The sequence below is a fragment of the Streptomyces sp. NPDC079167 genome (genome assembly GCF_040686735.1).
Taxonomy (GTDB): domain Bacteria; phylum Actinomycetota; class Actinomycetes; order Streptomycetales; family Streptomycetaceae; genus Streptomyces.
On record NZ_JBFBLO010000014.1, the window covers coordinates 1 to 57671 of the forward strand.

Sequence of the window (57671 nt, forward strand, 5' to 3'; positions counted from 1 at the left end):
ACGCCGCCCCCCCCACCGGGCCCCCCCCCCCTCCGGGGGGGGTGCGGGCCCGCGCCGTTTCCGCTGTGAGGCGGTGCGACGGGTGACGCGGTGGGCGTCAGCCGCCGAGGATCTCGCGCGCCAGCTTGGCGGTCTCGGTCGGCGTCTTGCCGACCTTCACGCCTGCGGCCTCGAGGGCCTCCTTCTTGGCCGCGGCGGTGCCGGAGGAGCCGGAGACGATGGCGCCGGCGTGGCCCATGGTCTTGCCCTCCGGGGCGGTGAAGCCCGCGACGTAACCGACGACCGGCTTCGTGACGTTCTTCGCGATGTAGTCGGCGGCACGCTCCTCGGCGTCGCCGCCGATCTCGCCGATCATCACGATGAGGTCCGTGTCGGGGTCGGCCTCGAACGCGGCGAGCGCGTCGATGTGCGTCGTGCCGATGACCGGGTCGCCACCGATGCCGACGGCCGACGAGAAGCCGATGTCACGGAGCTCGTACATCATCTGGTAGGTCAGCGTGCCGGACTTGGACACGAGACCGATGCGGCCGGGCTTGGTGATGTCGCCCGGGATGATGCCCGCGTTGGACTGACCGGGGGTGATCAGGCCGGGGCAGTTCGGACCGATGATCCGGGTCTTGTTGCCCTTCGAGCCGGCGTACGCCCAGAAGGCGGCCGAGTCGTGGACGGCGATGCCCTCGGTGATCACGACGGCCAGCGGGATCTCGGCGTCGATCGCCTCGACGACGGCGGCCTTCGCGAAGGCCGGCGGCACGAAGAGGACGGACACGTCGGCGCCGGTCTTCTCGATCGCCTCGGCGACGGACCCGAATACGGGTACCTCGGTGCCGTCGAAGTCGACGGAGGTGCCCGCCTTACGGGGGTTCACGCCACCGACGATGTTGGTGCCGTCGGCCAGCATGAGCTTGGTGTGCTTCATGCCCGTGGCGCCGGTCATCCCCTGGACGATGACCTTGCTGTCCTTGGTGAGGAAGATAGCCATGGTGTTGGAGTCCCTCGTCCCTTACTTCGCAGCCGCGGCGAGCTCGGCGGCCTTGTCGGCCGCGCCGTCCATGGTGTCCACACGCTGAACGAGCGGGTGGTTGGCGTCGGAGAGGATCTTGCGACCCAGCTCCGCGTTGTTGCCGTCGAGGCGCACGACCAGCGGCTTGGTGACGTCCTCGCCCTTGGACTTCAGCAGCTCCAGGGCCTGGACGATGCCGTTGGCGACCTCGTCGCAGGCGGTGATGCCACCGAAGACGTTGACGAAGACGGACTTGACGTCCGCGTCGCCGAGGATGATCTCCAGGCCGTTCGCCATGACCTCTGCGGAGGCGCCGCCACCGATGTCGAGGAAGTTGGCGGGCTTCACGTTGCCGTGCTTCTCACCGGCGTACGCGACGACGTCCAGGGTCGACATGACCAGACCGGCACCGTTACCGATGATGCCGACCTCGCCCTCGAGCTTGACGTAGTTGAGGTTCTTGGCCTTGGCGGCCGCCTCGAGGGGGTTGGCCGCGGCCTTGTCCTCGAGCGCCTCGTGGTCGGGCTGACGGAAGTCGGCGTTCTCGTCGAGAGACACCTTGCCGTCCAGCGCCAGGATGCGGCCGTCCTTGGTCTTCACCAGCGGGTTGACCTCGACGAGGAGCGCGTCCTCGGCGACGAAGGTGTCCCACAGGGTCACCATGGCCTCGGCGACACCCTCGGCCACGTCGGCCGGGAACTTCGCCTGGGCCACGATCTCGCGGGCCTTGACGATGTCGACACCGTCCACGGCGTTGACCGGGACCTTCGCGAGGGCCTCGGGGGTCTTCTCCGCGACCTCCTCGATGTCCATGCCGCCCTGCACCGACGCCATGGCGAGGAAGGTGCGGTTGGTGCGGTCGAGGAGGTACGAGACGTAGTACTCCGCCTCGATCTCCGGGGACAGCTCGGCGATCATCACCTTGTGGACCGTGTGGCCCTTGATGTCCATGCCGAGGATGTCGGTCGCACGGGCGACCGCCTCGTCCGCGTCTGCCGCCAGCTTCACGCCGCCGGCCTTGCCTCGGCCACCGACCTTCACCTGCGCCTTGACGACGGACTTGCCGCCCAGCCGCTCGGTCGCCTCGCGGGCTGCCTCAGGCGTGTCGATGACTTCACCGGCCAGCACCGGTACACCGTGCTTGGCGAAGAGGTCCCTCGCCTGGTACTCGAACAGGTCCACGCGCGTCCGTCCCTTTTAGTGGTCTCGCGGTTCGTTTTCTGCGTGGGCGTGCCGCGAGGGCAACGTGACTGCGCGGTCACAGGGGAGGCGCACACGGTGACCGGGTACGCGGCATGTCCATCCGGCAGGTTATCCCCCGCACCGGACCGGACCCTAAATTGCACATCACACCTGCGCGGTGATAACGGTCACAGACCGCCCTGGTGGCTGGGTTACGGGGGACAAAACGCCACCTCCGCACGGCCCGCCGGACGGCCGTGGCCGGGCGCGGAGCCGGGGCCCGCGCCGGTCAGCGCCCGGTGTCCGGTATCGGCAGCGGCCGCTTCTCGATCGCCGCCGCCATGACCTCGGGAAAGAGGTCCGGGGTGCAGGCGAACGCGGGGGCACCGAGAGCGCCCAGCGCCGCGGCGTGCTCACGGTCGTAGGAGGGCGTGCCGTCGTCGGAGAGGGCCAGCAGGGTCACGAACTGCACCCCGGACGCCCTCATCGCCGCGGCCCGTTCGACCATCTCGTCGCGGATCCCGCCCTCGTGGAGATCGCTGATGAGGACGACGACGGTGTCCGCCGGGCGGGTGATCCTCGACTGGCAGTAGGCGAGAGCGCGGTTGATGTCCGTACCGCCGCCGAGCCGCGTACCGAAGAGGACGTCGACCGGGTCGTCGAGCTGGTCGGTGAGGTCGACGACCGCCGTGTCGAACACGACGAGCCGGGTCGCCAGGGTCCGCATCGAGGCGAGCACCGCCCCGAAGACCGCGGCGTGGACGACGGAGGCGGCCATGGATCCCGACTGGTCGACGCAGAGGATGACGTCCTTCTTCACGGACCGGTCCGTGCGCCCGTAACCGATGAGACGTTCGGGTATGACCGTGCCGGCCCCCGCACGGCCGGGCAGAGACACGTAGTTCTTCAGGTTGGCACGGATCGTACGGTCCCAGTCGATGTCCCGGTGGCGCGGCCTGGAGGCCCTGGCCGAGCGGTCCAGGGCGCCGGTGAGTGTCGCCCTGGTGCGGGTGGCCAGCCGGCGCTCCAGGTCCTCGACGACCTTGCGCACGACGGCGCGGGCCGTCTCCCTCGTCGTCTCCGGCATGGCCTTGCCGAGCGAGAGCAGGGTGCCGACCAGGTGGACGTCGGGCTCCACGGCCTCCAGCATCTCCGGCTCCAGCAGCAGGGCGGCAAGCCCGAGGCGGTCGATCGCGTCGCGCTGCATGACCTGGACGACGGAGGCCGGGAAATACGTACGGATGTCGCCGAGCCAGCGGGCCACCGACGGTGCGGACGCCCCGAGCCCCGCCGCACGCTCCGCTCCGTCCCGGCCGCCGGGCTTCCTCCCGCCGTCGTACAGCGCGGTCAGCGCTCCGTCCATCGCCGTGTCGCGTCCGGTGAGCGCGCGCCCCGTGCTCTCGGCGGCGTCGGCGCCGAGCACCATGCGCCAGCGCCGCAGCCGCTCGTCCTCGGCAGGAGTCGCCTCCATCGGCCTCTCTCCCCTCTCCGCGTCCGCCCCGCTCGTGGTCATCCGGCCGCCTCCTTGTCCGGGGTGTCCAGGCCGAGCAGCAGCCGGAGCACGGGCACCACCGCGTCCGCCCGCTCCTCGTCGAGTCCTTCGCCGAAGCCCGGTACGGCGGGTACTCCCTCGTCGCGCGCCCCGTCGGAACCCGGGCCGCGGCGCACCAGCTCGCCGAGCGTGCGGCGTACACCCGGCTCGTATGCCGAGAACGTCCGGCGCAGCAGGGGCAGCACGTCGGTGAACGTGCCGGGCGGTATGCCCGTCAGCCAGGTGTCGACGAGGCCGAGGAGCCGCTCGTCGTGGACGAGCAGCAGGCCACCGCCCACGGCTCCGCCGACGAAGCCCTCGATCCAGCCGGCCGCGTCGGGGGGCGCGGCGCCGGGCGAGAGGGCGAGTCCCATCAGGCGCGCGGCCTCGCTCTCGGCCAGCCGGCCGTCGTCCAGCAGCAGGCGTGTGGCGCGGCCCCGGATCACACCGGCGACCGCGTCCCTCGTGGAGAGCCTGCGCAGGACTCCGGCCCACCGCTCGGGCAGCCCGTCCGCACCCACGGCGTCGGCGAGCAGCCCGACCGCGGTGTGCACGCCCTCCACCCGGCGGTGGGCCTCCGCGGCCGCGTCCGCGTCGAGGCCCGTGCAGGCGGGCGGCAGGCCCACGCAGACGCGCTCGGCGAGGCCGACGGCCACCTCTCCCAGAGCCGCGGTGCCGGTGGAGCGTACGTCCCCGTAGCGCAGGGAGCGGGCCAGGGCGGGCAGCGCGTCCGCGAGGTGGCCGACGTCCGCGTCGAGGGCGGCCCGGTCGGAGAGGGCCCTCATCACGACGGGCAGGGCATCCGGCAGCCCGGCCAGGAGGCACTGCTCGGCGAGCGCGGTGACCCCGGCGAGCGTCGACGCGGAAACGGCCTCCGCCCCGGCCCTGGCGGTCGCGGCTCCGAGCACGGTGGTGCCCCACACCCCGGCCTCGGCGATCCGGACGAAGAGCTCGGGCTCCCAGCGCAGTCGCCAGCTCTCCCGGAACGTCCCCGTGCTCCCCCGGCCCGCGACGGTTTCGCCCCAGTCCACTCCGAGGAGCCGCAGCCGGTGCAGCAGTCTGCTGCGGGCCGCGTCGGTGTCCTTGCGCAGGTCGAGGTCGAGCTCCCGCCTCTCCGGCTCGGGCCTGAGCCGCAGCGTGCGCTGCTGACGGTCCAGGTCGCGCTGGAGCGGGACGGCGGGCGCCGTGTCCGGGACCTCGCCGAGGATCTCGCCGACGACGAGCCGGTCCCGCACGAGGGCCAGTGGCACATCGGATCCCTCACACATGACGGCCCTGACGGCGTCCGTGGCCTCGGCCAGGCCGACGGCCGGGCGGTCACGCAGGGCGGCCAGCGTCCCGGCGAGCCGGACGGCCTCGATGACATGCGCGGGCGACACGGCTCTGTCCGAGTCGCGCAGGAGTCCGGCCACCTTCGTCATCCAGCGCTCCACGGGCCGGTCCGGGGCGCCGAAGAGGTGCCCGTACCAGCCGGGGGACTCGATCCCCGCGCCGTATCCGCTGTGCCGGGCGAGCCTGCGATGGGTCCAGGGCACCCAGGTCACCTCCGCCTTGACCTTCGGCATCCCCTTGAGGAGCGCCCGGTCGGCGGCGACCGTCGTCCGCGCGCCGAGAGCGGGCACGTGCCAGGCACCGCAGACCACGGCGACGCCGTCGCCGAACTCCTTGCGGGCGGCGCGCAGCTGAAGGCGCATGGCGGCCTCCCGGACGGCGTCCTGCGGGTGGCCGCCGTCCCCGTACGCCTCACGCAGCGCGGTCATCGCCTCGGCGAGCGCGGCGAACGGCGCGCACGGATCAGCCGGACCGCCGCCGTCCGCGCGGTGCTCGACGACGTCCTCCCACCAGCGCTCCGGGTCGTCGTAGCCCGCGGCACCGGCGAGGATTCCGATGGGATCGATGCCCCTGCCGTCCTCCGGGCCGTCCTCACGCTGCTCGGTCAGCGCCAGGGAGTGCGCGGCGGGCAGGTCCACGAACCGCACGGGGACGCCGTGCGCCGATGCCCAGCGGATGGCCACCCACTCGGGGGAGAAGTCGGCCATCGGCCAGAAGGCGGCGCGCCCCGGTTCGTCCACGGCGTGGGCGAGCAGCGCGACCGGCGGCCGCATCCGTGGATGCGCGGCGAGCGGCAGCAACGCGTCGGCCTCCGGCGGCCCTTCGACGAGCACGGCAGCCGGCCGTACGGCTTCGAGGGCGGCCAGCACCGCGCGGGCGGAGCCGGGGCCGTGGTGGCGCACCCCCAGCAGCAGTGGTCCGCCGGGAGCGGTGGTCCCCCCGGCGCGGGCTGTCATTCGGCGGCCTCACGGCAGGCGCGGTAGAAGTCCTTCCAGCCGTCCCGCTCGCGGACGACGGTCTCCACGTACTCCTGCCAGACCACGTGGTCGGTCGTGGGGTCGCGGACGACGGCCCCGATGATGCCGGCCGCCACGTCCCCGGGGCGCAGGACGCCGTCGCCGAAGTGGGCGGCGAGCGCGAGGCCTCCGGTGACGACGGAGATGGCCTCGGCCGTGGAGAGCGTCCCGGACGGCGACTTGAGCTTGGTGCGGCCGTCCGTCGTGACGCCGTCGCGCAGCTCGCGGAAGACCGTGACGACGCGCCGGATCTCCGCCATGCCGTCGGGTGTCGGCGGCAGGTCGAGCGCGCGCCCCGTCTGCGCCACCCGCCGGGACACGATGTCCACCTCGGCCTCGGGAGTCGCGGGGAGCGGCAGCACGACGGTGTTGAACCGGCGGCGCAGGGCGCTGGAGAGCTCGTTGACCCCGCGGTCTCGGTCGTTCGCCGTGGCGACGAGGTTGAACCCCTTCACAGCCTGGACCTCTTGGCCCAGCTCGGGGACGGGGAGCGTCTTCTCGGACAGGATCGTGATGAGCGCGTCCTGCACATCGGCGGGGATACGTGTGAGCTCCTCGACGCGGGCCGTCATCCCCTCGGCCATGGCCCGCATGACGGGGCTCGGCACCAGGGCCTCCCTGCTCGGGCCGTCCGCCAGCAGTCGCGCGTAGTTCCACCCGTAGCGGACGGCTTCCTCGGGGGTGCCCGCGGTGCCCTGGACCAGCAGGGTCGAGTCTCCGCTGACGGCCGCGGCGAGGTGTTCGGACACCCAGGTCTTGGCGGTGCCCGGAACTCCGAGGAGCAGCAGCGCGCGATCGGTCGCAAGCGTGGTGACGGCTACTTCGACGAGCCGGCGCGGACCCACGTACTTCGGTGTGATCAGTGTGCCGTCCGGGAGTGTCCCGCCGAGCAGATAGGTGGAGACAGCCCAGGGAGAAAGCTTCCAACGGGCGGGCCTGGGGCGGTCGTCGGCGGCGGCGAGCGCCTTGAGCTCGTCGGCGAAAGCATGCTCGGCGTGCGGCCTCAGAGCTTCGCCGCCGGCTGCGTCGGTCTGTACGGACACGGTCATGGATCCCCCTCCGGATCGGTCGATCCGATGCGGTTTCCACGGTGCACCATGCCACTGACAATCGGTCCTGGCGCACCGTGCCACCGGCCATCGGCCAGGGCCGGGACCGTGATGAGGGGTCAGCCCGTGACGGGTGAGACCGCGACGCACCCGCCGCTGGTGAGGAGTTCCTCGCCCCTCGCCTCCCCGATGACCTCGCCCTCGTGCGTGATGGTGCAGGCGAGTTCCGCCGCGCCCTCGTCCAGGGCTACGGGCATCACCGCGGCCGGCATGATCCCGCGCAGCGTGACGGTCTTCTTCCACGGCAGCGTGGGCGACTCGACCGTCTCGATCTTCGGATCCATGGCGTCGCCACCGCCGCCGTGGAACTGGATCTCGTCGACACCGGTGCCGGTGACTTCGTAGGTCACCCGGTACGTCTCGTCCACGACTTCGTCGACGGATTCGGGAGAGCAGCCGCCGAGACCGAGCACGAGGACGCAGAGGGCCGAGGCCGACGCGGCCGCACGCGTGGTCCGTCCGAGGCGGGTGGTGCGCATGGTTCGGTTGATTTGAATCCCCCGATTCGTCTGCCGGACTCCCTCCCTCGCAGAGAAGCGCATGGACGCGAAGCGGTCAAGACACCTCGGCAGAGGCGGAATCGCAGGTCGGAGCCGATTGTCAGTGCTGCGCTCTACCGTCGGGTCCATGGTGTCTCAAGGGGGAGGACCCTGGCGCTCCGCCGGACCGGTGGAGGAACGCCAGGCGGTGGAGCGGGTGCTGGCCCTGGCACCTGACGTGGAGTCACGCGAGGCGGGGCGCGCGTTCGCTTCGGAGCGCGCGTGGTCCGCAGCGGGGTGCGGCCAGGGCGCGGTATGGGGGGTCCGCGAGGCCGCCGACGGCCCGCCGCACCGCACGGCGGTGGTCACGAACGACGCGTCGTACACGTGTGGTTGCCCCGGCGGGGAGGCGCCCTGCGGGCACGCCCTGGGGTTGCTGCTGCTCCATGCCTCCGACACCCCGGTGCTGGACCGGACGCAGGAGCCGCCCTCCTGGGTCGCGCAGTGGCTGGCGGACCGGCGTGCGGGGGCGACGCCCGGCGAGACCGCGGCGCCGGGGACGTCTGCGGGGTCCGCGGCGCGCGCGGCCGCCCGGCGCGCCGAGCGCAGGGCCGAGCGCGTCACCGGCGGTGCGCAGGAGCTGGACCAGCGCCTCATCGACCTGCTGCGCGACGGGCTCGCCGCGGCGGACCGGCCGGGATACGGGCTGTGGGAGGAGACTGCGGCCCGCATGGTCGACGCGCAGGCCCCGGGACTGGCTGCCCGTGTGCGGGAGTTGGGGTCGGTCGCGGCTTCGGGTCCCGGCTGGCCGGCGCGGCTGCTGGAGGAGTGCGCGCTCCTGCGTCTGCTGGACTCGGCCTGGCTCGGACTCGACCGGCTGCCAGGCCCGCTGGCGGCGACGGTCCGTACGAGGGTGGGGCTGACGGCCTCGGCCGAGGGACCTCCCGTCCGCGACCACTGGCTGGTCCTCGCGCAGTACGACACACCCGACGGCCGGATCGTCACCCGTCGCACCTGGCTGCACGGCAGGGATTCGGGGCACACCACGCTGCTGCTGTCCTACGGGGCACCCGGACGCGCGCCGGCCCCGCCGCTGCCGGTGGGCACGGTGCTGGACGCCGAAGTGACGCCGTATCCGGGCGGCGGCGGACTGCGGGGCGAGCTGGGACCGCGGTTCGGCGAGCCTCTCGCCACGACGGCGCCGCCGCCCGGCGGCACCACGGCCGACGCCCTCGCCGCGTACGGGAACGCGCTGCGCGACGACCCGTGGCTCGACGCCTGGCCCGTCACGCTGCGCGGAGTCATACCCGCGCCGTCCGGGGACGGCTGGCAACTGGTCGGCGCGGCGGACGGCTCCGCCCTGCCGGTCGCTCCCGCGGCGCTCTCCCGGCCCGGTCTGTGGAAGCTCGTGGCGCTCTCCGGCGGCCGCCCGCTGACGGTGTTCGGCGAGTGCGGCCACCGGGGTTTCGACCCGCTCGCGGCGTGGTGCACCGAAACCTCCGACGGCGAGGAGGCACCGGGCGGGGCGGTGGCGCTCGCCTGACCACAGCGCGTCTCACCCCGCACCCGCCCGGCCCTGCCCCACCGCCTCTCCTGGCGCCACCGTGTCCCCGGGCCCACCACGGGCACCCGCACCACCACGGGCACCCGCACCACCACTTTCACCCGCCCCACCACGGGCACCCGCACCACCACGTGCGCCCGCCCCACCGCCTTCCCTCGCCCGCGACCGACCACCGAACCCGACGACCGGAAGGGACCCGATGCCGACCACCGTCACGACGAACGACGTCACCGTGAGCGCCCCGTGGGAAGACCTCGTCACCTCGGCGCTGCTCGGCACGGACCGGCGCCCCCTCAGGGCGGACAACGGCGCCGCGGCCGGACCGGCGGCGCTGCTCGACACGGCGGCGGTGCACACCGTGCGCCGCAGGGCTGCCCTGCGGCCGGCCGCCGGGGCCGCCCTGCCCGTACCCGCACCCGCCGATCCCCGGCCGGCGCTGCCCGCCCCCGCCCGCCGCCGGCTCGCCCAGTTGCTCGCCGACCGTTCGGCGCCGCCCACCGGCGGACGGCGCGGATCGGCTCCCGATCTCACCGAGCTCATCCCCCAGTGGCTGGCCTCCGCCGGTGCGCACGGCTACCGGGCACCCGCGGAGCTCCTGCCCGCGCTGCTGGACGCGGCGAGAGCGCGCACGGATCTGCGTCCGCACGTGCTGGCGTTCGCCGGCCCGCGCGGGCTGTGGCTGGCCGGGCTGAACCCCGATTGGAGGTTCGCGCTGCGCGCCAGCTCACGCGGCGCGCAGCGGCCGGGGACCGCGGATCCGGAGGCGGTGCGCCGGCTCTGGGAGGAGGGGCTCTTCGCCGAACGGGTCGCGCTGCTCGGGGCCGTGCGGGAGCGGGACCCGGGCGCCGCCCGGTCCCTGCTCGCCACCACCTGGTCCACGGAGCGTGCGGAGGACCGGCTGATGTTCCTCGATTCGCTGCGCTCCGGCCTCTCAGCGGGCGATGAGACGTTCCTGGAGGCGGCCCTGGCGGACCGCAGCCGCAACGTGCGCTCCACGGCCGCCGAGCTGCTGTCCGCCCTGCCCGACTCGGCGCTCGCCCGGCGGATGGCGGCCCGCGCCACCTCCTGTGTGAACCCCGACCGTACGGGCGGAGCCGTGTCCGTCGCCGTGGAGGCTCCGCACGAGTGCGACGCCGCGATGCAGCGCGACGGCGTGGTGCCGGTCCCGCCCTCCGGGCGAGGTGAGCGGTCCTGGTGGCTCGGCCAGCTGGTGGAGGCCGCACCGCTCGGTGTGTGGCGGGAGAGATTCGGCGGCCGGACGGCGCAGGAGCTCGTGACGCTGCCGGTGGCCGACGGCTGGGCGGGTGAGCTGCACGCCGCCTGGTGCCGGGCGGCGGTGCGGCAGCGGGATCCCGAGTGGGCGCGAGCGCTCCTCGGCGCCCCCTCGACGCCCCTGGCGAACGGCCCGGGGACGGCGTCGCTGGCGGAGCGCTCGCAGCTCCTCGCCACCCTGCCCGCCCCCGAGCGGGCGCTCTGGGTCGCCGGTTTCATAGCCGCGCACGGCCTGTCCGAGGCCTTCCAGCTGCTCGGTGTCTGCTCCGTGCCCTGGGACGGGCCGCTCGGCCGGGCGGTGGTCGACGCCCTGGACATCGCCCGGGACGCGGGGAGCTACCCCTGGAGCTTCAGCGGGGTGATGGGGCTCGCCGAGCGCTGCCTGAACCCCGCCGAGGCGGACCGGCTCGCGGTGCTCACCACCACCCCCGACGAGCCGGAAGGTGCCTCACCGGGTGCGGGTGGCTACTGGTCGGAGGCGTTCCAGCGTCTGGTCTCCACCCTGCGCCTGCGCGCCGCCATGGACGCGGAGCTGGTCCAGGACGGCACGGGCTGACCAGGGGCGGCAGGCGGGAGTCCAGCGGGCCGGGACCCGCGCGGGCCGGTGGACTCAAGACTCCGCGGGCCGGTGGGCGTGGACTCAGGCCTCCGCGGGCTGGCGGACGTGCGCGTTCACCCAGTCCACGATCGAGGCCGTCGTCGCCCCCGGGGTGAAGATCTCCGCGACTCCCCGCTCCTTCAGCGGAGCGATGTCCGCCTCGGGGATGATGCCGCCGCCGAAGACCTTGATGTCCTCAGCGTCGCGCTCCTTCAGCAGTTCGATGACCTTGGCGAAGAGCGTGTTGTGCGCGCCCGAGAGGATCGAGAGACCGATGGCGTCGGCGTCCTCCTGGATCGCGGTGTCGACGATCTGCTCAGGGGTCTGGTGGAGCCCCGTGTAGATGACCTCCATGCCCGCGTCCCGCAGCGCCCGCGCGATCACCTTGGCCCCGCGGTCATGGCCGTCGAGGCCCGGCTTTGCCACCACCACACGGATCGGACCGGTCACACCCATCAATGCCTCCACATGCGTTTCCCGTACCCGGAGGGCCGGTGATGTGAACGAACGTTATCCACAGCATCCCGCACGGTGTCGTTTCGCGGTGGACCGGGAGGGGGAAATCACACATGGGACATGTTCGCCGGCGTCGTTCCCAGCACCGGGCGGCCCACCGGCCGCGCGGGGAGCGCCGCCAGGGGAGCCGCGACGAGGTCGCCGTACCACCGTGCCGTCAGCCGCACGGCACGGTGGTACGGCCCCGGCCGCATCAGGGCCGCCGGTCACCTCCGCGGCACCCCCGTGAGGGCGTACGGGGCAGGGAGCCGCCTCCCCCGCATGCCGGTGCAGGAGGTCGGCCATGAAGGTCCTGTCCTTCCTACCCCTACTGCTGCGCAGGCCGTGCCTGCGCCCCGCCTGGCTGTCGTCGACGCTGATCAGGGCCACTGCCCTGGAGCTGGTGATCCTCGCGGGGCACGTGCTCATCTACCCGTCCGGCCTCACCCCGGAGCGCCGGCACCCCATGCCCCCACCCGGCACCGAGGACGGGCCCGACCCGGATCCCGAGCGCCTCACCCGTTCGGCGGACCCAGCGGGCGCGACGGAGACAGCCGACACAGCCGAGACGGCTGACGGGGCTGATCCGACGGGCACGGCGGGCACCACCGCACTGCCCTCCGCGGCCGGCACCCGCCCGCCCGTCGTGCTCCTGCACGGCTTCATCGACAACCGCTCCGTGTTCGTCCTGCTCCGCCGCTCCCTGGCCCGGCACGGCTGGCACCACCTGGAATCGCTCAACTACTCGCCGCTGACCTGCGACATCCGCACGGCGGCCGAGCTGCTCGACCGCCACGTGGAGGAGATCTGCGCCCGCACCGGGCACCGCGAGATCGACATCGTCGGCCACAGCCTCGGCGGCCTGATCGCGCGGTACTACGTGCAGCGGCTCGGCGGCGACCGGCGGGTCCGTACCCTCGTCACCCTCGGCACGCCGCACAACGGCACAGCCGCCGCCCCGCTGGCGGGCGCACACCCCATCGTCCGCCAGATGCGCGGCGGTTCGGACCTGATCGAGGAGCTGCGCCGTCCCGCCCCGGGCTGCCGGACGCGGTTCATCAGCTTCTGGAGTGAGCTGGACCGGGTGATGCTCCCCGTGGAGACGGCCTGCGTCGACCACCCGGACCTCGACGCGGTGAATGTGCGCGTCACGGGAATCGGCCATCTCGCCCTGCCGGTCCACCCCGCGGTCGCGTCGGCGATCCGTCAGGCACTCGAGTCCGACGGCGCGTCCCTCGGTGCCGGGGGCGCCGCTCCGGGAGCCGCCTCCGTCGCCTGATCTCCCGCCTCAAACCCCCCACGCACCTCCGCCGAATAGAACAGCCGTCGAACATAGAGCCAAGGCTGCCCCTCCGGCCCACCGAAAGGCGGCCGATTGCCCGTTTCCTGAGGGGTCGAAAGCCGCCGAAGATTGTCGTCCTCACCTACCGCCGGGTACAGTCGCGGCCACTGCTCACCCTGGGATCCCCCCACCGGACCCCGGAACAGGTTCTGCTGCCGAGGCGAGAGAGAAGTTGGTGAACGACCAGCACCCCCACGCCGGGTATGCCGGATACGACAGCCAGTCCACCGGCAGCTTCGACACCGATCCGCTCTTCGGAACCCTGCCGGGTCAGGAAGACAGCAGCCCCACGGCGACGTACGGCGGCGACTACGCCCCGGCGTACGACGGCGGTTACGGCGGTGGCTACGACAGCGGCCAGTGGGACACCGGAGCGCATCAGCAGGCCTCGTACGACGCCTATGACGCCCAGGCCCACACCTCGCAGGCGCCCCAGGGCTACGACACGGCGGCCACCTGGATGCCCGAGGCCGGAATCCCGGCCCAGGCCCCCGACCCCGACGTGACGGGCCAGTGGGACACCGCGGGCTGGGACCACACCGGTCAGGCCGGCCAGTGGGCGACGGGCGACACGGGCGCCTTCCCCACCACGACGTTCGACACCACGGCCTACGCGACCGGCACGTACAGCGTGCCCGCCTTCGAGACCACGGGGTACGAGAGCTACGCGGCCCCCGAGACCGGCACCTTCGACGCCACCGCCTGGAACACCGGCGCCACGCCCGAGGACGCCGCGTACGCACCCGAACAGACGTCGTATCCCACGTACGAACATCCGTCGCACGAACACGCATCGGCGTCCTACGAGCCGTACGGGACCGCCGAGTTCGCTGCCCACGACGACGCCGGCGCCCACGGCCTCCACGGCTCCCCGGAGACGCACGACTCGCCCGGCTCCCACGACCACGCCGGAACCGCAGAGGACGGGCTCCCGCAGACGGACCCGTACGCCGAGGGCGGCATCGCGCAGGCCGATCCGTACGCCGAGGACGGGGTGACGCATTCCGACCCCTACGCCGAGGCGCTCGAAGCGCACGGTGAGCGCGAGCCGGTGCCGGATGCCCTCGACGTGACCGCGGAGTCCGCCTCCTTGGCCGCGACCGCCCGCCCTGTGGGCCGTTCCGCCGCCCCGCGCGGCAGCCGCGGCCGGCGCCGTACCCCGGCGAAGCGCTCCGCGCTCCTCACCGTCGCCGTCCCCTCCGCCTGTGTCATGAGCGTCGCGGGCATCGCCGCGGCCTCGGTGAGCGGTGTCGGCGGTGGCGAGGAGACGAAGGACGAGACCACGTCCATGGCGGCCGCCGACACGGTCAAGCCGGCCGTGGCCAACAACAAGCTGGACACCCAGCTCGCCAATCTCAGCGCCGACGCCGAGAACTTCGCCGACCGCGCCAGCCGCACCCAGGAGCGCATCGACCTGAAGGAACGTCAGGCCGCCGAGAAGAAGAGGCGCGCGGCGGAGGCCGCGCGCATCGAGGCCGCGCGTCCCAAGTTCGTGCTGCCCGTGAAGCAGCACGGCCTCAGCGCCACCTACGGCCAGGCCGGTGTGAACTGGATGTCCGTCCACACTGGCATCGACTTCCCCGTCTCGTACGGCACCCCCGTCATGGCGGCGACCGACGGCACGGTCCGCACCCAGTGGAACAGCGCCTACGGGAACATGGCCATCGTCACCGCGGCCGACGGCACCGAGACGTGGTACTGCCACCTCAGCACCACCAAGATCCGCTCCGGCTCGGTCAAGGCGGGCGACGTCATCGCCTACTCGGGGAACTCCGGGAACTCCACCGGCCCGCACCTGCACTTCGAGGTACGGCCCGGCGGCGGCACGGCGATCGACCCCATGCCCTGGCTCCGCAGCCACGGAATCAACCCGAACTGAGTCCGGTCCGGCCGTCACCCGAGGGACACCCTCCGGTGACGGCCGGGCGGGGTCAGAGCTTCTCGACCGGCGCGTACCGCAGCAGCAGCTTCTTGGGCCGCTCGTCGCCGAAGTCGACCGTCGCCTTCGCCTGGTCGCCGAACCCCTCGACCGCCGTCACCGTGCCCAGGCCGAACTGGTCGTGCGTGACCCGGTCCCCCGCCACCAGCGTGACCACCGGCTTCTCGGAGGTGCGGCGGGTCGCGAACCCCGACGGCCCGGACTTCGAGCGCGACGAGGACAACGACGACGTGATGCCGGACGTCGGTCCCGCCGGAGCCGCCATCGGCCCCTTGCGCTTCCACTCCAGGTGCTGGTCCGGGATCTCCTCCAGGAACCGCGACGGCGGGTTGTACGAGGGCTGCCCCCACGCACTCCGCATCGACGCCCGGGTCAGATACAGGCGCTCACGGGCACGCGTGATGCCCACATAGGCGAGCCGGCGCTCCTCCTCCAGCTCCTTCACCTGCCCCAGCGCGCGCATGTGCGGGAAGACGCCGTCCTCCATGCCGGTCAGGAACACCACGGGGAACTCGAGGCCCTTCGCGGTGTGCAGTGTCATCAGCGTGACGACACCGGAGCCGTCCTCGTCCTCGTCGGGGATCTGGTCGGCGTCGGCGACGAGCGCGACCTTCTCCAGGAACTCGGCGAGGGTGCCCGCGCCCTCGTCCTCCGCCCGCTCCTGCTCGAATTCGAGAGCGACGGAGGCGAGCTCCTGGAGGTTCTCGATACGGGTCTCGTCCTGCGGGTCGGTGGACGCCTGGAGTTCGGCGAGATAGCCGGTCCGCTCCATGACGGCCTCCACCACGACCGCCGGGCCCGCACCGGACTCCACGATCGTGCGGAGCTCCTCCATCAGCGTGTTGAACCGCTTCACGGCGTTCGCCGAGCGGGCCGCCATGCCGTACGCCTCGTCCACCCGGCGCAGGGCCTGCGGGAAGGAGATCTTCTCGCGCATCGACAGGGCGTCGATCATCGCCTCGGCCCGGTCGCCGATGCCCCGCTTGGGCACGTTGAGGATGCGGCGCAGCGGGACGGTGTCCTCGGGGTTGGACAGCACCCGGAGGTAGGCCAGGACGTCCCTGACCTCCTTGCGCTCGTAGAAGCGCACTCCGCCGACGACCTTGTAGGGCAGCCCGACGCGGATGAAGATCTCTTCGAAGACACGGGACTGGGCGTTCGTGCGGTAGAAGACGGCGACGTCCCCCGCCTTCGCGTCCCCGGAGTCCGTCAGCCGGTCGATCTCGTCGGCGACGAACTGCGCCTCGTCGTGCTCGGTGTCCGCGACGTAGCCCGAGATCCTGGTGCCGGCGCCGGCGTTCGTCCAGAGGTTCTTGGGGCGGCGGCTCTCGTTGCGCTCGATGACGGCGTTGGCCGCGGAGAGGATCGTCTGCGTGGAGCGGTAGTTCTGCTCCAGCATGATCGTGGTCGCGTCCGGATAGTCCTCCTCGAACTGGAGGATGTTGCGGATGGTCGCGCCGCGGAAGGCGTAGATCGACTGGTCCGCGTCACCGACGACGCACAGCTCGCCCGGGGCGTCGTCCTCGCCGGCCGGGCCCACCAGCTCGCGCACCAGGGTGTACTGGGCGTGGTTGGTGTCCTGGTACTCGTCGACCATGACGTGCCGGAAGCGGCGGCGGTAGTGCTCGGCGACGTCGGGGAACGCCTGGAGCAGGTGGACCGTCGTCATGATGATGTCGTCGAAGTCCAGGGCGTTGGCCTCGCGGAGCCGCGCCTGGTAGAGCGCGTAGGCCTGCGCCAGGGTCTTCTCGAAACCGTCGGTCGCCTGCCCGGCGAACGTCTCCTCGTCGATCAGCTCGTTCTTCAGGTTCGACACCTTCGCCGTGAACGACTTCGGCGGGTAGCGCTTCGGGTCGAGGTCCAGATCACGGCAGACCAGGGCCATCAGACGCTTGGAGTCGGCCGCGTCGTAGATCGAGAACGACGAGGTGAAGCCCAGGCGCTTCGACTCGCGGCGCAGGATCCGCACGCAGGCGCTGTGGAACGTCATGACCCACATGGCGTTGGCGCGCGGGCCGACGAGGTCCTCGACGCGCTCCTTCATCTCGCCGGCGGCCTTGTTCGTGAAGGTGATCGCGAGGATCTGCCCCGGGTGCACCCCGCGCTCGGCCAGCAGGTGGGCGATCCGGTGGGTGAGCACCCTGGTCTTGCCCGAGCCCGCCCCGGCGACGATGAGCAGCGGGGACCCGGCGTGCACGACGGCGGCGCGCTGCTCGGTGTTCAGCCCGTCGAGCAGCGCGGCGGAGTCGATGACGGGGCGCGGGGCGCCGTCGCGGTAGTAGGCGTCACGCGGCGGCGGAGGCGCGTCGAAGACGTCCTCGAAGAGGCCCTCCGGCACCGCTTCGGGCGCATGCTCCTCAGGGGGCGGCGGGGGGCCGTCCTCCGCTTGCTGGAGGCCGGTCAGGAAACTGTCGTCAAAGAGGCTGCTCATCGCCTCACGAGTCTAGGCGGCCGCACCGACAGCCCGGGCCGCATCGGCGAGAAGAGCCCCGGACCGTGCGCGCAAGGAGACCGCGCACCCACGGAACGTGAGATTCCGAGGCACTTCGCCGCCCTCCGGAACACGACCCGGAGAAGGTCACGAAAATGTATCGGGCATATCGAACATCAACCTTCACAGGGACACCACGGGTTGGCTAGCGTGCTCGGCGGGTGCCCCGTACCCCCTTGAGGCGAACCGCGCCGCACGGGCGCCCCCGCCGAATCCGTACTCCCACGAAGGGAGCCCGGAACCGGGGACCCACACGCATCACCGGGGTGAATCGGTCCGTCTCCACCGGACCGTAGGGCAGCCTTCCGTTCCGCCCGAACCCTCCCCCAGAGCCTGAACGGCCTAGGGGAACCCCCATCGCTAACCCGGTAGGCGGTCCAGGAAGGAGATGCCGGCCTTGGCATCGCATCGCAAGCCGCGCACCCGGGTGCGCACCACCACCCCCGCCGTCGGTCTCACGGCCGCGGCGCTCGCCTCCGTCACCCTGCTCTCCACACAGAGCGCCACGGCCGCCCCCGCCGAGCCCCAGCCCAGCATCGAGGAAGTGCAGAAGAAGGTCGACGCCCTCTACCGGCAGGCCGGCACCGCGACGCAGCAGTACAACAAGGCGAAGAGTGCGTCGGCAGAGCAGCGCTCCAAGGTCGACGAGTTGCTGGAGGCCGCGGCGAAGCGGGCCGACAAGCTCAACGAGACGCGCCGTGAGCTGGGCAACTACGCCGCCGCGCAGTACCGCAGCGGCTCGATCGCGCCGACGGCGACGTTCTTCCTCGCGGACGACCCTCAGTCGTACTTCGACCAGGACCAGCTGATGGCCAGGATGACCAGCCAGCAGCAGAAGGCGGTCGCCGACTTCCGTACGCAGCAGAAGGAGGCGGCGGCGAAGCGCGTCGAGGCGACGAAGAGCCTGGAGACGCTCACCGAGTCGCAGGAGACGCTGCGCACCAGCAAGCAGCAGGTGCAGACGAAGCTCACCGAGGCCCGCTCGCTGCTGTCGGAGCTGACCGCCGAGGAGAAGGCGCGGCTCGCGGAGCTGGAGCGCAAGAAGGAGGCCGAGGCCGAGCGCAAGGCCGAGGAGCTGGCCAGGCAGCAGGCCGCGAAGGAGAAGGCCGAGGAGGCCGCCGGGGAGGAGTCCTCGAAGAACGAGGCCGGCTCGGGCACCGGCACGGAGACCGGCGGCACGGGCTCCGACAGCGGCTACGCCTCGAAGGCGGAGCAGGTCCTGGCCTTCGCACGCGCCCAGATCGGCAAGCCGTACGTCTGGGGGGCGACGGGCCCGTCCTCGTACGACTGCTCCGGGCTCACCCAGGCGGCCTGGAAGGAGGCCGGCGTCGATCTGCCGCGCACCACCTGGGACCAGGTCGAGGTCGGCACCCGGGTCGCCACGGCGGATCTGCGCCCGGGCGACCTGGTCTTCTTCTACGACGACATCAGCCACGTCGGCATCTACAAGGGCGACGGCATGATGATCCACGCGCCGAAGCCGGGTGCGAACGTCCGCGAGGAGTCGATCTATTACATGCCGATCTACGGCAGCGTGCGCCCCGCTTAGGCCGCGGGGTGCACCCGTAGTTCCCGTTAGACCTGGCCTTTTCCCATCGTTCTGTCTTCACGTGTCCTGTTGGACATAGTGATGGGAAATTCGCGGGCGGTGTCACGTTCTGTACCTGCTTTTCGTGTAGTGCCACCGCATGGCCGACGTGCCGCGCTGGGAAGCCTTCGTCGGGGCCATGATCAGTGCGCCTCTGGCTTCGTGCAGCGGGCGGTGGTCATGGAGAGTCGTACGGTCTGCACCGCGGATCTGCGGCCGGGCGCCGTTGAGGTTCGTTATCACCAGGCGGACGCCGACGTCGTGGAGACAACACTGGATCGGCTGGTGGTCACGGAGGTGATGTCCGGGCTGCCGGTACGGGATTTCGCTGGTACAAGGGCCGCCGGCGAGGACGCATGGCGCGGCCGGGCCCCGGCCACCCGCGGCCCCGGCCGCCGCCGCACCTACTACGCCCTCACCTCTGAGGGACTCCGCGCGGCAGCCCACGAGGTCCAGCACCCCAGAGCGCGGACTGCCTCGAAAAGGATCACGGGCGCTTGAATCGGCTCATCCACCATGGCGCATCCGGCGGCGCAAACGGATCTTTCACGGTTCGTCTCAGGAACCGCTCATCGAGTGGCGCAATGAGCGCCCGCAGGTCCCGAGCGGCTCTCGGAGAAAGGGCATGCAGGAGCACTTCCAGGACGCCACGGCACCGCTCCGGACCAATGTCCTCGCCTGTTTCGTGGTCGTACCAGCTGTCGTACTGCGTCGCCCTCGTATACATAACGCCACACCCAGAGCGTCGACAGATCTTCTGCCAATGCTCCAGAGCTTCGTGGGTAGCGCCGATCCACAAGCGCCGTCGCTCGACGCGAGCGATCTCCGCTAGTACACGGGACGACAAGCCAGGCACCGTGGCTCTACGTTCCCATTGCCGCAAGGGTCGTGGCAGGTCACGACGGACCTGCGAAGGGCGCCTACGAGGCATGAGCCTTTCGTGTGTTGAACATGGCGACCATCATGCCCGCCCTCACGACACCCGTCATCCCTCTGCGGCAGTGACCTGTGCTCTGCGGCCGAAACGCTCAAGGAAACGGACAGAATGATGAGAATCTCTGGACAGAACGCCGAGAAGGCACCAATTCTGCCCAGGTCACCAACGACTCAACGGACAATTAGGGACGAGAACCTACAGCGCCACCGGCGGGCGGGCCCGGGGGTCAGCCACGCGCCCGCCCGGCGACGGTCAGGTCCAGAGCGTGGCGATGAAGATGTTGGCGACCGTCAGCCCGCCGACGGCGGCGAACGCGCCCTTGCCGACGTTCTCCTCGTCCCGCTTCACATAGACGAGCGCCAGGACCACGATCAGGACCAGCAGCTTGATGCCGATCTTGACGTTGTTCACGCTGTGGTCGTCGGCCTGGTTGAGGCCGACCAGGGCGACACCCGTGACGAGCATGGTGAGCGCGCCGTGCAGCATGGCCGGGACGAAGCGCGCCGTGCCTGCCCCCATGGCCTTCATCTGGGTCAGGAAGCCGCCCAGCAGGGAGGCGATACCGATGATGTGCAGGGCCACGAAGACATTGATGAGTACGTCCATGGCCGCAGCCTAACCGTGGCCATATCACCATTCTTCGGCCAGGTACGACTTACTGATGAGCTCCCCCAGGCTCTGCGCGAATTGCCGGACTCCGGTTGAATTTTCCGGTCGATCGACGGAAACGAAACAGCATATGAGGGCAATACCTGTCATTACACCGCTTCCCCATGTGCCGGGTTTAGCGTCCCTCCCAGGTGACCGGTTCTGTACCACCGCCCCCCGTACCGGGCGGCTCGCCGATCACCCCGCCAGGAATCCGGCGACGGGCCACTCCCCCCTGTGGTGACCCGCCGCCGGACCCCGGCGGGCCCGCGGCACCCACCGCCGGGCAGTCGAACGGAAGGACGCACCACCCCCGTGGCCGCCCATCGAGAAGCCGCTCACCGCAAGCCCAGGCAGCGTCTGTTCACCGGGCCTGCTGCCCGCACAGCAGCCACCCTCGCCCTTGCCGGAGCCGCGACCGCGACCGCCCTGGAGGGCGCCGCCCAGGCCGACCCCCAGCTCACCCCGGCCCAGGTCGAGGCCAAGGTCGACCGGCTCTACCACGACGCCGAGGTGGCCACCGAGAAGTACAACGGAGCGAAGGAGGAGGCGGCAGCCTCCGAGAAGTCGCTCGACGCCCTCCGGGACGAGGCCGCCCGCAGGACCGAGCGCCTCAACGCCGCGCGCGACGCCCTCGGCTCGTTCGCCACCGCTCAGTACCGCAGCGCCGGCATCGACCCCGCCGTCCGGCTGGCCCTCTCCTCCGACCCGGACGAGTACCTGGAGCGCGCCTCCTACGAGGACCGGGTGGGCGACCGCCAGGCCGGTGCGCTCCAGGGCGTACGCAGGCAGGTCAGCGACATCGCCCAGCTGCACGCCCGGGCACAGGACGAGCTGGAGGTCCTCGCCTCACGCCGCGCCGACCTGAAGAAGCACAAGGACGCGGTCCGCACCAAGCTCGCCGACGCCCGGAAACTCCTGGCCACCCTCAGCGCCGAGCAGCGCGCCGACTACGAGCGCTCGGCCGACGCCGCGCACGGCGGCAGCGCCACCCGGGCCGACCGGGGTGCCCCGCGCGGTTCCGTGGCCGCGCCCAACGCCCGCGCGGCCAAGGCCGTCGACTTCGCGTACGGGGCGCTCGGCAAGCCGTACGTCTGGGGCGCCACCGGACCGTCGTCGTTCGACTGCTCCGGTCTCACGCAGGCCGCCTGGCGCGCGGCGGGAGTCTCCCTGCCCCGTACGACGTACACCCAGATCGACGCGGGCCGACGCGTGTCCCGATCCGAACTCGCCCCGGGAGACCTGGTGTTCTTCTACTCCGGGGTCACCCATGTCGGGCTCTACATCGGCGGCGGCCAGATGATCCACGCCCCGCGCCCGGGTGCCCCCGTCCGTATCGCGCCGATCAGCGAAATGCCCTTCGCCGGAGCGACCCGGGTCGCATAGGCTCCCGTCCCCATGGACACCGCCATCCAGAACTACGCGCGCACGCTCGCCCTCAGCTCCCCGGACCACTACCGCGTCGGTCCGTTCACCGTGCGCCACAATCCGGGCTGGGAGCTGAAGTACGCCAACTACGCCATCCCCGACCAGGGGGCCGAGCCCACCGCGCAGGACGTCGCCGACCTGGTCACCGCGTTCCGGGAGCACGACCGGCTGCCCCGGCTGGAGTTCCTGCCCGCATGGGCGCCCGCGGTCGAACCGGCCCTGCTGACGGCCGGTTTCACCGTCGAGAACCGCGCGCCGGTCATGGCGTGCGCCGCCGGCGACCTGCTCACGCCGAAGCCGGTGGACGGCCTCCGCATCGCCGAGCCCGTCACCGACGCGGAGTTCACCTCAGCGGCGGCCGTCCAGCACACCGGTTTCGGCGGCGTGGGCGGCCCCGACGACGGCGAGATCGCCTGGCTGCGCCGGGCGACGGAGAGCGGTGGTGTCTCGGGACTGGCCACCGTGGACGGCCGGCCCGCCGGCGCGGGCGGCTGCTCGGCCCCGGCCGACGGCATCGGCGAACTGGCCGGTCTGGCCGTCGCCGACGCCTTCCGCCGCCGGGGCGTCGGCGCCGCGCTCTCCGCCTGGCTGACCCGCACCGCTTTCGAACGCGGCTTCCGGACCGTGTGGCTGGAGCCGGGCGGCCCCGACGTCGAGCGGATCTACGCGGGCGTCGGCTACCGCAGGACCGGCGAGAAACTCAACATCTCGCTCGATCCCGCCTGAGCACCGGCCGGGCTCAGACCAGCCGTCGCGCGGTGGCCCACCGGGTCAGCTCGTGCCGGTTGGAGAGCTGGAGCTTGCGCAGCACGGCCGAGACGTGGGACTCGACCGTCTTCACCGAGATGAACAGCTGCTTGGCGATCTCCTTGTACGCGTACCCCCGGGCGATCAGCCGCAGCACCTCACGCTCGCGCTGCGTCAGCCGGTCCAGGTCCTCGTCGACCGGCGGCGCGTCCGTCGAGGCGAACGCGTCCAGGACGAAGCCGGCCAGCCGCGGTGAGAACACCGCGTCGCCCTCCTGGACCCGGAAGACCGAGTCGACGAGGTCGGTGCCGGTGATGGTCTTGGTGACGTAGCCGCGGGCGCCGCCACGGATGACGCCGATGACGTCCTCGGCGGCGTCCGAGACGGACAGCGCGAGGAAGCGCACCGGGTTCTCGACGGCGCCCATCATCGGGGCGCAACGCCGCAGCACCTCGACACCGCCGCCGCCCGGGAGGTGGACGTCGAGGAGGACGACCTCGGGACGGGTGGCGGTGATCACGGTGACCGCCTGGTCGACGTCCGCGGCCTCGCCTACGACCTCGACCCCGGTCTCCTCGGTACGGCCGATCTCGGCCTGGACGCCGGTGCGGAACATCCGGTGGTCGTCGACGAGCACGACCCGTACCCGGCGCTCCGGGCCCCCGGTCGCTTCGGTGTTCTCGGTCATTCGCTCGCCCTCTCCATCTCCAGCTCGACTTCCGTGCCCCCGCCGGGCACCGAACGCAGCCGCGCGGTGCCGCCGTTGCGCTGCATCCGGCCGATGATTGATTCTCGTACGCCCATCCTGTCGCCCGGGACGGCGTCCAGGTCGAATCCCGGCCCCCGGTCCCGTACGGAGACGAAGACCGTGCGGCCCTCGACCTCCGCGAAGACCTGGACGGCGCCGCCCTCGCCACCGTACTTGGCGGCGTTGACCATGGCCTCGCGTGCGGCCTGCATCTGCGCCACCAGCTTCTCGTCGAGCGGGCAGTCACCGACGACGACGACCTCCAGCGGCACCCCGTGCTTGTCCTCGACCTCGGCGGCGGCCCGCTTGACCGCCTCGGCGAGGCCCGTCGGTTCCTCGTCCTCCTCCTTGCCGGTGCCCTCCGGGTTGTACAGCCAGTTGCGAAGCTCGCGCTCCTGGGCGCGGGCGAGTCTGCGGACCTCGCCGCCGTCGTCCGCGTTGCGCTGGATCAGCGTGAGCGTGTGCAGGACCGAGTCGTGGACATGGGCGGCGACCTCGGCACGCTCCTGGGCCCGGATGCGCATCAGGCGCTCCTCGGAGAGGTCCTGGGTCATGCGTACGAGATAGGGGCCCGCGAGCAGCGCGATCCCGGTGAGCACGGCGATGGCGGCGGTCAGCGCGGTGCCGAGCTGGGCCGCCGAGCCCCGCACCACCATGAAGGCGGCGAGACCGAGTCCGACGAGCGCGACGCCGGCCAGTCCCCGGGCCAGTTGCAGCACACGGCGGCGGCGGCCGACCTCCATCCAGCGGGCCCGGCGCGCGTTGTCGGCCTGGCGCCACACCAGGACCGAACCCGCGCCTATCAGCAGCGCGGGCCAGACGTAACGGTCCGCCTCACTGCCCATGTCGACATTGCCGACGAAGATCATGGCACCGACGAGCAGCGCGACGAGGGCGAACACCTGGCCCGTGTCGGGCTTGCGGAGTCTGCGCCGGCCGTCCGGAGCGGTCTCGAAGAGGGACCGCTCCACGCCGCCGATCCCGCCGCCCCCGCCGACCCCGAGCGGTACGACGATCCAGAACACGGCGTAGAGCAGCGCGCCGAGGCCGTCCGCGAAGAACAGCCCGAGGAAGACGAACCGCACCCAGGCGACGGGCAGCCCCAGATGTCCGGCGAGCCCGCGCGCGACACCGCCGAGCATCCGCCCGTCGGCGCTGCGGTAGAGCTTGCGCGGCGCCGGCTCCTCCGGGTCCGGGGCGTGGGAGCTCGGGGCTCGGGTCGTGGCTGCTGGCATGTACCGATCGTCACACGTTCCGGCGGGCCGTGGCATCAGGGTCTGCCCGGACTCGACCCTGAGGCCCCGGCTGCCGTGCGGATGGGGCCCCCGGGACGCAATATCAGGGATCGGCCAGGGTCGTCGAGGCTCCCACAAGGGCGTACGGGCCGTCACCATGGATCCATGACCGTTCCCCAGGACGCCTCCCCCGGCGTCACACCGCCCCCCGAGCCGGCACCGCGGCTGGAGCGCAGCCCGCGGCAGAAAGTCGTGGCCGGGGTGTGCGGCGGGCTAGGCCGGTACTGCGACGTGGACCCGGTGATCTTCCGGATCGTGCTCGGTGTCCTCGCCGCGACGGGCGGCATCGGACTGATCTTCTACGGCTTCGCGTGGCTGCTGCTCCCGGTGGAGGGCGAGGACGAGAACGAGGCGCGCAGGCTGCTGTCGGGCCGGGTCGAAGGCGCCTCACTGGTCGCGCTGGTGCTGGCCCTGGCGGGCTGCGGCCTGCTGCTGTCGATGCTGCACAACGGCGGGATGCTCGCCTTCGCCGCGATGCTTTCGCTGACCGTGATCGGCTTCTCGGTCTGGAGCCAGCACCGCCGGACGGCCCCGCCGGAGGACCGTCCGGGCACGGCGGCGCACACCCCGGGGTCCACTGCGCACACCGCCGGCCACGGGGCGCCGCCCGAGGTGAAGGCGCCGCCCACACCGGGCAGTCCGTCCTGGTGGCGGGACCCGATCGTCAAGGACGGCACGACCGGCCCGGCGGGGACCGGCTACCTCTGGGGCCCCGAGAGCGCGGTGCCGGAGGCGGCGGAGCTCGGCAGGAGCATGCCGACACCGGCCGACCCGTACCGCGCACCCCACCGCCCGCAGGGCACCCGGGGCCCGAGGTCGATCGGCGGCCTCATCTTTCTGCTCGCCCTGGTCGCGGGCGGGCTCGGCACGGGCCTGAGCTGGGAGACCCATCCGCTGGGGCCAAGCCTGCAGATCGGTCTCGCCGCCGCACTCGGGGTCTTCGGCCTCGGTCTGCTCGTCGCCTCCGTCCTCGGCAGGACCGGCTTCGGCACGGTGCTGCTGGCCATGATCACGGCCGGGCTGCTGGCGGGAGCCTCGGTCGTCCCGGACGACATCGGCACCGACTGGGTCCGCAAGGAGTGGCGTCCCGACACGGTGGCGACGGTCCAGCCGCAGTACAAGCTGGGCACCGGTGTCGCGAAGCTCGACCTCTCCGGGGTCGCCGTACCGGAGGGCGAGACCCTGCGCACCCGGATCGAGGTCGGCGCGGGCCGCGCGCTCGTCGTCGTACCGGCGGGGGTGACGGTGAAGGTGGACGCCGAGGCGGGCCTCGGCGACATCCAGTTCCCGTCCGACCGGCGCAAGGACGTGGACATCGCCCCCGACCGGCGCACCCTGCAGACCATCGCCCCCGCAGCGAACAGCAAGCCCGCCGGCACCGTCGAACTGGGCATGGGAGTCGGCATCGGACAACTGGAGGTCACCCGTGCTGCGTCATGAGATCCGGCCGGGCCGCGCGGTGGCCGGCCTCGTCATGCTGACCCTGGCGGCAGGCTACGCGGCGGACGCGACGGGCGCCTGGAACGCCCCGTGGACGTTCTTCGCCCCCGTGTTCCTCGGCGGCCTGTGGCTGGCCGCCACGGTGACCTGGGTCAACTACCGCCTGCGGCGACGGCGCGGGGCACGGAAGGCATCGGCGGACGCGTCGGCGCCGGGTCCGACCTGAGTGCCCTGCCACGCCCTCAGACGCGCACGCGGCGTCGGCCTCCTCGCAGGGCGTCCACCGACCAGTAGGGCGCTCCGGCCAGCAGCAGTGGCAGCCAGGCCATGAGGTAGACCAGGTCGTTGCCGTAGTAGTACGGCGTGCTCTGCCAGCTCACGGTCAGCCACAGGCTCAGCGAGATCAGCGCCCCGCCGAGCGCCGCGATCCGGGCCCACAGGCCGGCCAGGGTGCCGAGGCCGACGAGGAGCTCACCGATCGCGATGGCGTAGCCGAAGCCTTCGGGGCTCTTCAGGGCCAGGTCGACGAGGCCCGGGATCGCCGCGCTGTCGCGTACGGCGTTCATCATCTCGCCGAGGGAACCGGTGCCGCTCGCGGACAGGAACGCGCTGTCGGTGAGCTTGTCGAGCCCCGCGTAGACGAAGGTGACGCCGAGAAAGATCCGCAGGGGAAGGAGCGCGTACTGCCCCGCCCGGTCCCGGAGACTTCTCGGCTCGTCGAGCCCGTAGGAACCGCCCCTGTACCCGCGCATCACTGCCCCGCTTTCCGTTGGCCTTCCGACAGACCATACGTACGCCGGTTCGGGGCGGCTCACCAGGTGTGCGGTTCAGTCCGTCACATCGATGCGGCACGCGTTGGTCTCGACACCCGCGGCCGTGACGACCTGCACCTCCACCTCGCCCGGTTCGACCTCGACGGGTACCGGCACGATGAGCACGGTGTCCGCCGGGTTGGCGAAGCCTCCGGTGACCGGGATCAGCGGTACGTGCACGTGGACCCGGCCGATCCTGACTACCACCCGCGCCAGCCGGTCGGGGCTTCCGGCGCCCGGCGGCACGAAACCGGCGCCCCGGATCTCGATGTCGTCGCCGGTACGGATCGGGGCGTCCAGGTCCCCGGCCTCCCTGGCCCGGACGACCGACAGGATGACGGGCCGGCCGCCCTCCGCGTACTTCCCCGCGAAGTACGTCGCCGCCGAGACGGCCACCAGGACCGCCAGACCCCACGGCAGATCCGGCAGCTGCTCGGGGCGGCGGGCCAGGCGGACCGCGGCGAACAGCACGGCGACCGTGCTGACCAGGACGTACTGCACATCGGTGAAGCTGCCGCGTCCGGAGTCGTCGGTCAGCAGATCGGCGGCCCGGGGCCGGTCGGCCCGCAGCTTCTGCAGCCGCTGCCCCAGGACGCGTACGGTCACCACCCGGCGTACGACGACGGCGACGGCGCACACCAGCGCGAGCACGGACAGCACGCCGGCCGAGCGGACCAGGTCCAGGCCCTCGATCAGGGTGTCCCGGTCGGCGTGGGCCGACGCCCCGGCCAGCTGGAGCGCGAGGACGAGGACGGCGAAGACGGCGAGCAGCACCCAGGAGGCGGCGACCGTGCGTGAGGTGGAGAGCCGGTTGTCCTCGCCGATCAGCGGGGCGAGGAGGCCGCCGCGGGCCCGGTGGACGCGGGCGGCCCCCGTCAGCAGGCCGGCGGTGACGAGTGCGGCGAGCAGGCCCGCGGTGCGTGCGGTGGACCAGCCGGCGCCGATGGCGGTGACCGCCTCGCCGACGACCAGCAGGGCGACGCCGCCCCAGACCACGGTCAGGGTGCGCCGCCAGAGGGCGTGGAGCCAGGCGTCACCTGCCTCCCGGCTGCGGTCGGCGACGGTGCGGGCCGACTCGGTCAGCTCGTCCGACACCCACTGCCGGGACGCGGACACCGACTGGGCGACACCTCCTGGCAGGCCCTGGCCGGCGGCGAGTTCGTCCCGCTTGGCGAGGAAGGCCGCCACGGCCCGCCGGTGCCCTTCGCGTGCCCCGTGCGGGCAGTCGCCGCACGTACAGCCACCGCCGTGCGTGCTTTTCGCCCTCGCCTCGTCCAACGCCACGGAGAACGCCGCCCTTTCCCGCCCCGGTCCAACCAACTCGCCTCTGATTTCTGCGAATTGTGCCGTACGGGGCCGCTCCGTCCCGCATCGGGGCGGCTCGGGGGCGCTCGCTGTACGGATGTGCGATTGTCAGGCGCCGAGCACGAGGTAGGCGAGGCCCAGTGTCCCCCGGTATCCCCCGTAGTAGCCGGTGCGGCGGGCGTCGACGGCCTCGGTCACCGCGGCGTGCAGGGGGTGGCCGGGGTTGGCCAGCGCCCAGCGCTCGCCGCGCCCGATGTTGGCGGCGGACTCGAAGAGGTCCCACTCGCGCCGGTCGGCGGCGGTCACCTGGAGCGGCCTGAGTCCGGCGGCCTCGGCCTGCCGGATCAGCTCCAGGAGCGTGCCGAAGTCGTCCGGTTCCGCGCCGAGTCCCTCCAGCGCGGCGGGCGAGGGCTCACGCTCCCAGAACCCGTCGCCGAACAGCACCCGGCCGCCGGGGCGTACGGCGGCCCGCAGGGCCTTCAGCGCCTCCGCGGTACCTCCCGGCCAGGCGTGCGAGGAACCGATGGAGACGGCGAGGTCGTAGCCGGTCGCCAGGTGTTCGGCTGCCGGGACCTCGTGGAACCGCACCCGGTCGGTGAGATCTCGCTCCTGCGCCAGGCGGCGTCCCCGGATCACGGCTTCCGGGTCGGTCTCGACGCCGTCTCCCGTGGAGCCGGGAGCCGCCTCGACCAGGCGCATCAGCAGCTCACCCCAGCCGCTGCCGAAATCGGCGATGCGGGAGCCGGGAGCGGGGGCGCACGCTGAGATCAGCTGGGCGGCGTGTTCCTCGGAGAGCGGGGTGTTCCAGGTGAGGCGGTCGTTGCCGGGGGCGGACATGAGGGCGCGGACTTCTTCGGCTGACATGGGGATGCACCATGCCACCGGCGAAGGAACGATGCCACCGAATTAGCGGGTCCGCCGCCGGTGGATCGCGGTGAGGTCGATGTCGAAGGAAAAGGGCACGTCGACTTTGAGGGTGTTGTGGTAAATCCCCGTCGCGGTATACGCCCTGAGAGTCGGATCGAGTTCGTAGACGTACACGACGGGCAGACCGTCGGCACCCTGCTCGACCCGCCAGAAGTGCAGGACGCCGGCGGCGGCGTACTTCCGGGGTTTGACATCCCTGTCCCTGACCGCGGACTCCTCCGAGACGACCTCCACCGCCAGAAGGACGTCTTCCGGTCGGAGACACGTCTCCTTGGGGCCTGTATCCGCGTCCGACGAGACCACGAGCACGTCCGGCTCGGGCCGGTTCCGGCTGTCCAGCTTGACGCTGAACTCACGAAATACATCGAGTTCGTCCGGTGCCTGGTCGAGGAGGGAGTTCTCCAGCAGACGCATGGTCCGCATGTGAAACCTGGTCTGCGGACTCATGAAGATAAGACCCCCGTCGATCAGCTCGGTGTGCCGCGGCAGGTCCGGAAGCCGATCGAGGTCCTCCGCCACCCAGCCCTGGGGCGGGGGCACTGGGTAGTGGTAGTGCTCGGTCACTTCATCGTCGGGTGCGGCACTCATGATTGCTCCCATGGGGCAGAGTCTCGTCTCCTCGGCCAGCGTACCCATCCGATACGACGATGCCGCCGCCCAAACGAATGAGCGACGGCATCGGCATTGACCCTGCGGGGAGTGCTACTCCCACTCGATCGTCCCCGGCGGCTTGCTCGTCACGTCGAGCACCACGCGGTTCACGTCGGCGACCTCGTTGGTGATGCGGGTGGAGATCTTCGCCAGCGTCTCGTACGGCAGGCGCGACCAGTCGGCCGTCATGGCGTCCTCGGAGGAGACCGGACGCAGCACGATCGGGTGGCCGTACGTACGGCCGTCGCCCTGGACACCGACGCTGCGGACGTCCGCGAGCAGGACCACGGGGCACTGCCAGATGTCGCGGTCCAGGCCGGCCGCCGTGAGCTCCTCGCGGGCGATGGCATCGGCCTCGCGCAGCAGGTCGAGCCGCTCCTTGGTGACGTCACCGACGATACGGATCCCGAGGCCGGGGCCCGGGAACGGCTGGCGCTGGACGATCTCCTCCGGCAGGCCGAGCTCCTGGCCGACCATCCGGACCTCGTCCTTGAACAGCTGACGCAGCGGCTCGACGAGCTGGAACTCGATGTCGTCGGGAAGCCCGCCCACGTTGTGGTGGGACTTGATGTTGGCGGTGCCGGTGCCGCCGCCGGACTCGACGACGTCCGGGTAGAGGGTGCCCTGGACGAGGAAGGCGACCTCGGGGCCGTCCTCCTGGAGGATCTCCAGCTGCGCCTGCTCGAAGACGCGGATGAACTCGCGGCCGATGATCTTCCGCTTCTGCTCCGGGTCGGACACACCGGCCAGGGCGTCGAGGAAGCGCTTCTCCGCGTCGACGACCTTCAGCTTCGCGCCGGTCGCGGCCACAAAGTCCTTCTCGACCTGCTCGGTCTCGCCCTTGCGCATCAGACCGTGGTCGACGTACACGCAGGTGAGCTGGGAGCCGATGGCCTTCTGCACGAGGGCGGCGGCGACCGCGGAGTCCACGCCTCCGGAGAGGCCGCAGATGGCGCGCTTGTCGCCGACCTGCTCGCGGATCAGGGCGATCTGCTCCTCGACGACGTTGGTGGTCGTCCAGGTCGGCTCGATGCCCGCGCCCCGGTAGAGGAAGTGCTCCAGGACCTGCTGGCCGTAGGTCGTGTGCATGACCTCCGGGTGGTACTGGACGCCGTAAAGCTTCTTCTCGTCGTTCTCGAAGGCGGCGACCGGGACGACGTCGGTGGACGCGGTCACGGTGAAGCCCTCGGGGGCGGCGGAGCAGGCGTCGCCGTGGGACATCCAGACCGACTGCTCGGTGGGCGTGCCCTCGAAGAGGGTGGAGCCGGCCTTGGAGACGGTGAGCGGGGTGCGGCCGTACTCGCGGGCGCCGTTGTCGTCGACCGTGCCGCCGAGGGCGGTGGCCATGGCCTGGAAGCCGTAGCACATGCCGAAGACCGGAACCCCGGCCTCGAAGAGCGAACGGTCGAGGCTGGGCGCGTCCTCCGCGTACACCGAGGACGGTCCGCCGGACAGAATGATCGCCCGGGGGTTCTTGGCCAGCATCTCGGCCACCGGCATGGTGGACGGGACGACCTCGCTGTAGACCCGCGCCTCGCGGACACGGCGGGCGATGAGCTGGGCGTACTGGGCGCCGAAGTCGACGACGAGGACCACGTCGGTGGTGATGTCGGCGGCGGCGGGGGGTGCTGCTGGCACGGGGGCGGCCTTCCGGCGGTGGAGAGGGGGTCGGTCCTCCCAATTCTACCGGCCGTGGGACACGACCCCGCCGGGCTCCCGTCTCACCATCCGGGCCCGGCGTGGACCCCGGCCAGGGCGGGGTCCATACTGGCTCCATGCTTCAGCACACGATCTTCGTCTTTACCTATGGCACCCGGCCCGCCGGCTGCCATGGTCGTGCTGCTTGAGCAACTGACAAGCAACTTCTCCAAGGCGCCCCGGGCCGACAGGCCCGGGGCGTTCTGGCGTTCCGGACCTGTCGCTCCGGGCCCTCGGCCCACCGGGAGTCACAGATGACCAGCACCACATCCACGAAGACGGCCGCCGAGCGGACCGGCGCGCACACCGACGAGGCCGCCTCCCTGATCGGGGGCGCCCGTACCCGCATCGACGCGCTGGACGACCGGATCATCGGCCTCGTCCAGGAACGGATGGCCGTCTCGGCCGTCATCCAGGAGGCGAGGATCACGTCCGGGGGCCGCCGGGTGAACCTCTCCCGGGAGATGGACGTCCTCGGCCACTACAGCGATGCCCTGGGCAAGCCGGGCACAGCCCTCGCCATGACGCTGCTGGAGCTGTGCCGCGGCCGGGTCTGAGGGGCACGGGCGCCGGGAGGCTGTACGGCCGCACCCGCGTTCGGTCCGGGTCTCACCCGTACGGCGCGTGACCGGGCCCCGGACGGCTTCGTTGATCCGTGTGTCCGTGCCAGCCAGGGGCGGCAGCGGTAGGAATCCACGCGTGGCTCCGCCGGGACGTGTGGCGTACCCCAGGTACGTCGTGGGACCACGATCCGGCGCGTGTGACCGGGCGGCAGGGGACAGCAGCCCGGTCACCCATGTGCGGCCGGTTCCGGGGACGCCCGGGACCGGCCGCCTACGGACCGTCGTGAGCGGCGGTCTCAGACCTGCCGGGCGCGGCGCCGGTTCGTCGCGTACAGCACGCCGCCCGCGGCCAGCGCTGTCGCTGCCGCACCGGAGGCCATCAGCGCGACCGAGCCGGTGGAGGCGAGGCCGCCGTCCGTGCTCGTCGACGCGGTGCCGGACGAGCCACTGCTCCCGCTCGAACCCGAACCGGACGACGAGGTGCCGGGCGTCGGGTCCTGGCCGGCCGTGTCACCGCCGGCGGAGCCCTCGGAGGCCCCGCCCGTTCCGGTGGTGCCGTCCGAGCTCCCGCCGGTGTCCTCGGAACCGGAGCCGTCGTCGTTGAGCACCAGTCGTGCGGTGTTGTCGGCCGGCTTCGGGTCGAAGGGCAGCTCGGGTTCGCTCAGCCACGTGTTGCGGATCCGGACCGCGCCGTCGGCGTTCGGGACCAGCTCGGTGATCTTCAGGTCGAAGGGCAGCGAGACGTCGGCCCCGTCGCGCACGGTCATCGAGGTGTTGCAGACGTAGCGGGGTGCGCGGTCCTGGTCCTCGCGGTACTTGCCGTCCGCCGTCACGCCCCGGCAGGACTCGGGCTTGCGGGTGACCTCGGCCCCCTTGGGCACGGTGAAGTCGAATGCGGCGACGGGCTCGCCGGACCGGATGTAGCCGATCCAGGCCGGTCCGTCGTTGCGGAAGCCGATGTCCGCGGTGACGGTCTCCCCCACGGCGCCGTCGGCCTTGCCGCCCACGGCGACGAAGTTCGCGGTGTTGTCCGTACGGAAATCGGCCTCCTGCTGGTTGTCCCAGGGGTTGAGGTCCGCGCCCCTGGCCGAGGAGGTGACCCTCTTCAGGGTCAGTGCGGGGCCGGTGCCCCGGGTGAAGTCCGCGCCCGCGCGCTGTGCGGAGCGCTGGGCGGAGCTGTCCTCGTTGATGCGGTAGATGAGGGTGTCGTAGAACGCCCGCTCGGTGGCCTTGACGGACAGCGGATCCGCCAGGGTGTAGGTCGCGCCAGGCTCGTAGGAACCCTCGACCGAACAAAGGGCGGTGGCCCAGGCGTACCCCTCGAACGGGTCGTCCCCGGCCTCGCCGTTGTACTCGCAGTTGGAGTAGCGCTCGGTGATCTCCATCCCGCGCGAGTACCTCAGGGTCAGCAGGACGCCGTCGGCGGCCGTGGTGCCCTTGTTGGTGAAGGTGATCGGGGCGGGCTGTACGTCTCCCGGCTTCAGCTCCTGCTTGAAGGGGAGCCGCTTCATGACGAGGTCGGGGCCGCCGACGGTCACCTTCGCCGAGAAGGGTGTGAAGGTGACCCCTTCCGCCGAGCCGGTCACCTCGATGGTGCCGGTGGCGCCGTCCTTGCTTCCCTTCGCCGCGGCGAGGTCGAAGTCGGCGATGGAGCTGAGGCCCGCGTAGACGCCCCAGTCCTGGCAGACGGCCGTGGATCCGGTGATCTCGCAGTCCGATCCGGTGTCCTCGGCGGGGGAGAGCTCGGCGACGCCCGCGATGCCGCTGAGGTCGAGGGTGTACGTCACCTCTCCCTCGTAACCCATGCTCTCCTCGTCCGGGTCCGGGTTGTGGACGGTGAGTCCGAGTGAGGACTTCTGCGGGCTCCCGGTCTCCGGGTAGGGGTGCAGGGCGGTCTCGGCGGGGCCGCCGAGCGTGAAGACCGGGCCGTCCGCCTGCGCGGGGGCGGCCACGGCGAGCGAACCGGCGGCGAGCAGCCCGGCGGCGGCGAGGCCGCCTGCCGTTCGGCGCAGCGCTGTTCTCGGGGAAAGGCGTGTCATCGCGAACCTCTGGGGATCGGCGGAGCTGTGTGACTGCTGTGACGCAGCACGGGTTCGACCACGCAGCGATGCGAACGGTTGCTCGGGCCAAGATCACGGTTTGAGGACGGCGCGGGGGTGTGGCGTGGGTGTGGCGTGGACCACATAAAGATTCTGTGAAACCCAGGACAACCGTTGTCCCACCTCGCAGGTCATGCATGGCGAACACACCGGCTCGTTCCGTACCCCACAACGGCAGGCCCGTTCTTTCCTACCAGCCGTACCGCAGCCCGCGCGGTACCACGGACCCGCTGAGGCCCAAGATGAAGCTCCGCCGCACCCTGGCACTCGCTGCCGCCACCGCAGTCATAGGCCCGGTCGTCCTGCTCTCGGCACCGGCCGCCTTCGCGGAGGCCGGGACCACGACGACCGAGAGCCCCTCGGCCACACCGGCCGAGACGGAGAGCGAGTCGCCGTCCCCGACGGCGACCGCCGAGGACACCGAGTCCGCCTCGCCGTCCGCGACGCCGTCGGCCACGGAGTCCTCCGAGGGGACCACGCCCGGGACGGCCTCCCCGACGCCGACCGCCACCGAGTCGGAGACGGCGTCCGCGAAGCCGACGCCCTCCGCTTCGGAGACCGACGAGGAGGAGGGGGACGAGCCGCTCGACAGCTGCGAGCCGCGTCCGCTCGAACTCTCCATCAACGGCCTCTCCGGCAAGATCGTCCGGGGCAGCGGCTGGGACCGGTTCAGCTTCAACGTCTACAACGACTCGGACAGGACCGTGAAGAACGTCGCGTTCTTCGCGGGCGCCGCCGCCGACAAGGCGGGCGCGCAGCTCTTCACGACCGAGCAGGTCCGGCTCCAGGCTCTCAACGAGGCGGAGGGCACCTGGGAGGACCTGGAGGACCTCGGCACGTCGTCCGGTTACGTCGGCGAGACCGACGAGATCAAGCCCGGTTACGAGGTCGACATCGACCTGCGCCTCAAGGTGGAGGCCAGTGCCCCGGTGGGTGCCGGCTTCAGCCTCGGCGGCGGGCTCGTCTTCGGTGAGGAGCTGGAGGCCGTTCCGTGCTTCACGGACGTCGCCTACAAGTTCCAGATCGTCAAGGCCGGTGACGACGACGGCGCGAAGCCCCAGGAGGGCGGCAAGGTCCCCGTTCCCACCACGAAGCCGGCCGGCGACACCACCAAGGTCACCGGCAGCCTCGCCGAGACCGGTTCGCCCTCCAGCACGTCGGCGATCGCCCTCGCGGGTGGCGCGGCCGTGGTGCTGGGTGCCGGTGCGATGTTCGTCGTGCGGCGCCGCAGGAACGGTGACGCCGCCGCGTAAGGCGCGTCGCCCGTAGGACCGCGAAGGGGCTGCACTCGGAGGGGGGTGCAGCCCCTTGGCGTTCCCGGGGTCAGGCGTCCGACGCGGCCTTCTTCGGCGGCACGGCCGGAATTCCCAGGAACGGCAGCTTCAGCGCGCCGAACGCCTCTTCCGGCACGGCGGGCGCCTTGGGCTCGACGGCGGCGAGCCGTACGTACGCCGTGTCCTGCGCCGGGCGCGGGTCCGTCTCGCCCTTGTTGGGCCAGAAGGACATCGCGCGCTCCGCCTGGGCCGTGATGGTCAGCGAGGGGTTGACGCCCAGGTTGGCGGAGACCGCGGAGCCGTCGACCACGGAGATGCCGGGGTGACCGTAGAGCCGGTGGTACGGGTCGATGACGCCCTCCTGCGGGCTCGCTCCGATCGGGCAGCCGCCGAGGAAGTGCGCGGTGAGCGGGGTGCCCATCAGCTCCCCTATGTTCGATCCCGCGAAGCCGTTGATCTCCTGGGCGAGCAGCGTCGCGCCCTGGGTGGCCTCGGCTATCTGCGTCGGGTTGGGTGAGCCGTGGCCCTGGCGGGCGGTGAGCAGGCCCTTTCCGACGCCGCCGGGCTTGCGGTACGCGGTCAGGGAGTTGTCCAGCGACTGCATGACGAGGCCGATGATGGTCCGCTCCGACCAGCGCCGGTTGGACAGCGACCGCATCGTGAGCACCGGGTGCCTGGCGACGTTGCCGAACCAGCTCAGCACCCGGTGGGTGCTGTAGGGCACCTGGAGGATGGTCAGCGCGCCCATGGCGTTGGATCCCTTGCCGTAACGCACCGGCTCGATGTGGGTGTTCTCGTCCGGGTGGATCGACGAGGTGATGGCGACGCCCTGGGTGAAGTCGGCCTTGGCGGTTCCGTGCTTCCTGCGGTAGCGGCGGTCGCTGGTCTGCGCCCCCACCAGGCCTTCGGAGTTGGTGCGGGTCAGCTCGCCGAGCCGGGAGGAGAGCCGGGGCAGCAGCCCCTCGTCCTTCATGGTGTGCAGCAGCGTCTGGGTGCCGTACGTGCCCGCCGCGATGACCACCTTCCGGGCCCGCAGCACGGACGGTTCCGCCTTGCGGCGCCGGTGCGTGGGCACGGTCGAGACGCGGTAGCCGCCGTCCGGGCTGTCGGTGACCGCGACGACGGAGGTCATCGGGTGGATGACGGCCCCTGCCTTCTGCGCCAGGTGGAGGTAGTTCTCGTTGAGGGTGTTCTTCGCGCCGTGCCGGCAGCCCGTCATGCACTCGCCGCACTGGGAGCAGGCCGTGCGGTCGGGGCCCGCACCACCGAAGTAGGGGTCGGGTGTCTTCCCGCCGGGCTTCGTGCGCGCCGTGCCGTCGGCGTCCTGGCCGTCGCCGAAGAAGACGCCGACCGGGGCGAGGTGGAAGGTGTCGCCGACGCCCATGGACTCGGCCACGGACTTGAGGTGGACGTCCGCCGGGGTCACGGTCGGGTTGAGCCGCACCCCGAGCATCCGCTTCGCCTGGTCGTAGTACGGCGCCAGCTCGTCCTTCCAGTCGGTGATGTCCGCCCACTGGCGGTCCTCGAAGAACGGCGCGGGCGGCACGTACAGGGTGTTGGCGTAGTTGAGGGAGCCGCCGCCGACGCCCGCCCCGGCCAGCACCATCACCTTGCCCAGCAGATGCACCCGCTGGATGCCGAACAGGCCGAGCGCGGGCGCCCACAGGTAGTTCTTGATGTCCCAGGAGTTCTTGGGCAGAGTCGCGCGTGTGAAGCGGCGGCCGGCCTCCAGGACACCGACCCGGTAGCCCTTCTCGCTCAGCCGCAGGGCCGAGACCGCGCCGCCGAAGCCCGAGCCGACGACGAGGACGTCGTAGTTGTACGCGTCGTCGTCCGCCGCCGGAACGGCCGGTGCGGCCTGATTCTGGGCAGGGCTGTCCTGGGACATGGCTCTCCTCGGTACGAAAAGGGCAGATAGGGGACGGCTGAGGGGGTCAGCGCAGCCGGAAGGCCTTCATCGCCTTGAGGCTGCGGCTCATGAAGGCGGCGTACTTCTCGTCGTCCATCCCGAAGGCCGGTGCGAGGGGCATCAGCCGCTGCTGGGCGACCGTCTGCGCCTCGGTGTACTTCAGGATGCCCTCGGAGCCGTGCCGCCGGCCGAGTCCGGAGTCCTTCATGCCGCCCATGGGCGACTGGACGCTGCCGTACGCGGGCGCGTACCCCTCGTTGATGTTGACGGTGCCGGTCCGCAGCCGCGCGGCGACGCGGTGGCCGCGTCCGGCGTTCTTCGTCCAGACACTGGAGTTGAGCCCGTACGGAGTGGCGTTGGCGAGGGCCACGGCTTCGTCGTCGTCGCTGAAGCGGTAGACCGAGACGACCGGTCCGAAGGTCTCCTCGCCGCAGACGGCCATCGGCGCCTCGACTCCGTCGAGGATCGTCGGTTCGTAGAACAGCGGGCCGATGTCGGGGCGGGCGACGCCGCCCGCGACGAGCGTGGCGCCCTTCTCGACGGCTTGGGCCACATGACGGCTGACGGTCTCCAGCTGCCGCTCGCCGACGAGGGAGCCCATGTCGGCGCCGTACGCGAGTGAGCTGCCGAGCCGCATGGCCTTCGTGCGGGCGGCGAAGCGCTCCACGAAGTCGTCGGCGACCGACTCGTGGACGTAGAGCCGCTCGATGGAGATGCAGAGCTGCCCCGCGGAGGAGAAGCAGGCGCGGACGGCGCCCGCGGCGGCCTTCTCCACGTCGGCGTCCGCCAGGACCAGCATGGCGTTCTTGCCGCCGAGTTCGAGGGAGACGCCGACGAGCCTGGCGGCGGCGCCCTGGGCGACCTCGCGGCCGGTGCGGGTGGAGCCGGTGAAGGAGACGTAGTCGGCGCGGCTGACGACCTCGGGGCCGACGACCGGTCCCTCACCGATGACGACCTGGAACACCTCGGCGGGCAGTCCCGCCTCGATCAGGAGGTCACGGGCCCACAGGGCGGTCAGCGCGGTCTCCGTGTCGGGCTTCATCACGACGGCGTTGCCGGAGACGAAGGCGGGGAGCGCGTCGCCGACGGAGAGTTCGAGCGGGTAGTTCCAGGGTGCGATCTGGCCGACGACACCGCGCGGCTGACGCAGTTCGGTGACCTTGGTGAGGGCCGGGACGACTCCGGTGTGCCGCTTCGGCTTGAGGTAGGAGACGGCCTTGCGCCCGTAGTGCCTGGCCGCGACGGCGACGGCCTGGACCTCCTCGTGGGCGTGCAGCCTGGCTTTGCCCGTCTCCAGCTGGATGAGGTCGAGTACCTCGGACTGGCGCTGTAGCACCAGGTCGTGGAAGCGGAGCAGCACGGCGGCCCTGGCGCGGACCGGCGTCGCGGCCCAGGCCGGCTGGGCGGCCCGGGCGCGGTCGAAGGCGGTGGCGACGTCCTCGGGGGTGGACTCGGGCAGGTCGGCCAGCTTCTCCCCGGTGAAGGGGGTGTGGTTGGCCGTACGGCCGGAACCGATGACGTCACGGGTCAGCTGGGCGATCACCTCGGGTGTGACCACGTCGGCGGCGGTGCGCGCGCCGGCCGGGGCGGCGGCCACCGGATTGGTGCCGACGCGGCTGCCGGGGGCGGCGGTGGTCGTGGAGGCCTGCGAGTCCGTCATGAGGGCGAGAGTATGTCCACCCGCCCACTTTGGGTACCCGTGGGTAACAGGTTTTCACAGAGCCCGCCAGAGACCCGCGCCCCGACCCGCCATCCGGCCAGTGATCACTGGCGGCATAACCGCTGATCAGGGGCGATCCGTCGTCCTCGGGGAGGATCGGCCGTCAGGATTCGTGAATCCCCGGCCGCTCGGCCGCCTCCGCGTGGCCCGTACGGGGGCGAGCGCCCTCAGCCCGTGCCCTCCGGCGGTTCCCAGCCCCGGAGCATCGTGTCGAAGAGCTTTCGGGTCTCGGCCCAGTCCCCCTCGGGCCCCGTCATGTAGAAGGCGTACTCCGGCCCGCCCTCCTCGGCGAAGTACATCTGGTCGATGCCGTGGCGCGGGCCGGGGAAGTCCTTGGACTCGACCCAGGTGAACTCCCAGAGGGAGCCGGGCCGGTCGCGGAAGATGTTCTCCTCCAGCGACACGCGCCGGTACGCGGGCAGGCGCACCGCCAGGTCCTTCTCGATGCTCTGCATGTGCGCGTACGAGTTGCTGAAGTCGGGCTCCGGATCGAGGCTGATCCGGATGCGGTGCGCGCCGTTGTCCGGGGTGTAGTCGATCTGGCCGGCGTTCAGCTGCCGCTCCCAGCCCTCGGGCACGACGAGGCTGAAGCCCTCGGGGTCGGTGACCTTCTTCCAGCCGTCGGGTATCTCCGGCCGGGCGGAGCCGTCCTCCCCGCCGACCTCCTTGCCGTCCCCCGTGCCGGCCGCGTGGTCGGCCGCGTCGTCGGCGGAAGGGGTGGGGGCCGGGCCGGGGGTGCTCACGTCCGACGTGCCTCCCGTGGCAGCGCCGCCGCTGTCCGCCTTCATCGCGACCAGTCCGGCGGCCCCGCCGATCAGGGCGGCCACCGCGATGACGAGCAGGACCGTGCGCCGGCGGCCCCGGCCGCGCGGGGCGGCGGACGGCACGGTGTACGGCGGCGGGGGCACGGGCGGCGGCGGGGAGAGCTGGGCGGTGGAGCCCTCCGGGCCGAGGAAGTCGCGCAGGTCGTCCTCGGAGACCCGCTGGGTCGGCACGTGCGCCTGCGCGGCCCGGGGCCTCCGCCCCTCCATCGCGTCCAGCAGCATGCGCTCGGCCTCCTCGGCCGTGGGACGGTCCGCGGGGTCCTTGCGCAGCAGCGCGGTGATCACGGGTGCCAGCGCGCCACCGCGCAGCGGCGGGGGCGGCTCCTCGGTGACGACGGCCTGCATGGTGGAGATGGGGGACGTACGCCGGAAGGGCGAGCTGCCCTCGACGGCCGTGTAGAGCGTGGCGCCCAGCGACCAGAGGTCGGACGCGGGGCCGGGGTCGCCGCCGCGTACCCGTTCGGGGGCCAGGTAGTCGATGGAGCCCACCAGTTCACCGGTCCTGGTGATGGTGGAGTCGCCCTCGATCGCGGCTATCCCGAAGTCCGTCAGCAGGACCTGGCCGTCCCGGGCGAGCAGGACGTTGGCCGGTTTCACATCACGGTGGAGAACACCCGCGCCGTGGGCCGCCCGCAGGGCGCTCAGCACATGGAGCCCGATCCTGGCCGCCTCGCGCGGATCGACCTCACCCGACTCCTTCGTCGCGTCGGCGAGCGAGGGCCCGTCGACGTACTGCATGACGATCCAGGGGCGGTCGTCGTACTCGAGGACGTCGTGCACGGTGACGACCCCCGGGTGCGTGATCCGGGCCGCCGCGCGCGCTTCCTTCTGCGTACGGGCGTGCAGCACGGCCCGGTCCGCCTCGGCGACGTACAGTCCGGCGGTCAACTCCTTGACGGCGACCGTCCGGTGGAGCACTTCGTCCTGGGCGCGCCACACCTTGCCCATGCCGCCTCGGCCCAGGACCTCACCGAGCCGGTACCTTCCGGCCAGTACGAGCCCCGCGTTCGTGCCCTGCGCGTGTTCCACGTCTGTTCGCCCCGTCCCTCGGGACGACAGGGTACGGACGGGAGGTGGTACCGGGAAACCTCGCATCGCTCACGAGACCGCACTGTGACGCATGTCGCTCCGGGCCGACGCGGCGTCAGGACCCTGCGCGATAGGTGGACATGGCCTGCTCGTAGATCTCCGAGACCTTGTCGCGCTCGTTCTCCGGGCCGATGACCTGGACGATGTGGTACCTGCCGTCCACGATCATGACCAGGTTGCGGACGTACACCTGCCGGCCGTCACCCTCCTGCCAGGTGAACTGCCCCTCCGCCATGGCCTGTCGGCCGATGTCGACGCGGCGCAGGCCGGTGGACGTGGCCCAGCTGGACTCCCTGAAGGGCTTCAGCTCGGGCTCCGCGGTGCGCTGGTAGTCCAGCGGGTCGCTCCCGTTGGCCTTGACGGTGTCCCGGCCGGGCACGACGAGGACCGTGAACCCGTCGCTGCCGTAACGGATCTGACGGTCGGTGCCGGTCGCACCGCGCTGCCAGCCCTTCGGGACGCCGATCTCGAAGCCCTCGGCGTCCTTGCGCAGCTCGTAGCCCTCCGCGAGCGCCACGGCGGAGCGGCTGGTCTGCGGCTTCTCCGAGCCCGACGAGCCCGATGAGCCCGACGAAGCCGATTGCGACGGGCCGCCGGACGGCGTCGCGCCTCCGGACGGGCTGTTGCCCGGGCCCGGCGCGGCGGAACCCGAGGGCGACGCGCCCGTATCCGTCCCTGAATCCGATTCGGGCATGAACAGCACGGCGTAGGCGATGGCGGCCGCCATCAGCAGCAGGATCAGCACCAGCAGCAGCCGTCCCAGCCGTCGCGGTGCCCGGGCGCCCGGCTGCGGCTGGCGCAGCACCTTGGGCCCCTTGGGTTCGCGGGGCGCACGTGGCGGCTTCTCGTACACCTCCTGCTGCTCGTACGCCTGTGGCTGCTCGCGGCGCTGCGGCTTCCCCTGGCGGTGGCGGCCGTGCGCCGCGCCTCCGCGGCCCCGGCGGCGGCGCACCAGCTCGCCCCGGCGGCGTACGACCGGGAGGCGGGTGGCGTCGGCGGGCGGCAGCGTGACGATGTCGGCGCCGGCCTCGGGCTCCGGAGCCGAGCGCACGAGGGAGCGCAGCCAGCCGCGCAGCTCCTCGAAGTCGGGCCGCTCCGTGGGGTCCTGACGCAGCAGCGACTCGACGACGGGGCGCAGCGGGCCGCACTCCTCCGCGAAGGCGGGCGGCTCTCCGCACACCATCTGGACGAGTTCGGCGGCGTTCTCCTCCGGATACGGCGCGTGGCCCTGCACGGCGCGGTAGAGCAGCGCGCCGAGCGCCCACAGGTCGGTGGAGGGGCCGATGGGCGGGGCGAGCTGCCAGTTGTCGTGGACCGGTCCCGCCTGCTCGGGTGCCCACCGCTCGGTGACGGCGCCGACCACGGCGATGCGGGCCTGCCGGGCGCGTTCGGCGGCGAGGGGGGTGGCCGGGCCCCGGTAGGCGGGGGTGGAGCCGCTTCCGGCGACGACCTCGTCCCATCCTCCGGAGGGCGTACGGGCGGCCACCGGCTGTGGCAGCCGGTCCTGGCGTTCCACGGCGCTGCCGAGACGCCGCGCGTCGGCGCGCAGCGCGTCCTCGCCGGAGCCGCCCGATCCTCCGGAGCCGCCCGCGGGCACGGGCCGGCCGGAGCCGGGGCCGTCGCCCCACGTGCCGGCGAGGTGGACGCGCCGCCCGGGGGGCGTGGGACCGGGGCCCTCGTCGTCGTCCTCGTCGTCCTCGTCCTCCTCGTAGGCGTAGGCGTACGGGTCGTCCGCCGTCCGGCCCCAGGCGGCGGGCAGCTGCGGCAGTCCGAGCGCGGGAGGCACGACGGGCTGCTCCCGCTCATCCGCGTCGGGGCCCTCACCGGGGCCGTCGTCGCGGCCGTGCCCTGCGCGCTTGCGGTCCTCGCCCGCCCGGGCGGCGGCGCGGGCCCCCGCGCGGTAGGCGGCGATGGCGCCGGCACGGGCGGCGCGGAGCTGCGCGGAGCTCCCGGCGCCGGGCTCCGCCGCGGGCAGGCCGGCGGGCGGCGCCACCTCGACCTCGCCGCGGGGTCCGGGGGCCGGCACTCCCTCGGTGGACTCCCGGGGGCCGGGCAGGGCCTCCTCCGGGGCGGACGGCTCGTCGGGGCGGGGCAGGGCAGCGGCCGACCCGAAGGCGGTCGGGGACTCGTACGGACCGGGCCCGACTGCCGGGGACTCATACGGACCGGGCCCGACTGCGGGGGGCTCGTACGGACCGGCCTCGGCGACCGAGGGTTCGTACAGGCCGGACTCGATGGCCCGGTCCTCGTACGGACCGGACTCGACTGCCGGGGGCTCGTACGGGTCCGCCCCGGCGACCGGGGGGTCGTACGTGCCGGACTCGATGGCCCGGCCCTCGTACGGGTCCGCCTCGGCGGCAGGGGGTTCGTACGGGCCGGTGGGGCCCGATTCGACCGCCGGCGGCCCGTAGGCGTTCTCCTCGTCAGGGTCCGTGCCAGGCGTCGGAACGTAGCCGCACAGCGCCTCCTCGGCCGCGCCTGCGGCGAGTCCGGTCAGCACGACGCGGCCGTCGTCGCAGACCAGCACCGTGCGGACCGTGATGTTGCGGTGCGTCCAGCCGTGCGCGTGCAGCACCCTCAACGCCGTGAGCACGTCGGAGCCGATCTCGGCGGCACGGTAGGGGTTGAGGGGCCGCTCCGCGAGGAGCGCGGCGAGCGGCCGGGCGGCCACCAGCTCGCTCACTATCCAGAGCGATCCCGCCTCGGCGAACACGTCGAAGACCTGGTCCAGGCGCGGGTGGTCGGGCACCTGGGCCGCCGCCTGCGCGGCCTCGATCGCCCGCCGGACCGCCGGGTCGGTGGGCCGTCGCACCGTACGTCCGGTGGCCCGCCTGGCGGAGGTCAGACCGTCGGCGTCGAGCACTTCCGCGTCCACGACCTCCGGCAACGGCACCTGCCGCACCAGGACTTCCTGCCCGCTGTACGTGTCGAAGGCCCGCGTCTCGACCAGCTCGAAGGCGTCGGACGGGGGCAGCGGAAGGCGGTAGCGGTCGGCAAGTACCCGACCCGCGTAGTCGTCCACGACGCCTCCCCAGAGCGCGCTGTCCCCCGGTCACCGAGACCGCATGAATCCGTCAATTGCGGTCACTTGCTGTGCAATTGACCCTTCATTCCGGCTGCGTACGGTCTTCGGCCTCTCACAATACGTGGCAAGTCGAGGGCGCGCGGCCGTGTCACGGCAACCCGGCCGCCCGGGCCGTCGCCCGGGCGGCCAGTCGGTCGGTCAGTCGGTCGGCTCGAACGTGGCGAACGCCGTCTCGCGCAGCGTCCGGCACTCGTCGTCGTCCCAGGTGTCCGCCTTGCAGCTGATCATGATCGAGTAGCCGTGGGTGGCGTCGACCTTGAAGCCCCGGTTGAGGACCCTGATCCGCATGCCCTGCTGGTCACGTGAGAACTCCCAGTCGGCGACCGTCGGGTAGCCGTTGTAGTCGACCTTCTTTATCCCGATGTGCTTGTAGCCGTTGCTGAGGCTCTTGGTCGCCGCGACCGCCCCGGCCCAGGCGGCCGCCGCGTCGTCCTTCGGGGAGGAGTTGTAGTCGATCTGGACGCGGGGGAAACCACCGTCGGCGTTGTAGATGGCGCCGGAGTTCTGTCCCGCTATCTTGTCGAACTTGAAGTTCCCCGGCATCGCCATGGAGAAGTGGAACTGCTCGTTGGTGACCGTCTTGAAGCCGGCCGGCAGCGCGTCCGGGTCCGGGGTCTGCTCGCCGGTCTCCGGCGAGGGTGAGGGTGAGGCGTCGCCGGTCGCCTCGCCCTTGTCCTGACCCTGGCCTTCCTTACCGCCGTCCTGCCCGTTGTCGTCGCCCTTGCCCGAGCCTCCGCCGGAGCCGGCCTCGGTGTCGCCACCGCCCGCCGCACCGGCGGACGCGGCGGTGTCGCCCTTGGAGCCGCCGCCTTCGTTGCCCGCGTCGTCCTCACCGAGGGTGAGCGCCAGCACCGTACCGAGGACGGCGAGCACGACGACGCCGGCGATGACCGCCAGCGTGCGGCGCGGCACGACATCGGTGATCGACGCACGGGGCACGGCCGGACGCCCGGAGACCGAGGCCGTGGCGGCCGCGCCCGGAGCGTGCGAGGGCGCCGGGGGAACGGCGGTGCCGGCCGCCGGGGACTTCGCGTTGCGCACGGACCGCAAGGCGCCGCGCAGCCGGTCCCGCGCACCCTCGGCGATCCCGGAGACACCGACCGGAGTGGTCGCGGAGGAGGAAGAGGGGGTGGACGGGGAGCCGGAAACCTGGCTCGCGGGGGCCGGTCCGCCGGCGTCCGGTCTCCCGGAGCCGGTGGAGGTCCCGGGTCCTCCGACCCCGACTGCGGGGGTGGACACGGCGGCGGCAGCAGCGGCGGCGGCAGCGGCGGCCTTCTTGCCGCCGCCCTTGGAGTCGCTCCTGGCACTCTTGTCGCTCTTGGTGTCGCTGATCGTGGGCAGCGCCATGACCTGGGTGGAGTCCGCCGGCGGCACGACGGGCTCTTCCGGAGCGTTGATCACCGCGTTGAGCAGGACGCGCGCCCCCGCGTCGTCCAGGCGCTCGTCGGGGTCCCTGGCGAGGAGGCCGTAGATGACCTCCTCCAGCTTGCCCGCGTTCGCCGGCGGCTCGACCGGTTCCGTCATCACCGCCGTCAGCGTGGCGATCGCCGAGCCCTTGTCGTACGGCGGGCGGCCTTCGACGCTCGCGTACAGCAGCCCGCCCAGCGACCACAGGTCGGCGGGCGGCCCCGGCTTGTGGCCACGGGCCCGCTCGGGCGAGATGTAGGAAGGGGCGCCGACGAGCATGCCCGTGGAGGTGACCGAGGGGTCGCCCTCGACCTGCGCGATCCCGAAGTCGGTCAGGACGACCCGCCCGTCCTCCGAGATCAGCACGTTGGACGGCTTTACGTCGCGGTGCAGGATGCCCTCGCGGTGCGCCGAGCGCAGCACGTCGAGGATGGCGAGTCCGACCTCCGCCGCGCGCCTCGGCGTCAGCGTCCCGTCCTCACGGATCACCTCGGCGAGGGACTTGCCCTCGATGAGTTCCATGACGATCCACGGCCGGTCGTCCTCGTCGACCACGTCGTAGACCGTCACGGCACTGGTGTTGCGGATCCTCGCGATCGCCTTCGCCTCACGCAGGGTCCGCGTGATGAGACGCCGCTTCTCGTCGTCGTCGATCGACGACGGGAACCGCAGTTCCTTGACCGCGACCGTACGCCCCAACGTCTCGTCGGCAGCACGCCAGACCGTGCCCATGCCGCCCCGGCCGAGCACCTCCCCGAGCCGGTACCGCCCCGCGAGGAGACGTCCGTCCTTGTCCCCTTGGGGCTCCCGCGCCTGCTCCGCCTCCGACATGCGTCCCCTCTGCGATCAACCCGCCCTGGCAGAGCGTTCATTGTCCCTCACCCCGGGACCGGTCATGGCCCCGGGTCCGGGGCGGCCCTGGTGGGGCCGGAGGGAGAAAACCCTGCCATGCCGACATACAGGGCACCGCTCACCGCCCCGTCGGCGCTGACTCCGCCCGCCCTCGGAACCGCGAGCCTGCCAAGCGAACCACACCTCACGACCGCATCGTCCTCCCTCCCCCGGTCCGCCGTCGAGAGCGGCGCCCTCGCGTCCGCGCTTCGCACTCCCGCAACACCCCCCGGAGTCAGGGGAAATGCGACTCCGAGGCCCGCGACATCCGTCGCGGGCCCTGCCCCCGCGACGGGACCGGCCGGCCGGCGCCAGGACCGCGGGCCTGCCCGCCACGGACCGGCCTGACCACGCCGGGCCCCGGACGGGGGTCCCGACGCAGTTTCTGAGACCTCCTCAGCGAGGCACGATGTCCGGCGCCCCCAGCCGTGCCGCGTCCGCCGTCAGGTCGTCGGGCTGCCGCTGGGACTCCCGCTCCGCCTCCACACGCTTGCGGTAGTGCTCCACCTCCCGCTCGACCTGGTCCGTGTCCCAGCCCAGCACAGGTGCCATCAGATCCGCGCACTCGCGGGCGCAGCGGGTGCCCCGGTCGAAGGTCTCGATGGAGATACGGGTGCGCCGCGTCAGGACGTCGTCGAGGTGCCGGGCACCCTCGTGCGAGGCGGCGTAGACGACCTCGGCCCGCAGGTAGTCCTCGGCACCGGCCAGCGGCTCACCCAGCGAGGAGTCGCCCTTCACGAGCTCCAGGAGCTCCTCGGTCATCGAGCCGTACCGGTTGAGCAGGTGCTCGACCCGGACGACGTGCAGTCCTGTACGGGCGGCCATCCTGGCGCGGGCGTTCCACAGGGCGCGGTACCCCTCGGCGCCCAGCAGCGGGATGTCCTCCGTGACGCACTCCGCCACCCGCTGGTCCAGCGCGTGCACGGCCTCGTCGACGGCGTCCTTCGCCATCACCCGGTACGTCGTGTACTTGCCGCCCGCGACGACGACGAGCCCGGGCGCCGGGTGTGCCACCGTGTGTTCGCGCGAGAGCTTGCTCGTGGCGTCCGACTCGCCGGCCAGCAGGGGCCGGAGTCCCGCGTAGACCCCCTCGACGTCGTCCCTGCCCAGCGGGGTGTTCAGCACGGAGTTCACGTGTTCGAGGAGATAGTCGATGTCGGCGCTGGAGGCGGCCGGATGGGCCTTGTCCAGGTCCCAGTCGGTGTCGGTCGTGCCGATGATCCAGTGCCGTCCCCATGGGATCACGAAGAGCACCGACTTCTCGGTGCGCAGGATGAGTCCGGTCGAGGAGTGGATGCGGTCCTTGGGCACCACGAGGTGGATGCCCTTGGACGCCCGGACGTGGAACTGACCGCGCTCGCCGATCAGCGCCTGGGTGTCGTCCGTCCACACCCCGGTGGCGTTGACCACCTGCTTGGCCCTGATCTCGTACTCCTCGCCACCCTCGACGTCCTGCACCCGCGCGCCGACGACCCGCTCCCCCTCGCGGAGGAAGCCGGTCACGCGCGCCCTGTTCGCCACGTGCGCGCCGTAACCCGCGGCTGTGCGCACCAGGGTCGCCACATAGCGCGCGTCGTCCATCTGGGCGTCGTAGTACTGGAGGGCGCCGACCAGGGCGTCCTTCCTGAGTGCGGGGGCGACCCGGAGGGCGTGGCGCCGGGAGAGGTGCCGGTGCACGGGCAGCCCGCGGCCGTGGCCGGAGGAGACCGACATCGCGTCGTACAACGCGACGCCCGAGCCGGCGTAGAGCCGCTCCCAGCCCTTGTGCTGCAACGGATAGAGGAAGGGGACGGGCTTCACCAGGTGCGGCGCCAGCCGCTCCAGCAGCAGCCCGCGCTCCTTCAGCGCCTCCCGTACGAGCGCGAAGTCCAGCATCTCCAGATAGCGCAGACCGCCGTGGATCAGCTTGCTCGACCTGCTCGATGTGCCGGACGCCCAGTCGCGCGCCTCGACCAGTCCGGTCGAAAGGCCTCTGGTGGCGGCGTCCAGCACGGTCCCGGCGCCGACCACGCCCGCTCCCACGACCAGCACGTCCAGTTCGCGCTCGGCCATCGCGGTCAGCGCTTCGGCGCGCTCCGCGGGTCCCAGTGTCGCTGTCCTCACTGCTGCCTCCCGGTAATCCCGGTGCATCGGGGGTCGTACGGCACGTGAGCGGATACCGGCCGGAGGGCCGGGCGCCCGTGCCCACCCCTCGATTCTGTCCGCGGTCCACGACTTCAGCCACCGCCTGTGGACAACACCCGCCCCACACGAGCCACAGAATGCGACATATAGGTCATATTTACGCCTAGTCTGACATAGCGCTGTCCCCAGCGGTTGCGCTTTCTGTCTCTTGGCCTTAGGGAAAGGACGGCCCACATGCCCGCAGACCTCGCCGTCATCGGACTCGGTCACCTCGGCCTGCCCCTCGCCCAGGCAGCCGTAGGCGTGGGAATCCACACCGTCGGCTACGACACCGACCCACGCCCCTTCGCCGAACTCTCCGCGGGCCGTACTCCGGTCGAGGGATCCCTCAGCGCGTCGGACATCCGGCGGATGGTCGCGGGCGGCTTCCGGCCCACCGCCGACCCGGCCGAGCTGGGCCGGGTCCGCACCGCCGCGATCTGCGCCCCCACCCCCCTCGGGCCCGACCGCGCCCTCGACCTGCGCGCCGTCACGGACGCCGCCCGGGCGCTCGCCGCCCGGCTGCGGCCGCACACCACCGTCCTGGTGGAGTCGGCCGTGCCGCCCGGCACCACCGAGAACGTCGTACGTCCCCTGCTGGAGGAGGGATCCGGGCTGCGCGCCGGACGGGACTTCCACCTCGCCCACTCCCCCGGCCGTCTCGACCCCGGCAACCGCACCCACGTCTACGGCAACACCCCGAAGGTCATCGGTGGCCTCACCCCCGCCTGCACCGAATCGGCCGCCGCCTTCTACGGGCGGCTCACCGACAAGGTCGTCCGGGCCCGCGGCCCGCGCGAGGCGGAGATGACGAAGGTCCTCGAAACCAACTTCCGGCACGTCAACATCGCGCTGGTCAACGAGATGGCGGTGCTCTGCCACGATCTCGGTGTCGACCTCTGGGACGTCATCAGGTGCGCCGAGACCAAGCCGTTCGGCTTCGAGCCGTTCCGCCCCGGGCCGGGTGTCGGCGGCCACGGCGTCCCCGTGGACCCCGGCTACTTCCCGTACAACAGCCGTACGCCCGGCCACCCGCTGCGCATGGTCTCGCTCGCCAAGGAGATCAACGACCGGATGCCGAGCTATGTGATCCAGCGCTGCGCGACCCTCCTGAACGAGCACGGCAAGTCCGTCCGGGGGGCCCGGGTCCTGCTGCTGGGGATCACCTACAAGCCGGACCTCGCCGACCAGGAGGCCGCGCCCGCCCGGGAGATCGCGACCCGGCTGATGGACATGGGCGCCCAGATCGGCTACCACGACCCGCACGTCCTGGACTGGCGGGTGCGCGACCTGCCCGTCCCCCGCGCCGACTCGCTCTACGAGGCCGCCGCCGGGGCCGATCTGACGGTGCTTCTCCAGCACCACCGCACGTACGACCTCCAGGGCCTCGCCGTGAAGGCCCAACTCCTCCTGGACACCCGGGGAGCGACCCCGGCGGGAGCCGCGCACCGGCTGTAGGGAGCGTCGTCGAGGCCAGTTCCCCCAAGGATTCCGGTGGGCTATGTCGGCCCGGACTGCTAGCCTGCGGCGTCACTTCTCGCACAGTCGTGCGCGTAACGTCCCAGGGGGAAGATCCACCATGAGCCAGCCCGTGCAGCCGCCGAACCCGCCGCAGCAGCCCTACGGCGGCCAGCCGGCCGACGGCAACCCGTACGCGGGCCAGCAGCCCGGCAACCCCTACGGCCAGCAGCCGCCGGCGCCGACGGGCAACCCCTTCGCGGGCCAGCAGGGCCAGCAGCCGGGCCAGTTCGCCGGAGGTCCCTTCCCGCCCGCCCCGCAGGCCGCACGCGACAACATCGGCCTCGGTGTGCTGGCAGCCCTGGGCGCCGCGATCGTGGCGGCCATCCTCTACGGGGTTCTGGCCGGGTCCATCGAGCGTGAGGTCGGCTACGCGGCCATCGGCGTCGGCTTCCTGGTCGGCTTCGCCGCGAGCAAGGCCGGCGGCGCCAATCCGGCCGTCCTCGGCGCGAGTGCCGTCTTCTCCCTGGTCGCCGTCTTCCTCGGCCAGCTCATCGGCATGTCGATGATCCTCGCGGACGGTCTGGGCGTCGGCTTCTCCGAGGTGTTCTTCGACCACTTCGGCGATGTCCTGGACATCTGGAAGGAGGAGGCCGACTTCATGACGTACCTCTTCCTCCTCCTGGGCCCGGTGGCCGCCTTCGGTGGCGCCAAGCGCGCCGGCTGACGCCCTCGCACCACGCACGACGGCCCGGACCATTTCCCTGGTCCGGGCCGTCGTGCGTGGTGCGTGGGGGATCAGCGGCGGTGCTGCGAGTCCGCCACCGTCACCTCGACGCGCTGGAACTCCTTGAGGTCGCTGTAACCCGTGGTGGCCATCGCCCGGCGCAGCGCGCCGAAGATGTTCATCGAGCCGTCGGGGTTGTGCGAGGGGCCGGTGAGGACCTCCTCCGTCGTGCCGACGGAGCCCAGGTCGACCAGCTTGCCGCGCGGCACGTCCTCGTGGACGGCCTCCATGCCCCAGTGCCGGCCGCGGCCGGGCGCGTCTGTGGCGCGGGCCAGCGGGGAGCCCATCATCACGGCGTCCGCGCCGCAGGCGACGGCCTTGGGGATGTCGCCGGACCAGCCGACGCCACCGTCCGCGATGACGTGGACGTACCGGCCGCCGGACTCGTCCATGTAGTCACGGCGGGCCCCGGCCACATCGGCGACCGCGGTCGCCATCGGGACCTGGATGCCGAAGACGTTGCGCGTGGTGTGCGCCGCGCCGCCGCCGAAGCCGACGAGGACACCGGCCGCGCCGGTGCGCATCAGGTGCAGGGCGGCGGTGTACGTGGCGCAGCCGCCGACGATGACCGGGACGTCCAGCTCGTAGATGAACTGCTTCAGGTTGAGCGGCTCGGCGGCACCGGAGACGTGCTCGGCGGAGACCGTCGTACCACGAATGACGAAGATGTCCACACCCGCGTCGACCACGGCCTTGGAGAACTGCGCGGTGCGCTGCGGCGAGAGCGCGGCGGCGGTGACGACACCGGAGTCGCGCACCTCCTTGATGCGCTGCCCGATCAGCTCCTCCTGGATGGGGGCGGAGTAGATCTCCTGGAGCCGCGGGGTGGCGGTCTCGACGGGCATCTCGGCGATCTCGTCGAGGAGCGCCTGGGGGTCCTCGTGCCGGGTCCACAGCCCCTCGAGGTTGAGGACACCGAGGCCACCCAGCTCACCGATGCGGATGGCGGTCTGCGGGGAGACCACCGAGTCCATGGGGGCGGCCAGGAAGGGCAGCTCGAAACGGTAGGCGTCGATCTGCCAGGCGATCGAGACCTCCTTCGGGTCCCGGGTGCGGCGGCTCGGTACGACAGCGATGTCGTCGAATGCGTAAGCCCGGCGGCCGCGCTTGCCGCGCCCGATCTCGATCTCAGTCACGATGTGTGGCCTTTCCCTCTACGTCTGCGCTGACCAGTATCCCCGACACATGGGTGAACCCGACCGCGACATGGGGGGCGGATGAAGGAGCGGGGCTGGGTGCGTGCAGCTGCAAGGCGGAGGAGGGAGGCAACGCGGAGCGTTGTTGACCGACGACAACGCCGCAGATGTGCGTGACCGGCCCCGCGACGCCGCCCCCCGTGTCGCGGTCGGGCTAAGGGCGGTCCCGGGAACCCCGGACCGCCCCTCACCTGCGCCGATGTGTTACTTCCTGCTGTAGTTCGGTGCCTCGACCGTCATCTGGATGTCGTGCGGGTGGCTCTCCTTGAGACCCGCCGAGGTGATCCGGACGAAGCGGCCCTTGCTCTCCATCTCGTCGACCGAGGCCGCGCCCACGTACCCCATCGTCTGGCGGAGACCGCCGACGAGCTGGTGCAGCACGTTGGCCAGCGGGCCGCGGTAGGGCACCTGGCCCTCGATGCCCTCGGGGACGAGCTTGTCGTCCGAGGACACCTCGGCCTGGAAGTAGCGGTCCTTCGAGTACGAACGGCCCTGTCCACGGGACTGCATCGCACCCAGCGAACCCATGCCGCGGTACGACTTGAACTGCTTGCCGTTGATGAACATCAGCTCACCCGGGGACTCCTCGCAGCCCGCGAGCAGCGAACCGAGCATCACCGTGTCCGCGCCGGCCACCAGCGCCTTGCCGATGTCGCCGGAGTACTGCAGGCCGCCGTCGCCGATGACCGGGACGCCCGCCGCGCGGGCGGCCAGCGCGGCCTCGTAGATCGCCGTGACCTGCGGGACCCCGATGCCGGCGACCACACGGGTCGTACAGATCGAACCGGGACCGACGCCGACCTTGACGCCGTCCACGCCGGCGTCGATCAGGGCCTGGGCGCCGTCGCGGGTGGCGACGTTGCCGCCGATCACGTCGACGTCCACGGCCGACTTGATCTTCGCCATCCAGTTGAGGGCGTTGCTGTTGTGGCCGTGCGAGGTGTCGACGATCAGGAAGTCGACCCCGGCGGACGCGAGCGCCTGCGCGCGGTCCAGCGCCTCGGGGCTGGCGCCGACGGCCGCGCCGACCAGCAGACGGCCTTCGGCGTCCTTGGCGGCGTTCGGGTACTGCTCGGCCTTCTTGAAGTCCTTGACGGTGATGAGGCCCTTGAGGATGCCGGCCTCGTCGACCAGTGGCAGCTTCTCGATCTTGTGGCGGCGCAGCAGCTCCATGGCCTCCACGCCGGAGATGCCGACCTTGCCCGTGACCAGCGGCATCGGCGTCATGACCTCGCGCACCTGACGCGAACGGTCCGACTCGAAGGCCATGTCACGGTTGGTCACGATGCCGAGGAGCTTGCCCGCGGGGTCGGTGACCGGCACTCCGCTGATGCGGAACTTCGCGCAGAGCGCGTCGGCCTCGCCGAGCGTGGCGTCGGGGTGCACGGTGATCGGGTCGGTCACCATGCCGGACTCGGACCGCTTCACCAGGTCGACCTGGTTGACCTGGTCCTCGACCGAGAGGTTGCGGTGCAGGACACCGACACCGCCCTGCCGGGCCATGGCGATGGCCATCCGGGCCTCGGTCACCTTGTCCATCGCGGCGGAGAGCAGCGGGATGTTCACGCGTACGTTCCGCGAGATGAGCGACGAGGTGTCGACCGCGTTGGGCAGCACGTCAGATGCGCCCGGCAGCAGCAGCACGTCGTCGTATGTCAGCCCGAGCGTCGCGAATTTCTCGGGCACTCCGTCGACGTTTGCAGTCATGACACCTTCCCCAAATGGCCTTGATCGGTGCGGATGTCCATGCTAACGGCCCAACGGGGTGTCTCATTCCACGAGCAAGATCACCTGGCGGTTCTGTGGCTTCCTCCACATCACGGAAGCCCCGGCGAACCGGTCCTACTGGCCCGCGAGGGCCCGCAGTCTGCTCAGCGCGCGGTGCTGGGCGACGCGGACGGCGCCCGGGGACATCCCGAGCATCTGCCCGGTCTCCTCCGCGGTCAGACCGACCGCGACCCGGAGGACCAGCAGCTCGCGCTGGTTCTCCGGCAGATTGGCGAGAAGCTTCTTGGCCCAGGCCGCGTCGCTGCTGAGCAGCGCCCGCTCCTCGGGGCCGAGCGAGTCGTCGGGCCGCTCCGGCATCTCGTCGGAGGGCACCGCCGTCGATCCGGGGTGCCGCATCGCGGCGCGCTGGAGGTCGGCGACCTTGTGGCCCGCGATGGCGAAGACGAACGCCTCGAAGGGCCTGCCGGTGTCCTTGTAGCGCGGCAGCGCCATCAGGACCGCGACGCAGACCTCCTGCGCGAGGTCCTCCACGAAGTGACGGGCATCACCGGGCAGCCGGTTGAGCCGTGACCTGCAGTAGCGCAGAGCGAGGGGGTGCACGTGGGCCAGCAGGTCGTGGGTGGCCTGCGCGTCCCCGTCGACGGCACGGTGCACCAGAGCACCGATCACCGTCGTCCCGTCCTCGCGCATCGGACCATGGTGCCTTGGTGCCGTCCGTTCCGATGCATCGCGTCCCGAGTTGTGCACCGAAGCGTTATCAGCGGGTGCGCCGGTATGTGTGTCGTCGGCGTCGTGAGCGAGTGCTCCAGCGTTCTGAGCGGGTGCGCCGGATGTCATGGCCTGCGCCCTCCCCTTCCGCTCGACCGAATGTTCCCCGAGGAACTCCACAACCCCAAGGATGCGGCATCGGCCAGGAAGCGTCACACAGCGCTGGTGGGGAGGGCCCGGCCGCAGGTCCGCCGCCACCGCCGCCCCGTCCGCCGGCGTGCGGACGGGATCGCACGGCTACCGGCCGCGCGGCGGCATCAGCGGACCAGGCCCCAGCGGAAGCCGAGCGCGACGGCGTGCGCACGGTCCGAGGCCCCGAGCTTCTTGAACAGACGTCGCGCGTGCGTCTTCACCGTGTCCTCGGAGAGGAACAGCTCCCGCCCGATCTCCGCGTTGGAACGCCCGTGGCTCATGCCTTCGAGCACCTGGATCTCCCGCGCGGTGAGGGTGGGCGCCGCCCCCATCTCGGCGGACCGCAGCCGGCGCGGGGCGAGCCGCCACGTCGGGTCCGCGAGCGCCTGGGTCACCGTCGCGCGCAGCTCGGCGCGTGAGGCGTCCTTGTGGAGATAGCCGCGGGCCCCGGCGGCGACCGCGAGCGCGACACCGTCCAGGTCCTCGGCGACGGTCAGCATGATGATCCTGGCCCCGGGGTCGGCCGAGAGCAGCCGCCGGACCGTCTCCACACCCCCCAGGCCGGGCATGCGTACGTCCATCAGAATCAAATCCGAACGGTCGGCCCCCCAGCGGCGGAGGACTTCCTCGCCGTTGGCCGCCGTCGTCACCCGCTCGACGCCGGGCACGGTCGCAACCGCGCGGCGGAGCGCTTCTCGGGCAAGCGGGGAGTCGTCGCAGACGAGGACGGATGTCATGACCGTCCTCCGCAGCTGATGCGCGTCACCTTGAGCCTCCAGGCTGATACAAGTCGTCACCTGTGCGGTTGACCCCCTCGGACATCTGCCCGAGCTCGTTCTCCGTCAACCGCCTCTCCCCCATCAACGACGGTCACTCGAAAGAGTTACGGGCCAAAGCATCCGGTTCGGCACTCTAAGTGAGGGCTCGCACACGGAGGAGAGCGACACGGGATCCTTCACCCGTCAACTGATCTCTCACCCCTCGACCTGCCCCATTTAGCGGGTTTTCTTCCCTTTTGCTGGCGTCTGAGGCTAGATTCGCAATCAGTCATATTTACATCTACTAACACCGTAGATGTACCGTCGGGACTCAGGTCACCGGCGAGCAACAACGGTCGAGGAAGCCGTTTCCGAACCAGCAAGGTTTCGAGGGGACACGCAATGGCAGATTTCTCCCGCCTTCCCGGACCCAATGCGGACCTGTGGGACTGGCAGCTGCTGGCCGCCTGCCGCGGGGTCGACAGTTCGCTCTTCTTCCACCCCGAAGGGGAACGCGGAGCAGCCCGGAGTGCCCGTGAGACCTCGGCGAAGGAGGTCTGCATGCGCTGCCCGGTGCGCGCCGAGTGCGCCGCGCACGCGCTCGCGGTACGAGAGCCCTACGGCGTATGGGGCGGTCTGACCGAGGACGAGCGCGAAGAGCTCATGGGCCGCGCCCGCAACCGTCTGATCTCCGCCCACTCAGGACCGGCCCCGGAGGCCGGCCAGACCTGACACCCCGCACGGCCCACCGAACGCAGAAACGTTTCCTCTCACACTGCCGCAGCACCTGCCGCAGCACCTCGCGCCGTGGTGCCGCGTGCCGGGCCCTTCAGCGTGCCGCCGCCAGGGACAGCTGGTCCAGGGTCGCCGCCACCGCGGGCACCCGGGCGAGGTCGGGCAGGGTGAGGGCGACGATCTCCCGCTCCACGGCGGGCTCGACCGCCACGGTGCGCGCCCCCTTGGAACGTACGGACTCGATGGCCAGCCGGGGCAGGACAGCGACCCCGAGACCCGCCCCGACGAGGCCGATCACCGCCGGGTAGTCATCCGTGGCGAAGTCGATCCGCGGGGTGAAGCCGGACTCCTCGCAGACCTCGACCAGCTGACGCCGGCAGCGCGGGCAGCCGGCGATCCACGACTCGTCGGCCAGCTCCCCGATGCCCACCGCGTCCGCGTCCGCCAGCCGGTGCCCCTCCGGGACCAGGCCGATCAGCCGGTCGCTGAGCAGCGGGCGCACGACCAGGTCATCCCACTCGCCGCCGGCCGTCCCGTAACGGAAGGCCAGCGCGATGTCGCAGTCCCCGTCGCGCAGCATCTCCACCGAGCGCGGCGGTTCGGCCTCCACGAGCGAGACCTGGGTACCGGGGTGCGCGGCGCGCAGCGCGGCCAGGGCACCGGGGACCAGGGTGGAGCTTCCGCTGGGGAAGGACACGAGCCGGACCCGGCCGGCCCGCAGCCCGGCGATCGCGGCGATCTCCTCCTCGGCGGCGGTCAGCCCCGCGAGGATGCCGGAGGCATGCCGCACCAGCGCCTCACCCGCCTGGGTGAGGCGCATCTCGCGCCCCGTACGGATCAGCAGCGGAGTCCCCGCCGAGCTCTCCAGGGCCTTCATCTGCTGGCTGACGGCGGGCTGGGTGCAGCCCAGCTCCCGCGCGGCGGCGGAGAAGGAGCCGGTGGTGGCCACGGCGCGCAGGACACGGAGATGACGGGCTTCGATCACCCCTCAACCATAAGCGACTCTTGCAGCTCCGGGCGATTAATCACGAGCGGCTTTGAGGACCGCCCCGTTAACCTGTCCGGTTATGAAGGTGCTCACCGTGAATCTCGGCCGTCCCACGCCCTCTCCCCACAGCGACGGAGCCGACGGGCTCACCGGGATCGGCAAGCAGCCGTCCGAGGGTCCCGTGCGGGTCGCCGACCCCGGCCCCAAGGGCAGCGGCGGCAGCGGCCTGGCCGGTGACGCGGTGTGTGACCTCAGGCACCACGGCGGGTCGGACCAGGCCGTGTACGCGTACGCCCGCGAGGAGCTCGACACCTGGGAGAAGGAGCTCGGCCGCCCCCTGCCCAACGGCGCGTTCGGCGAGAACCTCACGACCCTCGGGCTCACCGTGAGCCACGCGCGGATCGGGGAGCGCTGGCGGATCGGTGACGAGGTGATCCTGGAGGTGACGTCGGGCCGCATCCCGTGCCGCACGTTCGCGGGCCACCTGGGCGAGCGGGGCTGGGTGAAGCGGTTCACGCGC

General features: G+C 71.8%; 43 protein-coding genes (1 of these 43 running past the window's edge). 15 read left to right on the plus strand and 28 right to left on the minus strand.

The window, feature by feature from the left end:
- Positions 1-97 precede the first annotated feature (97 nt).
- The 6 genes from sucD to AB0P41_RS26570 all read right to left on the minus strand — a co-directional run bounded on the left by sucD (position 98) and on the right by AB0P41_RS26570 (position 7652).
- Entirely contained in the window at positions 98-982 is an 885-nt protein-coding gene (gene sucD, locus AB0P41_RS26545; protein WP_099173770.1) for a succinate--CoA ligase subunit alpha, read from the minus strand.
- A gap of 21 nt (positions 983-1003) precedes the next feature.
- Positions 1004-2185, minus strand: a complete 1182-nt coding sequence (sucC, locus tag AB0P41_RS26550; protein ID WP_356717169.1) for an ADP-forming succinate--CoA ligase subunit beta — start codon at positions 2183-2185, stop codon at positions 1004-1006.
- Positions 2186-2474: 289 nt separating this feature from the next.
- Positions 2475-3698, minus strand: coding sequence for a VWA domain-containing protein (locus AB0P41_RS26555; protein ID WP_365934534.1), 1224 nt, complete (start codon positions 3696-3698; stop codon positions 2475-2477).
- Positions 3695-6004 (minus strand): DUF5682 family protein, encoded by a 2310-nt coding sequence (locus AB0P41_RS26560; protein WP_365934536.1) that lies wholly within the window; start codon positions 6002-6004, stop codon positions 3695-3697. The genes AB0P41_RS26555 and AB0P41_RS26560 overlap by 4 nt, the downstream gene beginning before the upstream one ends.
- The gene (locus AB0P41_RS26565) at positions 6001-7113 is read right to left on the minus strand and encodes an AAA family ATPase (RefSeq protein WP_365934538.1); all 1113 of its coding nucleotides are present in this window, start codon (positions 7111-7113) and stop codon (positions 6001-6003) included. The genes AB0P41_RS26560 and AB0P41_RS26565 overlap by 4 nt, the downstream gene beginning before the upstream one ends.
- Positions 7114-7232: 119 nt before the next feature.
- Entirely contained in the window at positions 7233-7652 is a 420-nt protein-coding gene (locus AB0P41_RS26570; RefSeq protein WP_356717161.1) for a hypothetical protein, read from the minus strand.
- Positions 7653-7800: 148 nt separating this feature from the next.
- On the opposite strand from AB0P41_RS26570, the gene AB0P41_RS26575 reads away from it, so the two are divergent.
- Both AB0P41_RS26575 and AB0P41_RS26580 read left to right on the plus strand, forming a co-directional pair.
- A complete protein-coding gene (locus tag AB0P41_RS26575; RefSeq protein ID WP_365934541.1) occupies positions 7801-9195 on the plus strand; it encodes an SWIM zinc finger family protein in 1395 nt (464 codons plus the stop codon).
- Positions 9196-9415: 220 nt separating this feature from the next.
- A complete protein-coding gene (locus AB0P41_RS26580; RefSeq protein ID WP_365934542.1) occupies positions 9416-11044 on the plus strand; it encodes a DUF5691 domain-containing protein in 1629 nt (542 codons plus the stop codon).
- 84 nt (positions 11045-11128) lie between these two features.
- On the opposite strand, the gene AB0P41_RS26585 is transcribed toward AB0P41_RS26580, so the two are convergent.
- Complete coding sequence (locus AB0P41_RS26585; protein ID WP_356714259.1) at positions 11129-11542, minus strand: cobalamin B12-binding domain-containing protein; 414 nt, start codon at positions 11540-11542, stop codon at positions 11129-11131.
- Between the two features lie 343 nt (positions 11543-11885).
- Here AB0P41_RS26585 and AB0P41_RS26590 point away from each other — a divergent pair, with 343 nt between their 5' ends.
- Complete coding sequence (locus AB0P41_RS26590) at positions 11886-12860, plus strand: alpha/beta fold hydrolase (RefSeq protein WP_365934544.1); 975 nt, start codon at positions 11886-11888, stop codon at positions 12858-12860.
- Positions 12861-13098: 238 nt separating this feature from the next.
- A complete protein-coding gene (locus AB0P41_RS26595) occupies positions 13099-14802 on the plus strand; it encodes a M23 family metallopeptidase (protein WP_365934546.1) in 1704 nt (567 codons plus the stop codon).
- Between the two features lie 52 nt (positions 14803-14854).
- On the opposite strand, the gene pcrA is transcribed toward AB0P41_RS26595, so the two are convergent.
- On the minus strand, positions 14855-17293 hold the full coding sequence (pcrA, locus tag AB0P41_RS26600; protein ID WP_356714256.1) for a DNA helicase PcrA: 2439 nt from the start codon (positions 17291-17293) through the stop codon (positions 14855-14857).
- Between the two features lie 448 nt (positions 17294-17741).
- Between pcrA and AB0P41_RS26605 the strand changes: the two genes are divergently transcribed.
- Complete coding sequence (locus tag AB0P41_RS26605; protein WP_356714255.1) at positions 17742-18902, plus strand: NlpC/P60 family protein; 1161 nt, start codon at positions 17742-17744, stop codon at positions 18900-18902.
- A 1228-nt stretch (positions 18903-20130) separates the two neighbouring features.
- Here the strand turns inward: AB0P41_RS26605 and AB0P41_RS26610 are convergent.
- Positions 20131-20484 carry a hypothetical protein gene (locus AB0P41_RS26610; RefSeq protein WP_356714254.1) on the minus strand — a complete coding sequence of 118 codons (354 nt, stop codon included), beginning with the start codon at positions 20482-20484 and terminating at the stop codon, positions 20131-20133.
- Between the two features lie 357 nt (positions 20485-20841).
- Here AB0P41_RS26610 and AB0P41_RS26615 point away from each other — a divergent pair, with 357 nt between their 5' ends.
- Both AB0P41_RS26615 and AB0P41_RS26620 read left to right on the plus strand, forming a co-directional pair.
- Positions 20842-21912, plus strand: a complete 1071-nt coding sequence (locus AB0P41_RS26615; protein ID WP_365934548.1) for an NlpC/P60 family protein — start codon at positions 20842-20844, stop codon at positions 21910-21912.
- Positions 21913-21924: 12 nt separating this feature from the next.
- Complete coding sequence (locus tag AB0P41_RS26620; RefSeq protein WP_365934550.1) at positions 21925-22680, plus strand: GNAT family N-acetyltransferase; 756 nt, start codon at positions 21925-21927, stop codon at positions 22678-22680.
- A 13-nt stretch (positions 22681-22693) separates the two neighbouring features.
- On the opposite strand, the gene AB0P41_RS26625 is transcribed toward AB0P41_RS26620, so the two are convergent.
- A complete protein-coding gene (locus AB0P41_RS26625) occupies positions 22694-23389 on the minus strand; it encodes a response regulator transcription factor (protein ID WP_099173788.1) in 696 nt (231 codons plus the stop codon).
- On the minus strand, positions 23386-24684 hold the full coding sequence (locus AB0P41_RS26630) for a PspC domain-containing protein (protein WP_356714251.1): 1299 nt from the start codon (positions 24682-24684) through the stop codon (positions 23386-23388). The genes AB0P41_RS26625 and AB0P41_RS26630 overlap by 4 nt, the downstream gene beginning before the upstream one ends.
- Positions 24685-24849: 165 nt before the next feature.
- On the opposite strand from AB0P41_RS26630, the gene AB0P41_RS26635 reads away from it, so the two are divergent.
- A complete protein-coding gene (locus tag AB0P41_RS26635; RefSeq protein ID WP_365934552.1) occupies positions 24850-26184 on the plus strand; it encodes a PspC domain-containing protein in 1335 nt (444 codons plus the stop codon).
- Positions 26171-26410, plus strand: a complete 240-nt coding sequence (locus tag AB0P41_RS26640; RefSeq protein ID WP_356714249.1) for a hypothetical protein — start codon at positions 26171-26173, stop codon at positions 26408-26410. The genes AB0P41_RS26635 and AB0P41_RS26640 overlap by 14 nt, the downstream gene beginning before the upstream one ends.
- A 16-nt stretch (positions 26411-26426) precedes the next feature.
- Here AB0P41_RS26640 and AB0P41_RS26645 read toward each other — a convergent pair whose 3' ends face one another.
- The 5 genes from AB0P41_RS26645 to guaA all read right to left on the minus strand — a co-directional run bounded on the left by AB0P41_RS26645 (position 26427) and on the right by guaA (position 31517).
- A complete protein-coding gene (locus AB0P41_RS26645) occupies positions 26427-26936 on the minus strand; it encodes a DoxX family protein (RefSeq protein ID WP_356714248.1) in 510 nt (169 codons plus the stop codon).
- A gap of 75 nt (positions 26937-27011) precedes the next feature.
- Complete coding sequence (locus tag AB0P41_RS26650; RefSeq protein ID WP_356714247.1) at positions 27012-28280, minus strand: hypothetical protein; 1269 nt, start codon at positions 28278-28280, stop codon at positions 27012-27014.
- A gap of 129 nt (positions 28281-28409) precedes the next feature.
- A complete protein-coding gene (locus AB0P41_RS26655; protein ID WP_365934555.1) occupies positions 28410-29165 on the minus strand; it encodes a class I SAM-dependent methyltransferase in 756 nt (251 codons plus the stop codon).
- A 42-nt stretch (positions 29166-29207) separates the two neighbouring features.
- Positions 29208-29816, minus strand: a complete 609-nt coding sequence (locus tag AB0P41_RS26660; protein ID WP_365934675.1) for a Uma2 family endonuclease — start codon at positions 29814-29816, stop codon at positions 29208-29210.
- Between the two features lie 114 nt (positions 29817-29930).
- On the minus strand, positions 29931-31517 hold the full coding sequence (gene guaA, locus AB0P41_RS26665; RefSeq protein ID WP_356714244.1) for a glutamine-hydrolyzing GMP synthase: 1587 nt from the start codon (positions 31515-31517) through the stop codon (positions 29931-29933).
- 314 nt (positions 31518-31831) lie between these two features.
- On the opposite strand from guaA, the gene AB0P41_RS26670 reads away from it, so the two are divergent.
- Positions 31832-32134, plus strand: coding sequence for a chorismate mutase (locus AB0P41_RS26670; RefSeq protein WP_365934557.1), 303 nt, complete (start codon positions 31832-31834; stop codon positions 32132-32134).
- 302 nt (positions 32135-32436) lie between these two features.
- Here the strand turns inward: AB0P41_RS26670 and AB0P41_RS26675 are convergent, their stop codons facing one another.
- Positions 32437-34179, minus strand: coding sequence for a peptidase (locus AB0P41_RS26675; RefSeq protein WP_365934559.1), 1743 nt, complete (start codon positions 34177-34179; stop codon positions 32437-32439).
- 302 nt (positions 34180-34481) lie between these two features.
- Between AB0P41_RS26675 and AB0P41_RS26680 the strand changes: the two genes are divergently transcribed.
- Positions 34482-35492 carry an LAETG motif-containing sortase-dependent surface protein gene (locus tag AB0P41_RS26680; protein ID WP_365934676.1) on the plus strand — a complete coding sequence of 337 codons (1011 nt, stop codon included), beginning with the start codon at positions 34482-34484 and terminating at the stop codon, positions 35490-35492.
- Between the two features lie 70 nt (positions 35493-35562).
- Here the strand turns inward: AB0P41_RS26680 and AB0P41_RS26685 are convergent, their stop codons facing one another.
- The 6 genes from AB0P41_RS26685 to AB0P41_RS26710 form a co-directional block, all read right to left on the minus strand.
- Positions 35563-37401: a GMC family oxidoreductase gene (locus AB0P41_RS26685; RefSeq protein ID WP_365934561.1), complete on the minus strand. Its 1839-nt coding sequence runs from the start codon at positions 37399-37401 to the stop codon at positions 35563-35565.
- 46 nt (positions 37402-37447) lie between these two features.
- Positions 37448-39082: a succinic semialdehyde dehydrogenase gene (locus tag AB0P41_RS26690; RefSeq protein WP_365934562.1), complete on the minus strand. Its 1635-nt coding sequence runs from the start codon at positions 39080-39082 to the stop codon at positions 37448-37450.
- A 227-nt stretch (positions 39083-39309) separates the two neighbouring features.
- Positions 39310-40995 (minus strand): serine/threonine-protein kinase, encoded by a 1686-nt coding sequence (locus AB0P41_RS26695; RefSeq protein WP_365934564.1) that lies wholly within the window; start codon positions 40993-40995, stop codon positions 39310-39312.
- A gap of 115 nt (positions 40996-41110) precedes the next feature.
- Positions 41111-44077: a protein kinase gene (locus AB0P41_RS26700; protein ID WP_365934566.1), complete on the minus strand. Its 2967-nt coding sequence runs from the start codon at positions 44075-44077 to the stop codon at positions 41111-41113.
- 201 nt (positions 44078-44278) lie between these two features.
- Positions 44279-46378 carry a serine/threonine-protein kinase gene (locus tag AB0P41_RS26705; protein WP_365934568.1) on the minus strand — a complete coding sequence of 700 codons (2100 nt, stop codon included), beginning with the start codon at positions 46376-46378 and terminating at the stop codon, positions 44279-44281.
- Between the two features lie 456 nt (positions 46379-46834).
- Positions 46835-48541 carry a glycerol-3-phosphate dehydrogenase/oxidase gene (locus AB0P41_RS26710; RefSeq protein WP_356714236.1) on the minus strand — a complete coding sequence of 569 codons (1707 nt, stop codon included), beginning with the start codon at positions 48539-48541 and terminating at the stop codon, positions 46835-46837.
- A gap of 255 nt (positions 48542-48796) precedes the next feature.
- Here AB0P41_RS26710 and AB0P41_RS26715 point away from each other — a divergent pair, with 255 nt between their 5' ends.
- Positions 48797-50059: a nucleotide sugar dehydrogenase gene (locus tag AB0P41_RS26715; RefSeq protein WP_356714235.1), complete on the plus strand. Its 1263-nt coding sequence runs from the start codon at positions 48797-48799 to the stop codon at positions 50057-50059.
- A 121-nt stretch (positions 50060-50180) separates the two neighbouring features.
- Entirely contained in the window at positions 50181-50786 is a 606-nt protein-coding gene (locus AB0P41_RS26720) for a hypothetical protein (RefSeq protein ID WP_356714234.1), read from the plus strand.
- Between the two features lie 71 nt (positions 50787-50857).
- Here the strand turns inward: AB0P41_RS26720 and AB0P41_RS26725 are convergent, their stop codons facing one another.
- From AB0P41_RS26725 to AB0P41_RS26740, 4 genes are all read right to left on the minus strand, one after another.
- Entirely contained in the window at positions 50858-51982 is a 1125-nt protein-coding gene (locus AB0P41_RS26725) for a GuaB3 family IMP dehydrogenase-related protein (protein ID WP_365934571.1), read from the minus strand.
- 264 nt (positions 51983-52246) lie between these two features.
- Entirely contained in the window at positions 52247-53749 is a 1503-nt protein-coding gene (gene guaB / locus AB0P41_RS26730; protein ID WP_356714232.1) for an IMP dehydrogenase, read from the minus strand.
- A 135-nt stretch (positions 53750-53884) separates the two neighbouring features.
- Positions 53885-54460 carry a sigma-70 family RNA polymerase sigma factor gene (locus AB0P41_RS26735; protein WP_030123887.1) on the minus strand — a complete coding sequence of 192 codons (576 nt, stop codon included), beginning with the start codon at positions 54458-54460 and terminating at the stop codon, positions 53885-53887.
- A 335-nt stretch (positions 54461-54795) separates the two neighbouring features.
- Entirely contained in the window at positions 54796-55407 is a 612-nt protein-coding gene (locus AB0P41_RS26740; protein WP_003948568.1) for a response regulator transcription factor, read from the minus strand.
- A gap of 423 nt (positions 55408-55830) precedes the next feature.
- Between AB0P41_RS26740 and AB0P41_RS26745 the strand changes: the two genes are divergently transcribed.
- Positions 55831-56160, plus strand: a complete 330-nt coding sequence (locus AB0P41_RS26745) for a WhiB family transcriptional regulator (protein WP_356714231.1) — start codon at positions 55831-55833, stop codon at positions 56158-56160.
- A 97-nt stretch (positions 56161-56257) separates the two neighbouring features.
- Here AB0P41_RS26745 and AB0P41_RS26750 read toward each other — a convergent pair whose 3' ends face one another.
- On the minus strand, positions 56258-57148 hold the full coding sequence (locus AB0P41_RS26750; RefSeq protein ID WP_365934573.1) for a LysR family transcriptional regulator: 891 nt from the start codon (positions 57146-57148) through the stop codon (positions 56258-56260).
- A gap of 82 nt (positions 57149-57230) precedes the next feature.
- Between AB0P41_RS26750 and AB0P41_RS26755 the strand changes: the two genes are divergently transcribed.
- Positions 57231-57671, plus strand: the 5' portion of a protein-coding gene (locus AB0P41_RS26755) for an MOSC domain-containing protein (RefSeq protein ID WP_365934575.1). It continues 240 nt past the right edge of the window; the window shows 441 of its 681 coding nt (coding positions 1-441); it begins with the start codon at positions 57231-57233; the stop codon falls past the right edge of the window.

Bases quoted from the DNA above. Each gene is read 5' to 3' on its own strand.
- AB0P41_RS26575 (WP_365934541.1), top strand. From the start codon at position 7,801: ATGGTGTCTCAAGGGGGAGGACCCTGGCGCTCCGCCGGACCGGTGGAG.
- pcrA (WP_356714256.1), bottom strand. From the start codon at position 17,293: ATGAGCAGCCTCTTTGACGACAGTTTCCTGACCGGCCTCCAGCAAGCG.
- AB0P41_RS26670 (WP_365934557.1), top strand. From the start codon at position 31,832: ATGACCAGCACCACATCCACGAAGACGGCCGCCGAGCGGACCGGCGCG.
- AB0P41_RS26560 (WP_365934536.1), bottom strand. From the start codon at position 6,004: ATGACAGCCCGCGCCGGGGGGACCACCGCTCCCGGCGGACCACTGCTG.
- AB0P41_RS26635 (WP_365934552.1), top strand. From the start codon at position 24,850: ATGACCGTTCCCCAGGACGCCTCCCCCGGCGTCACACCGCCCCCCGAG.
- AB0P41_RS26645 (WP_356714248.1), bottom strand. From the start codon at position 26,936: ATGCGCGGGTACAGGGGCGGTTCCTACGGGCTCGACGAGCCGAGAAGT.
- AB0P41_RS26570 (WP_356717161.1), bottom strand. From the start codon at position 7,652: ATGCGCACCACCCGCCTCGGACGGACCACGCGTGCGGCCGCGTCGGCC.
- AB0P41_RS26590 (WP_365934544.1), top strand. From the start codon at position 11,886: ATGAAGGTCCTGTCCTTCCTACCCCTACTGCTGCGCAGGCCGTGCCTG.
- AB0P41_RS26625 (WP_099173788.1), bottom strand. From the start codon at position 23,389: ATGACCGAGAACACCGAAGCGACCGGGGGCCCGGAGCGCCGGGTACGG.
- guaB (WP_356714232.1), bottom strand. From the start codon at position 53,749: ATGACTGCAAACGTCGACGGAGTGCCCGAGAAATTCGCGACGCTCGGG.
- AB0P41_RS26565 (WP_365934538.1), bottom strand. From the start codon at position 7,113: ATGACCGTGTCCGTACAGACCGACGCAGCCGGCGGCGAAGCTCTGAGG.
- AB0P41_RS26675 (WP_365934559.1), bottom strand. From the start codon at position 34,179: ATGACACGCCTTTCCCCGAGAACAGCGCTGCGCCGAACGGCAGGCGGC.
- AB0P41_RS26580 (WP_365934542.1), top strand. From the start codon at position 9,416: ATGCCGACCACCGTCACGACGAACGACGTCACCGTGAGCGCCCCGTGG.
- AB0P41_RS26740 (WP_003948568.1), bottom strand. From the start codon at position 55,407: ATGACATCCGTCCTCGTCTGCGACGACTCCCCGCTTGCCCGAGAAGCG.
- AB0P41_RS26555 (WP_365934534.1), bottom strand. From the start codon at position 3,698: ATGACCACGAGCGGGGCGGACGCGGAGAGGGGAGAGAGGCCGATGGAG.
- AB0P41_RS26605 (WP_356714255.1), top strand. From the start codon at position 17,742: ATGCCGGCCTTGGCATCGCATCGCAAGCCGCGCACCCGGGTGCGCACC.
- AB0P41_RS26705 (WP_365934568.1), bottom strand. From the start codon at position 46,378: ATGTCGGAGGCGGAGCAGGCGCGGGAGCCCCAAGGGGACAAGGACGGA.
- AB0P41_RS26660 (WP_365934675.1), bottom strand. From the start codon at position 29,816: ATGAGTGCCGCACCCGACGATGAAGTGACCGAGCACTACCACTACCCA.
- AB0P41_RS26715 (WP_356714235.1), top strand. From the start codon at position 48,797: ATGCCCGCAGACCTCGCCGTCATCGGACTCGGTCACCTCGGCCTGCCC.
- AB0P41_RS26720 (WP_356714234.1), top strand. From the start codon at position 50,181: ATGAGCCAGCCCGTGCAGCCGCCGAACCCGCCGCAGCAGCCCTACGGC.
- AB0P41_RS26610 (WP_356714254.1), bottom strand. From the start codon at position 20,484: ATGGACGTACTCATCAATGTCTTCGTGGCCCTGCACATCATCGGTATC.
- AB0P41_RS26690 (WP_365934562.1), bottom strand. From the start codon at position 39,082: ATGACGGACTCGCAGGCCTCCACGACCACCGCCGCCCCCGGCAGCCGC.
- AB0P41_RS26620 (WP_365934550.1), top strand. From the start codon at position 21,925: ATGGACACCGCCATCCAGAACTACGCGCGCACGCTCGCCCTCAGCTCC.
- AB0P41_RS26685 (WP_365934561.1), bottom strand. From the start codon at position 37,401: ATGTCCCAGGACAGCCCTGCCCAGAATCAGGCCGCACCGGCCGTTCCG.
- AB0P41_RS26745 (WP_356714231.1), top strand. From the start codon at position 55,831: ATGGCAGATTTCTCCCGCCTTCCCGGACCCAATGCGGACCTGTGGGAC.
- AB0P41_RS26680 (WP_365934676.1), top strand. From the start codon at position 34,482: ATGAAGCTCCGCCGCACCCTGGCACTCGCTGCCGCCACCGCAGTCATA.
- AB0P41_RS26655 (WP_365934555.1), bottom strand. From the start codon at position 29,165: ATGTCAGCCGAAGAAGTCCGCGCCCTCATGTCCGCCCCCGGCAACGAC.
- sucD (WP_099173770.1), bottom strand. From the start codon at position 982: ATGGCTATCTTCCTCACCAAGGACAGCAAGGTCATCGTCCAGGGGATG.
- AB0P41_RS26735 (WP_030123887.1), bottom strand. From the start codon at position 54,460: ATGCGCGAGGACGGGACGACGGTGATCGGTGCTCTGGTGCACCGTGCC.
- AB0P41_RS26585 (WP_356714259.1), bottom strand. From the start codon at position 11,542: ATGGGTGTGACCGGTCCGATCCGTGTGGTGGTGGCAAAGCCGGGCCTC.
- AB0P41_RS26630 (WP_356714251.1), bottom strand. From the start codon at position 24,684: ATGCCAGCAGCCACGACCCGAGCCCCGAGCTCCCACGCCCCGGACCCG.